This is a genomic window from Alicyclobacillus hesperidum subsp. aegles (assembly GCF_027923525.1).
In the GTDB taxonomy this organism is placed as follows: domain Bacteria; phylum Bacillota; class Bacilli; order Alicyclobacillales; family Alicyclobacillaceae; genus Alicyclobacillus; species Alicyclobacillus aegles.
Genome location: NZ_BSBJ01000049.1, coordinates 230,687 through 288,357, shown reverse-complemented (window position 1 = coordinate 288,357; position 57,671 = coordinate 230,687). Strand labels below are relative to the sequence as shown.

45 protein-coding genes and 2 riboswitches (2 of these 47 running past the window's edge) are annotated in these 57,671 nt (G+C 56.3%); of the genes, 17 read left to right on the top strand and 28 right to left on the bottom strand.

The window, feature by feature from the left end:
* The 3 genes from QMF38_RS11030 to QMF38_RS11020 all read left to right on the top strand — a co-directional run.
* A protein-coding gene (locus QMF38_RS11030; RefSeq protein ID WP_232302191.1) for an ABC transporter ATP-binding protein crosses the window boundary here: on the top strand, positions 1 to 451 show its 3' portion. The gene continues 269 nt to the left of window position 1, outside the view; only the last 451 of its 720 coding nucleotides appear in the window; its start codon lies off the left edge, out of view; its stop codon occupies positions 449 to 451.
* 59 nt (positions 452 to 510) lie between these two features.
* Entirely contained in the window at positions 511 to 1,278 is a 768-nt protein-coding gene (locus QMF38_RS11025) for a hypothetical protein (protein ID WP_006447822.1), read from the top strand.
* A gap of 320 nt (positions 1,279 to 1,598) precedes the next feature.
* The gene (locus tag QMF38_RS11020) at positions 1,599 to 1,928 is read left to right on the top strand and encodes a thioredoxin family protein (protein ID WP_281759462.1); all 330 of its coding nucleotides are present in this window, start codon (positions 1,599 to 1,601) and stop codon (positions 1,926 to 1,928) included.
* Between the two features lie 26 nt (positions 1,929 to 1,954).
* Here QMF38_RS11020 and QMF38_RS11015 read toward each other — a convergent pair whose 3' ends face one another.
* The 6 genes from QMF38_RS11015 to QMF38_RS10990 form a co-directional block, all read right to left on the bottom strand.
* The gene (locus tag QMF38_RS11015; protein ID WP_281759461.1) at positions 1,955 to 3,331 is read right to left on the bottom strand and encodes a sugar phosphate nucleotidyltransferase; all 1,377 of its coding nucleotides are present in this window, start codon (positions 3,329 to 3,331) and stop codon (positions 1,955 to 1,957) included.
* A gap of 132 nt (positions 3,332 to 3,463) precedes the next feature.
* Positions 3,464 to 5,191 carry an MFS transporter gene (locus tag QMF38_RS11010; RefSeq protein WP_281759460.1) on the bottom strand — a complete coding sequence of 576 codons (1,728 nt, stop codon included), beginning with the start codon at positions 5,189 to 5,191 and terminating at the stop codon, positions 3,464 to 3,466.
* Positions 5,192 to 5,209: 18 nt separating this feature from the next.
* Positions 5,210 to 5,656, bottom strand: coding sequence for a MerR family transcriptional regulator (locus QMF38_RS11005; RefSeq protein ID WP_281759459.1), 447 nt, complete (start codon positions 5,654 to 5,656; stop codon positions 5,210 to 5,212).
* A gap of 156 nt (positions 5,657 to 5,812) precedes the next feature.
* On the bottom strand, positions 5,813 to 8,467 hold the full coding sequence (locus tag QMF38_RS11000; protein WP_281759483.1) for a transglycosylase domain-containing protein: 2,655 nt from the start codon (positions 8,465 to 8,467) through the stop codon (positions 5,813 to 5,815).
* A gap of 109 nt (positions 8,468 to 8,576) precedes the next feature.
* Entirely contained in the window at positions 8,577 to 9,785 is a 1,209-nt protein-coding gene (locus QMF38_RS10995; protein WP_237716492.1) for a D-alanyl-D-alanine carboxypeptidase family protein, read from the bottom strand.
* Between the two features lie 33 nt (positions 9,786 to 9,818).
* On the bottom strand, positions 9,819 to 10,292 hold the full coding sequence (locus tag QMF38_RS10990) for a CcdC family protein (RefSeq protein ID WP_390854529.1): 474 nt from the start codon (positions 10,290 to 10,292) through the stop codon (positions 9,819 to 9,821).
* A gap of 269 nt (positions 10,293 to 10,561) precedes the next feature.
* Between QMF38_RS10990 and QMF38_RS10985 the strand changes: the two genes are divergently transcribed.
* Together QMF38_RS10985 and QMF38_RS10980 are read left to right on the top strand one after the other, a co-directional pair.
* Positions 10,562 to 13,711 carry an MMPL family transporter gene (locus QMF38_RS10985; protein ID WP_281759458.1) on the top strand — a complete coding sequence of 1,050 codons (3,150 nt, stop codon included), beginning with the start codon at positions 10,562 to 10,564 and terminating at the stop codon, positions 13,709 to 13,711.
* 267 nt (positions 13,712 to 13,978) lie between these two features.
* On the top strand, positions 13,979 to 14,875 hold the full coding sequence (locus tag QMF38_RS10980; RefSeq protein ID WP_281759457.1) for an SDR family oxidoreductase: 897 nt from the start codon (positions 13,979 to 13,981) through the stop codon (positions 14,873 to 14,875).
* Between the two features lie 31 nt (positions 14,876 to 14,906).
* On the opposite strand, the gene QMF38_RS10975 is transcribed toward QMF38_RS10980, so the two are convergent.
* From QMF38_RS10975 to QMF38_RS10965, 3 genes are read right to left on the bottom strand one after another with little or no spacing between them, the layout of a single operon-like run.
* Complete coding sequence (locus QMF38_RS10975) at positions 14,907 to 17,210, bottom strand: peptidoglycan-binding protein (protein WP_281759456.1); 2,304 nt, start codon at positions 17,208 to 17,210, stop codon at positions 14,907 to 14,909.
* A gap of 25 nt (positions 17,211 to 17,235) precedes the next feature.
* Positions 17,236 to 18,645 (bottom strand): hypothetical protein, encoded by a 1,410-nt coding sequence (locus QMF38_RS10970; RefSeq protein WP_281759455.1) that lies wholly within the window; start codon positions 18,643 to 18,645, stop codon positions 17,236 to 17,238.
* A complete protein-coding gene (locus QMF38_RS10965) occupies positions 18,632 to 20,290 on the bottom strand; it encodes a DUF4855 domain-containing protein (protein ID WP_281759454.1) in 1,659 nt (552 codons plus the stop codon). Before QMF38_RS10965 ends, QMF38_RS10970 begins: the two co-directional genes overlap by 14 nt.
* A gap of 220 nt (positions 20,291 to 20,510) precedes the next feature.
* A riboswitch (cyclic di-GMP riboswitch) is annotated at positions 20,511 to 20,594 on the top strand.
* Between the two features lie 293 nt (positions 20,595 to 20,887).
* On the opposite strand from QMF38_RS10965, the gene QMF38_RS10960 reads away from it, so the two are divergent.
* Entirely contained in the window at positions 20,888 to 21,280 is a 393-nt protein-coding gene (locus tag QMF38_RS10960; RefSeq protein ID WP_281759453.1) for a hypothetical protein, read from the top strand.
* Positions 21,281 to 21,337: 57 nt separating this feature from the next.
* Here QMF38_RS10960 and rpoN read toward each other — a convergent pair whose 3' ends face one another.
* The 3 genes from rpoN to QMF38_RS10945 all read right to left on the bottom strand — a co-directional run bounded on the left by rpoN (position 21,338) and on the right by QMF38_RS10945 (position 25,903).
* A complete protein-coding gene (gene rpoN / locus QMF38_RS10955; RefSeq protein ID WP_281759452.1) occupies positions 21,338 to 22,630 on the bottom strand; it encodes an RNA polymerase factor sigma-54 in 1,293 nt (430 codons plus the stop codon).
* 5 nt (positions 22,631 to 22,635) lie between these two features.
* Positions 22,636 to 24,048, bottom strand: a complete 1,413-nt coding sequence (locus tag QMF38_RS10950) for an amino acid permease (RefSeq protein WP_006445839.1) — start codon at positions 24,046 to 24,048, stop codon at positions 22,636 to 22,638.
* Between the two features lie 277 nt (positions 24,049 to 24,325).
* Positions 24,326 to 25,903 (bottom strand): sigma-54 interaction domain-containing protein, encoded by a 1,578-nt coding sequence (locus QMF38_RS10945; protein ID WP_452038981.1) that lies wholly within the window; start codon positions 25,901 to 25,903, stop codon positions 24,326 to 24,328.
* Between the two features lie 262 nt (positions 25,904 to 26,165).
* On the opposite strand from QMF38_RS10945, the gene pruA reads away from it, so the two are divergent.
* From pruA to rocF, 4 genes are all read left to right on the top strand, one after another.
* Positions 26,166 to 27,716, top strand: coding sequence for an L-glutamate gamma-semialdehyde dehydrogenase (pruA, locus tag QMF38_RS10940; RefSeq protein ID WP_281759450.1), 1,551 nt, complete (start codon positions 26,166 to 26,168; stop codon positions 27,714 to 27,716).
* A 70-nt stretch (positions 27,717 to 27,786) separates the two neighbouring features.
* Positions 27,787 to 28,998, top strand: coding sequence for an ornithine--oxo-acid transaminase (locus QMF38_RS10935; RefSeq protein ID WP_281759449.1), 1,212 nt, complete (start codon positions 27,787 to 27,789; stop codon positions 28,996 to 28,998).
* On the top strand, positions 28,995 to 30,266 hold the full coding sequence (locus QMF38_RS10930) for a Glu/Leu/Phe/Val family dehydrogenase (protein ID WP_281759448.1): 1,272 nt from the start codon (positions 28,995 to 28,997) through the stop codon (positions 30,264 to 30,266). Before QMF38_RS10935 ends, QMF38_RS10930 begins: the two co-directional genes overlap by 4 nt.
* A 55-nt stretch (positions 30,267 to 30,321) precedes the next feature.
* Positions 30,322 to 31,218 carry an arginase gene (gene rocF / locus QMF38_RS10925; RefSeq protein WP_058094298.1) on the top strand — a complete coding sequence of 299 codons (897 nt, stop codon included), beginning with the start codon at positions 30,322 to 30,324 and terminating at the stop codon, positions 31,216 to 31,218.
* Positions 31,219 to 31,276: 58 nt separating this feature from the next.
* Here rocF and QMF38_RS10920 read toward each other — a convergent pair whose 3' ends face one another.
* The 5 genes from QMF38_RS10920 to QMF38_RS10900 are packed head-to-tail and all read right to left on the bottom strand — an operon-like array spanning position 31,277 to position 34,983.
* Complete coding sequence (locus tag QMF38_RS10920) at positions 31,277 to 32,131, bottom strand: mechanosensitive ion channel family protein (protein WP_281759447.1); 855 nt, start codon at positions 32,129 to 32,131, stop codon at positions 31,277 to 31,279.
* 8 nt (positions 32,132 to 32,139) lie between these two features.
* The gene (locus QMF38_RS10915; RefSeq protein ID WP_281759446.1) at positions 32,140 to 32,262 is read right to left on the bottom strand and encodes a hypothetical protein; all 123 of its coding nucleotides are present in this window, start codon (positions 32,260 to 32,262) and stop codon (positions 32,140 to 32,142) included.
* Positions 32,235 to 33,188, bottom strand: coding sequence for an ABC transporter substrate-binding protein (locus QMF38_RS10910; RefSeq protein WP_281759445.1), 954 nt, complete (start codon positions 33,186 to 33,188; stop codon positions 32,235 to 32,237). Before QMF38_RS10910 ends, QMF38_RS10915 begins: the two co-directional genes overlap by 28 nt.
* Positions 33,189 to 33,221: 33 nt before the next feature.
* On the bottom strand, positions 33,222 to 33,854 hold the full coding sequence (locus tag QMF38_RS10905) for an ABC transporter permease (RefSeq protein WP_281759444.1): 633 nt from the start codon (positions 33,852 to 33,854) through the stop codon (positions 33,222 to 33,224).
* The gene (locus QMF38_RS10900; protein WP_281759443.1) at positions 33,832 to 34,983 is read right to left on the bottom strand and encodes a betaine/proline/choline family ABC transporter ATP-binding protein; all 1,152 of its coding nucleotides are present in this window, start codon (positions 34,981 to 34,983) and stop codon (positions 33,832 to 33,834) included. The genes QMF38_RS10905 and QMF38_RS10900 overlap by 23 nt, the downstream gene beginning before the upstream one ends.
* A gap of 94 nt (positions 34,984 to 35,077) precedes the next feature.
* A riboswitch (cyclic di-AMP (ydaO/yuaA leader) is annotated at positions 35,078 to 35,223 on the bottom strand.
* A 203-nt stretch (positions 35,224 to 35,426) separates the two neighbouring features.
* Here QMF38_RS10900 and QMF38_RS10895 point away from each other — a divergent pair.
* A complete protein-coding gene (locus QMF38_RS10895) occupies positions 35,427 to 36,386 on the top strand; it encodes a hypothetical protein (RefSeq protein ID WP_281759442.1) in 960 nt (319 codons plus the stop codon).
* Positions 36,387 to 36,430: 44 nt separating this feature from the next.
* On the opposite strand, the gene QMF38_RS10890 is transcribed toward QMF38_RS10895, so the two are convergent.
* A complete protein-coding gene (locus tag QMF38_RS10890) occupies positions 36,431 to 38,845 on the bottom strand; it encodes a glycoside hydrolase family 95 protein (RefSeq protein ID WP_281759441.1) in 2,415 nt (804 codons plus the stop codon).
* A 6-nt stretch (positions 38,846 to 38,851) separates the two neighbouring features.
* Positions 38,852 to 40,153, bottom strand: a complete 1,302-nt coding sequence (locus QMF38_RS10885; RefSeq protein WP_281759440.1) for a glycosyltransferase family 39 protein — start codon at positions 40,151 to 40,153, stop codon at positions 38,852 to 38,854.
* A gap of 253 nt (positions 40,154 to 40,406) precedes the next feature.
* On the opposite strand from QMF38_RS10885, the gene QMF38_RS10880 reads away from it, so the two are divergent.
* The 4 genes from QMF38_RS10880 (at position 40,407) to QMF38_RS10865 (ending at position 47,164) form a co-directional block, all read left to right on the top strand.
* Complete coding sequence (locus QMF38_RS10880; protein ID WP_281759439.1) at positions 40,407 to 42,470, top strand: helix-turn-helix domain-containing protein; 2,064 nt, start codon at positions 40,407 to 40,409, stop codon at positions 42,468 to 42,470.
* 171 nt (positions 42,471 to 42,641) lie between these two features.
* Positions 42,642 to 43,904, top strand: a complete 1,263-nt coding sequence (locus QMF38_RS10875) for an MFS transporter (protein WP_281759482.1) — start codon at positions 42,642 to 42,644, stop codon at positions 43,902 to 43,904.
* A gap of 21 nt (positions 43,905 to 43,925) precedes the next feature.
* Positions 43,926 to 45,167, top strand: coding sequence for an aminopeptidase (locus QMF38_RS10870; RefSeq protein ID WP_281759481.1), 1,242 nt, complete (start codon positions 43,926 to 43,928; stop codon positions 45,165 to 45,167).
* Positions 45,168 to 45,742: 575 nt separating this feature from the next.
* On the top strand, positions 45,743 to 47,164 hold the full coding sequence (locus tag QMF38_RS10865; RefSeq protein ID WP_281759438.1) for an FAD-binding oxidoreductase: 1,422 nt from the start codon (positions 45,743 to 45,745) through the stop codon (positions 47,162 to 47,164).
* Positions 47,165 to 47,303: 139 nt separating this feature from the next.
* On the opposite strand, the gene QMF38_RS10860 is transcribed toward QMF38_RS10865, so the two are convergent.
* Entirely contained in the window at positions 47,304 to 50,459 is a 3,156-nt protein-coding gene (locus QMF38_RS10860) for an efflux RND transporter permease subunit (RefSeq protein ID WP_281759437.1), read from the bottom strand.
* Positions 50,460 to 50,713: 254 nt separating this feature from the next.
* Here QMF38_RS10860 and QMF38_RS10855 point away from each other — a divergent pair, with 254 nt between their 5' ends.
* Positions 50,714 to 51,502, top strand: a complete 789-nt coding sequence (locus QMF38_RS10855) for a prepilin peptidase (protein WP_281759436.1) — start codon at positions 50,714 to 50,716, stop codon at positions 51,500 to 51,502.
* Positions 51,503 to 51,554: 52 nt separating this feature from the next.
* Entirely contained in the window at positions 51,555 to 52,595 is a 1,041-nt protein-coding gene (locus tag QMF38_RS10850; protein ID WP_281759435.1) for a type IV pilus twitching motility protein PilT, read from the top strand.
* Here the strand turns inward: QMF38_RS10850 and gspM are convergent.
* The 8 genes from gspM to QMF38_RS10810 form a co-directional block, all read right to left on the bottom strand.
* A complete protein-coding gene (gspM, locus tag QMF38_RS10845; RefSeq protein WP_281759434.1) occupies positions 52,577 to 53,263 on the bottom strand; it encodes a type II secretion system protein GspM in 687 nt (228 codons plus the stop codon). The genes QMF38_RS10850 and gspM overlap by 19 nt on opposite strands.
* On the bottom strand, positions 53,260 to 53,847 hold the full coding sequence (locus tag QMF38_RS10840) for a PilN domain-containing protein (RefSeq protein ID WP_281759433.1): 588 nt from the start codon (positions 53,845 to 53,847) through the stop codon (positions 53,260 to 53,262). Before QMF38_RS10840 ends, gspM begins: the two co-directional genes overlap by 4 nt.
* A 3-nt stretch (positions 53,848 to 53,850) precedes the next feature.
* Positions 53,851 to 54,831, bottom strand: a complete 981-nt coding sequence (pilM, locus tag QMF38_RS10835) for a type IV pilus biogenesis protein PilM (RefSeq protein WP_058094313.1) — start codon at positions 54,829 to 54,831, stop codon at positions 53,851 to 53,853.
* A gap of 13 nt (positions 54,832 to 54,844) precedes the next feature.
* Entirely contained in the window at positions 54,845 to 55,345 is a 501-nt protein-coding gene (locus tag QMF38_RS10830) for a hypothetical protein (RefSeq protein ID WP_157057191.1), read from the bottom strand.
* 18 nt (positions 55,346 to 55,363) lie between these two features.
* Complete coding sequence (locus QMF38_RS10825; RefSeq protein ID WP_058094315.1) at positions 55,364 to 56,119, bottom strand: prepilin-type N-terminal cleavage/methylation domain-containing protein; 756 nt, start codon at positions 56,117 to 56,119, stop codon at positions 55,364 to 55,366.
* Between the two features lie 14 nt (positions 56,120 to 56,133).
* Positions 56,134 to 56,700 (bottom strand): type IV pilus modification PilV family protein, encoded by a 567-nt coding sequence (locus QMF38_RS10820; protein WP_281759432.1) that lies wholly within the window; start codon positions 56,698 to 56,700, stop codon positions 56,134 to 56,136.
* A gap of 14 nt (positions 56,701 to 56,714) precedes the next feature.
* Positions 56,715 to 57,257: a type IV pilin protein gene (locus QMF38_RS10815; RefSeq protein ID WP_281759431.1), complete on the bottom strand. Its 543-nt coding sequence runs from the start codon at positions 57,255 to 57,257 to the stop codon at positions 56,715 to 56,717.
* Positions 57,258 to 57,407: 150 nt separating this feature from the next.
* A protein-coding gene (locus QMF38_RS10810; protein WP_281759480.1) for a type II secretion system F family protein crosses the window boundary here: on the bottom strand, positions 57,408 to 57,671 show its final stretch. 966 nt of this gene lie beyond the right edge of the window; only the last 264 of its 1,230 coding nucleotides appear in the window; its start codon lies beyond the right edge, outside the window; the stop codon is at positions 57,408 to 57,410.

Genomic DNA, 57,671 nt, shown 5'->3' with positions numbered 1-57,671 from the left:
CGCTCGCTGGTACGGCGGAGATACGGTTCGCGATGCATTTCGCTATGCTGAGCGGCTGCTACCGGGTTTTTCCCGGGACGTCGCACGCGATCTCGCTGATATCATGGAAATTCCTCTGGATATGAAGGTCGCTGGTATGTCGCGCGGGCAAGAGGCGCGCCTCATGATCATGGTCTGCGTTGCCCGCGATGTACCACTCATCATTCTCGACGAGCCATTTTCCGGCATTGACCTGCTGTCGCGCGAGCGGATTATCGATTGTCTGATTCATCACATGAGCCGGCGCGAGGTGACCATGCTCGTCAGTACACACGAGTTGCATGAGGCTGAACCGTTGTTTGATCACGCCGTGTTTTTAAATCGAGGTGAACTGCTTCTAAGTGGCGATGCGGACGAGTTGCGGGCGCAGCACGGGTCGCTGGAGAGGATGTTGCGCTCTTTGTACACGTAACGCCCTTCGTTTGCCGTTACACAATCACTACGATTGCGCATTTCATAGGGGGAATTGCGTTGTCATCCGGAACAGGTTTTGCTTTACTTGTCGCTCGCGACATGCGCCGCTTTACCAACGCTGGCAAACCAGGCCGTCGGTGGCGAATGGGATACGGAGTTGCGGGCCTTTTGGCATTGATAGTTCTGGCAACCTACGAGAGTACACAACACACCATTACATTATCCACTATCGGCCCCGTATGGGCCATCTCGTATTACATTCCGGTCATTTCGTTTGGCTTTGCCATGTCACTTGTGCTGAACGAGTGGCGTCAAAACACGGTCGGTTGGTGGCTGACCTTGCCACTTCCCAGAATCCAACTAACCCTGGCCAAATGCTTGGCTGCAGTCGGGAAGGCCGCCCGTGTCAGTTTGTGGACGTTTATAGCAGTTACCATTCTCGGTTTTTATACCAGTTTCCTAAGCACACACAGTCTCGATTGGGCGAGTGCACTTTCATTTCTGGTAGCCGGCTTCAGATGGACCCTGTTTCTACTTTGTCTCTGTCCACTCACATCGTCATTGGGGATCATGTTCGGCACCATCCGGCAATCCCGCTGGCGCCCCGCGTTGCCCGTCGTCTGGATAGCCTGGGTGATGGGTTGGGTGGTTTGGAGCAGCCATCACCCACATTGGCATATGGGGAGGCTCATCGGCCTTAGGCATGGCTCCATGACGGCCGAGGAGATGGTACATCTGGTTATCGACTTGGTTGCGAGTTGGATTCTGGCCGCCTTGCTCACCTGGATTGCCGCTTATCTTTTGGAGCGTCAAACGGACCTTTGATATCTACGACAAAGCCGCCCCGTGGCCGAGGCGGCTTCGACTTGCCCCTTTCCGGACTTCGCTTTATTGAACTGACTCAGACGACAGGTGTTGTCGTGCAGGTCGTCGTATATGCAGGGACAAGCAAGAAGAACAGGACGAAGATGATCAGAAACACCACTGCCCAACGCGTGTACCCACCAAATACGCCGTACATATGTGCTCCCTCCTGAAACTTGTTTGTGCACTGCGGCACACTGCCATACAATGCTGAAAGGAGGCATCATCGTGCGGGCAAATGTCTAGATGGACAGCCGTCAGCCGCTGGAGGAGGATCCACCGTGTTCACACAACTCATCTCTCTCGATGACACACAGTTGTCTAAGCTTCCGCCACAGAGTCTCGTGTTTCTACACACCCCTCTGTGCGGCACCTGCAAAGTCGCGCGGCGCATGCTTGAAGTGGTCGCCGCCCTGCAAAGCGACATCCCCATCTTTGAAGTCGACGCCAACTTCGTCCCCGAAACGCTACAAGCCTGGCAGATCGCAAGCGTTCCCTCCCTTGTCTATTTGAGCCAAGGAAAAGTGGCGAGCGTCCAATACGCGTTCTCCGGCGTCGCCGAATTAGCAGAGCGGATTGCGCACTTTCTCGGCAGCGATACACGCCCCTAGGCCGATGCCATGGCCTCCCCGACGGCTTACGACAGCGGAATCCCCGGCATGGCTGCCACCATCTCGTGCCAAGTCAGGTACTTGCGTTCGATGTCCTCTTCCACCAATTGACTCCCTCGTTGCACCTCGATGAACTGCATGCCCGAACGCGTCCGGATCGCGTGCCACGTGCCCTGATCGACGCGAACGACATCCCCCGCGCGAACCCGGTGCCAGCGCCCATCGAGAATGACCTCGCCTTCGCCTTGAATCACGGTCCAAATCTCTTCGCGCCAGGCGTGGCGGTGATAACTCAGGTTGCGCCCCGGGTGAAGATCGATACACTTGGTCAGGACTTCCGTATGGTCAGCCAGCTTTTGATAGTCGATCACGCGGTAAGTCCCCCACAACCGTTCCTCAAACATCGGCCGATTCTGAATCGGCCCCACCACCTCTTTAAGCGACGCGGACAACTGCTTGTCCGCCGCGAGTATCCCGTCGGGTGTCGCGACGACCATCATGTCGCGCAAACCGAGCGCGACCACCGGAATGCCGAGTTCATTGACCACGTGCGTTCCTTCGCATTGGGATAAAATAGCCTGACCGACACCCTCACTTTCCATTTGTTCTGACAGCGATGACCACGTGCCGAGATCGGACCACATACCGCGGTACGGATGGACGACAATCGACTGCAACTGCTCGACAACTTCGTAATCGAAACTGCGTTTCGGAAAGGCATGAAAGTCCTCGCAGGCATGCTCATAGGTGGTGGGCAGGCCACGCGCTTTTAGCAGTGCAAGCAGCGTTTGCGGCAAGAAGCAGAAAACGCCACAGTTCCAAAGGGCACCCTCCTGAATCAATCGCTGCGCAGCCTCAAGCGCCGGTTTTTCGACGAAGCGGCGCACCTGCAAGAGACCATCAGCACTCGCTGCCAAAGGCACAATATAGCCAAACTTGCTCGTGGGCTCCGTGGGCTCTACGCCCATCAAAGCCATGTCTGCACCGCTGTCCTTGAGTATCGTGCCAAGGCGCTGAATCTCCTGAAAGTAGTGGTCATCGACGAAGTGATCAACCGGGCATACGGCGACCGGCTCGTCCGGTGCCATACCGCAACGGTCGACAAGGTAGAGGATGGACAGCGAGATCGCCGCAAACGTATCTCTGCGCTCCGGCTCCTCGATCACGCCAATTTCCCCAATTTGCGCGTGAATGATCTCCGTCTGCGCTTTTGACGCGCATACATACACCTGATTGGGAGCGAGTCCACAGTCGCCAATCTGTCGCCAAACTCGCTGCAACATCGACTCGAAATCAGCTCCAGTTGGCGACGGTAAAACGCGCAGAAATTGCTTTGAGCGGACGTCATTGGACATCGGCCACAACCGCTTACCTGACCCTCCGCTCAACATCACCAGTCTCATCGTCAACACTCCCACCGAAGTCTGAACGCACATCGCCCGGCCGCGAGATACTCGCACAGCCGGGCGCTGTCCACAAAGTTCCCATGATGACTATAAAAGACATCGATTTGTACGTCCATCCCCTTGCCAGGTTTACTTGGCCATGTTGGTCTGTCCAGACGGCGGCGTCTCGAGATGAACAACGTGCTTGCCGCGCGCCGCTGATGCGATGGCACCAATCACCATGAGAGCTGCCGAAATGTAAAACGCCATGGCCAACCCGGTGTGAAACGGATCGGAAATCAGACTCGGAAAGAACTGTTTGCCGGTGAGCAAGACGGCTTGGCTGTGCGGCAGCGCGTGCAAGATGTTTAGGCCGGAAGGACCAAGCAAGGTCTGCAGCGGATTATAGCCGAGCAACGCGGCAAACAAGGACGATGTCGGCGGCAAACTGGCAACCGCATCGGCTGCGTGCATCGGCACGTCATGCGCCGAGAGGCCTGAGGCGAGCGCCGATGGCAACTGCGAAGACAAGCCTGCAATGACAATGGAGAAAAAGATGCCCATGCTCATCATCTGCCCGGCGTTCATAAAGGTGGATCGCATACCCGACGCCGCACCGCGATAACGAGCTGGGACGGAACTCATGATGGCCGCGCTATTGGGCGACGAAAACAAGCCCATGCCGACGCCGACAATGAAAATGTATGTCCAGAATAGCCAATGGTTGAAGTTGACGGGTAAGGTAGCCAGCAAAACGAAGCCAATCGCGCTGACGATAAGTCCACCCGTCGCAAAAGCCTTGGCGCCAAATCGATCGGAAAGATAGCCGCTGATGGGTCCGGCTGCAAGAAAGCCGACGATTTGCGGCAGTGTGTAGAGGCCTGCGATAAGCGGTGTATTCTCGTACGATACGCCATGCAACGGCAGAAAGATGCCCTGAAGCCAAATGATGAGCATAAAGCTGAGCCCACCGCGCGCCAAAGCTCCCGCAAACAGCGCGATATTGCCAAATGTAAATGCCCGGATGCGGAACAGACCGAGGTGAAACAACGGTTGTTTGACGCGTTGCTCGACGACAGCAAAGACAATCAGCATGGCGAGACCGACGGCCAAGCAGGCAAGGACAAAAGGCGAGCGCCAGCCCATCGCATGACCACCGTAGGGCATGATGCCGTATGTGAGCCCAAGCATGATGCCAAGGACGCCAAGCGCAAGGGTTAAGTTCCCTGTCACGTCCAAATGTTCACCCCGTTGTGGCGCGGTGACTTCACGCAACGCGACATAAGCCCAGATGGTTCCTGCGATACCGATGGGGACGTTGACCAGAAACACGTATCGCCAGTTACCTGTCGACGCCAAAAATCCACCGACGACCAGCCCTACGACACTGCCGGCCACCGATGCAATCTGGTTGAGTCCAAGTGCCAGGCCCCGCTGATTGGCTGGAAACGCATCCGTCAAAATCGCGGCGCTGTTCGAGAACAAAAACGCCCCGCCAATACCTTGAATGACGCGGAATATAATCAGCTCGATCTCCCCGGCCATGCCCTTACTCCACGTGAGAGCACAGAGTATGGAGCCGATGGTGAAAACCAAGAACCCCAGGTTATACAACCGAACGCGGCCAAACATATCCGACAATCGGCCAAACGTCACGAGGAGCACCGTGGTCGCAACATTAAACCCAAGCAATACCCACAAGAGCAGCCCCGTTTGCCCACCTTGCAGTGGATTGACCGAAAGGCCGGAGAAGATGACCGGCAAGGCGATGATTAAAATCGTCCCGTTAATCGAAGCCATCAGCACGCCCAGCGTCGTATTCGAAAGCGCAATCCACTTGTACACATCGCGCGATCGCGCTGCATCTACTTGTTGCAATGTAACATTCCTCCCACATCATTCACCCTCGTCGACCTCTTTGCGATGTTTCGCGAGTTTCTCTTCAATCCTTGCCAAACGTTCACGGTAGCGCTGCCGCATGGCCTCGAGCCGCTCAACCTTTTCGTCGATATGGGCAACGACAGTCTCTAAAAGTTGAATTGAATGTTCCAAGATATCCATGCGGACTTCCGGCTCCACACCAGCCTCCAGTTGTGCACGATAGCCTTGAAGCACATCCTCGACGTCCATCACCTCGCGGATTTCTTGCAAGGTGTAGCCCAACACGTCGCGCAAGCGCAGGATTTGTTCCAACCGAGCAATGGTCGCCTCGTCATACATGCGATGGCCCCCTGGCGTGCGCTGCACAGGCGGAATGAGCCCCACTTCCTCGTAGTAGTGCAGCGTTCGAGTCGTGATGCCCAGCCTCCCGGCAACCGCCTCCACCGACCACGCCTTACCCATTGCCATCCCCCTTTCCGAACACGCATTCACCCGATCCATGCTATACCTGTGAAAACCAAACGTCAACGTAAGGGTTTGTTTTAGCGAAAACAAAAGGCGGGAGCCTATGCCCCGCCTTCGTTATCGTGATCGATCTATTCGCGCGATCGCGCTGGATTACGTGCCATTTCCACTGCCAGCTTCGTTTGCCTGTGTGGCCCCGTTTGTCAAGCTCACATGATTCGTCTGTACGGTACCGTTACTCGTATTCGACGCGTAACCTGCTCCACCAACGACGTTACTCCCCAATGCACCACCAACGCCTTTGCCATGGCCTGGTCCCCCGTTCAGGTGCCCGGGTGGTGTTGGCGGGGCAGCCGGTGTGGGCGCCGAAGTGTTGGCCGTGTTATTGGCACCTGGGCCGACCCCACCGCCGCCGGTCGTGTTGGTTCCGTTGTTCGGTGCAACCGAGTTGCCTGTCGTGTTGTTTACCGTTCCGTTTCCCGTCACTAGACCCGTCGTATTGCCGGGGCCTACGCCATTGGTCTGATTCCCCGGTCCTGCCGACTGGCCCGCGCCTGTCGAAACGGCGACAGACACCGGTTGCCCGATATCCTGCCCGGACTGCTCGCTCGTCGCTTGCACCGTGTAAACGTACGACTCACCGGGTTGCACGGAACTGTCTGTCAGACTCGTGGACGTCGTCTGGCCAACCGGAACCGTCTCGTCGGAGCCACTCGTCGACACGCGCGTGACGACATATGTCACGGGTGACGAAAAGCTGCCGGACCAACTGAGCGAAACCGTATTGTTCGCAGCGTTATACGTCGCGTGCAGACCTGAGATGCTGTTCGTCGGCGTCGAGCTCTTTGTCGGTGTCGTCGAACCGACGTAATTCACGCCCTCTGCCGTACCCGTGATGTACGGATAAGGCCCTTCCGGGAACTGCTGTGCCTGTTCGTTCTGCAGGGCAAGCGCAATGATGTCGTGGAAGATCTGAGCCGCATTGGCCGAAGGATCAACTGGTGACATCGTCATGTGGTACTCGTCGTTGGACTCGTCGTAACCAATGTGGATACTGCCAACCAATGTGGGCGTATATCCATCAAACCAACCGTCGCGAACCCAGTTTGGATGGGATCCGACGAGCCCGCTGTCATACTGCACCGTTCCCGTCTTACCGGCCACGCCCCAGCCTGGAAGTTTGGCCGACTGACCCGTGCCAAAATCGACGACATCCTGCATCAGACGCGTCATGTCCGCCGCCGTTTGGGCGCTCATCACCTGGTTTTGCTGCGGCCCTTCGTGATAGATGATGCCTCCCTGCGCGTTGACAATCCGGTTGATCAGATATGGCTTTGAATGAATGCCGTTGTTATCGAACGCAGTATACGCGCCAGCCATCTCCATCGGTGTGACACCGTTCATAAGACCGCCAATCGCAATGCCAAGATGCTCATAATCCTTGCTCGTCAGCGGTATGCCATCCGCCTTTGCCATGTTTGCACCGGTGCTGATGCCAATCTGCTGCAAAAGCCAGACCGATGCGACGTTTTGCGACCATTCGAGGCCATATTGCAACGTCACTCGCGTCGGCCCGCCGACCTCCCAGTTTTGTGGCTCATAGCCATCGCCAAAATCCTGCGGTTGGTTATCCAAAATCGATGTGTACGTCCAGTTCCCCGTCTGCAATGCCGGGGCATAATCCATAATCGGCTTGATGGACGAACCGGGTGAACTCGCCTGGTAGACCCGATCCAACCCAAGCGGCACATACCCTTGTTTGCGCGATCCGGCAGCACCCAAAATGCCGCCCGTCTTTGGATCGACAAACACAGCCGCACCTTCGACGACGGTTCCTGTCGTCGCCCCGGGGAAGTCTGAATCGTACTTGCCACTCCAGAATACTTCGTTAATCGCGTTTTGTACGGCCGGATCGATCGTCGTGTAAATCTTGAGCCCGCCCTGCATCACTTCGCTAGGAGGGATGCCATGGCGATTAAGATAGTCCAACAAGAAATTGGTCAGGAGTGGATCGCTACTCCAGCCATCGCCTGGAAACGAGTGAAACGATACGCCGAGCGGTTGCTTGGCTGCTGCCTGCGCCTGCGCCTCTGAGATGTAGCCGTAATGAACCATGTTCTGCAACACCTGGTTGCGCCGATCGAGAGCAGCCTTCGGATGTTGCAGCGGATCGTAGGCGCTTGGAGCCTGTGGCAAACCGGCGAGCAGGGCCGCGTCTGCCAACGTCAGCTTGTTAGGCTCCTTTTTTAAATCGATGCCAAAGTAGCGTAAAGCCGCTTGTTCAATGCCGACAGTACTTTCGCCCAGCGGAATGCGATTCAAGTACATCGCCAGGATTTCCTGCTTCGTGAAGTTGCGCTCGATTTGCAAACCGAGCGCAATCTGCTTAAACTTGCGCGAAAACGTCTTTTGATCGGTCAAGTACGTGATTTTCGCCAACTGCTCGGGAATCGTACTGGCCCCTTGTGCCAAACTTCCCGACGAGAGATCGACGAACAACGACCGAAAGATGGAGCGAATGTCAATCCCGGAGTTCGTCCAAAACGTGTGGTCTTCCGTGGCGACAATCGCATCCTGCATATCTTTCGGTATCTGGTTGTACGTCAAATCCGTGTTGGGCGAACCAAGCGACATCAAGCGGCTACCATCCTCCGCATAAACAATGGAAGGCTGGTGCACTTCCTCGAGAACGCTTGGCTGAAACGGCGTCATCCGCACCGCCAAATAGAAACCAGCGCCTAGCAACACGATAATGAGGATGACAGACGCTGTGACAATCGAGATCCATCGACGGACCAACGACGACACCTCCAATGGTTCTGTGTCCAATCTGCGTCCCGACAGCTCTCAATCTGTATGCCAAAAGATATCGTTTCTTGCCTATTCCCGAACGTGGGAGCCCGACGAGCGCCCTCGCTTATAGCCTCTTGAGTCGCCAGGTCAGCTTGGGTTTGGCAATCGCCGCACTCGTTCGGACAGGGACGCTGAGCTGTTGGCTGCCGACCGTGACATTCAACGTGCCAACCACCGCATTCGCGGGAATGGCATCAGACAATGTGCGGCTCTTAAACGACTGCGAGATAGGCATACCGCCGAAGCCAATGGCTTGCACGGATTGCCCGGCCGTCAGGGAGGCCGGCTGTGTCCAGGCCGCATTCAGCGTACCTACCTGCGCACCAGCTTGCAAGAGGTTCACGGGTCGCAACGCCTTCTGCGCATCTTGCGCAATCCGCACGCTCGCCGACAGAGCCTCCTCTAGCTCCTGCGCCCCTTTTTGGCCTAATACGGCGCCGACAATTAAGACGTTCTGTCCCGCCACCGTTTTCTGTGCGGCAAAGACGAAGCAACCGCCCGCCTCAAGGGTACTACCTGTTTTTCCGCCAATGATGGTGCCATGACCCACCTGCGAATCGACGTTGTAAACGAGTCCAGCAACCGGCAACACCGCCTGCGGTTCACCGACAATTTGCCGGAAAACTGGGTTTTCCATCGCTTTCGCAAATAGCTTCATCTGATCCACGGCATCGCTTTGGCTCGCCGGCGAATAGCCGGTCGGATCCGCGTAGTGAGTATTTTTCATGCCCATCTTTGCGGCCGTCTCGTTCATCTCTTTGACGAACGCCGCCTGTGAACCGTCACACCATTTGGCAAGCAAGGAACCGACGTTGTTACCCGACGGCAACAAAAGCCCTTCCAGCGCCTGATACTCGGTCAACTGCTCACCAGCAGCCACCTTCACCACGGATTCGCCCAAGGCTTTATCCTGCACATATGTCTTGACATCGGCTGGCGTCACCGTGATGGACGGGCCCTGTTGGCCGAGTTGAAGAGGGTGCTTCTGCAAGACAAGGTAAGCCGTCATCACCTTGGTCACGCTGGCGATGGGTACAGATGCCTGCACACCGGAACTGCCAAAGCTGCCAACGCCAACCGCTTCGAGAGCAGCTTGTCCCTGCGTCGGCCACTGAATCTTTGGCGCTGGTCCTGCGACCTTGGCCGGCAGCGCAGCGAGCACGTTGGCCGCAGGCTTTGGCACTGGACGCACCAGTTGCACGACAGGGATGGCAATGATGATTAGGACGATCACGACGGTTATCACAATTCCGCGGATACTACGCACAAACATCCTCCTAATACGAAATACGCGATATCACTCGCTTCACGACATGGCGTGCTCAACCTGTTGGTTCACCAACCGACGATAGCGCACATACATGGCAATCCGCCATGGCACAAGCATGCCAAAAGCTAAGCAGAAAAACAGCGAGCCTGTCTGATACACGTCCACATAGTTCTCGACAAGGCTGTGGAGCGCGATGCGTACCACCAAAAGCCCCAACAAAATATAGATAAACGCGCGCGATCGCTTCAGATATATGCCGTCCTCTCCGACATAAAAGTGCGACGTCGCAATCAGCGGATAGCTGAACAAGCAACCGGCACACATGGCGGCTAAAGCATAGAGAACGGGTTCGCGCGTGAATGGAAACACGTACATCAAAAACCCTGTGCTCATCGCCACTGGTGGAATGAGAATTTTGCGTGCGTTGGTGGGACGTTTCCCGGCACGTAGCCGTACGAAAATCACCGTCACTGCAAAAACCACCGCAACAGCAGTCCCAATGAGCGTCATAGCCTGGTTGTGATTCACACTCTCCCCCTCGCCTTCTTGGAATCGCTGCAAGCTCGTTGCAGCAAATCAGAATAGAAACTACGAGAGAGTATACCATCAATTTCTCAACACGTTCTTGAACGCTGTTCTACAAAACTGCGACAAATGCTTGGCAATTCGAAGGACTGAAGTCGTCGCTTACCAACTGGGACACAGTTTGCAAAGTTTATTTTGCTTGCTAAACTACATGGCAGAGTTCCAAAAATTCACGCCGACTAACGGAGGTCGACATGGTGTCTCAACGGTATGCACGTCTACTCCTGCGCTACCGCTACCTCGTAATCGCCATCTGGATGGCGATTGTTGCCGCAGCTCACGTCTTGCTGCCGCAACTGAACAGCGTCGTTGCGCACCGCAACACGGAATTCCTGCCGAACTCGACGAGCGCCGTCGTGGCCATCTACAACCCCAAAGGTCTAACTGACCAAGACAAGTCGTGGTTTGCGCACGAATTGCAGCAAATCGCCAAACAAAAGACAGAGTACGGCGTCAAGTCGGTCTCCGGGGCATACAACGCGAGCGCCTCCGTCCAAAAGCAATACTTTAGTGGCGACGGCACGGTCGAGATCGCGAGCATTGGCTTCCCCGGTACGGACGTCGCCAAGTCGACCAACGCCGCGCTTGCTCACGTCAAACAGGCGTTTTCCCGAAAGCCTGCCGACGCAAGGATCTTGTTTACCGGCGATACCCCTATTGAAAATGACAATATCAACATTTCCATGAACGGGGCGTCAAAAACCGCAGGCGTGACTGTCGCACTTGTGCTCATCATTCTTCTTGTGGTCTTCCGATCCGTCGTCGCCCCCTTCTTAACCCTGCTTTCCATCGGCCTTTCCTATCTTTTGACGACCAACGTCGTCGCGGCATTGGCCAACGTCGGCCTGCCAGTGTCGACTTTTACAGACACGTTCCTCATTGCCATCATCTTTGGCGCCGGTACAGATTACAGCATCATCGTCATGAACCGCTTCCGCGAGGAAGCGAGCCGTGGCCTTGCCCCTGTCGATGCTCTGGCGGCTGCCATGAAGGGCATCGGCAAAACGGTCGTGTTCAGCGCGCTGACCGTCTTTATGTCGTTTGCCACACTCTACTTCGCCCGTTTCGGCCTGTTCAAATCTGGCGTCGGCGTCGCCGTCGGGATCGCCATCACGCTCGCCGCATGCCTGACCTTCCTGCCGGCACTGATGCTGTGCCTGGGGAGATTTGTGTTCTGGCCGCGCAAATCGATCACGGCAGCCAGCCACAAGCCGTCACGTATTTGGAGCGCAACGGGCGGCCTGTCACTCCGTCACCCGTGGTGGACGCTTGCCGCTGTGGCTGTCGTCTTGGCGCCTATAGCAATGACGTTTACGGACCAAAGAACGTTCGATCCAACCTCGGACATTCCGAACGCTCCATCGGTCGTTGGCTTCCAAATTGTGTCCAAGGCGTTTGGTGCAGGTAAAGTCCTGCCGATGGACATCGTCGTGCACACGCCAGATAACCTGCGCTCCCCACAAGGCCTTGCGACCATCGAAAACATTTCGTCTTCCGTCGCCAAGCTGCCATTTGTTGCGGAAGTCGACAGCGCCACACGGCCAGTCGGCAAGGTGATCTCGCAATTTCAACTGGCACAACAGAACCAACTTGCGGCGAATGGCCTCAATCAGGTTCAGGCGGGGTTGCATCACATCGCGTCCAGCGTTGGTAGCCAAAGCGCGAATCAAGCGGCGGGCGCGGCGACCAAGTTGGCCAGCGGCGCAGGAGCGCTCGCAACTGGTGAGAATCAGTTGCACAGTGGGTTACAACAAGCTGTGACGGCAAGCAATCAATTAGCCGAAGGAGCACAACGCTTGGCAAACGGCGCAGGATCACTCGCAACAGGTAGCAAGGCATTGGATAAAGCGGCGGCGCAACTTGCAACTGGCGGTCAACAGGTTGCCAGCGGGATCGCCCAAAGCGCAAGCGCGGCGAAACAACTGGCGAGCGGCAACGCAAAGTTGCAGCAAGGCCTCAGCCAACAAGCACAGGTGTCAAGCGAATTGGCAAACGCCCTCGCCAATTGGGCAAAAGCACATCCTGGTGATGCCGCGGATCCTTCATGGCAGCAAATTGAGCAGCTTGCAGAGGCCACGGCTGCGGGGAGCAAGGCCGCGAGCGCGGCTTCGACCAAGCTTGCCGGAGGATCAAGCCAGCTTGCCACAGGTCTAGCCAAGTTGTCGGAAGGTGCTGGCAGTGTGGAAAAGGGTCTGCAATCTATTGCTGCAGGCGGCCACCGCTTGGCCGATGCAAGCGACCTTGTGACCAAAGGTTCGGGACAGTTGGCAAGCGGAACGGCTGGCCTTAAGACGGGTCTGGAGAAGCTCAGTGGCGCAAGCGTTCAGTTGCATAGCGGCTTGTCGCAGTGGGCTGCCGGGGCACAACAATTTGCAGCAGGCATGCAAGGCGCAGGACAAGGCGAAAATCAGTTGCACAATGCTCTGGTCAAGTTGGCAAACGGAGTGGGTACCGTCAAAAACGCCTTGCACCAAACGAACCATGCCACACAGACGGGCAATCCAGGCTTTTATGTACCTGCGTCTGCACTGCGGTCAAGCGCGGGTTTGCAGCAATCCATGAACAACTACATCTCGCCAAACGGTCACACGGCAGACATTCGCGTGACCCTGAAAACAGATCCATATTCGATGACTGCGATCCAGCAGATGCCACGGCTTGAGGCGCAGGCACAGGCGGCATTTACGGCGAGCCCGATTCACACAGGGGAACTCGGCTATACCGGCACAACGCCGACGCAAGCGGCGCTCAACCAGTTATCCGGTAGCGACTTCACGCGCATGATGGGGATGATTCTCGCGGCCATCTTCATCCTTCTTGTGCTCATGCTACGGTCGCTTCTGGCACCGTTGTACGTGATCATTTCGCTGACAGGAACGTATTACGTGACGATGGCCATCTTGCAATACGTGGCCATTCACATCATGGGCAAATCCGGAATCAGTTGGACCGTCCCCTTCTTTGCATTGTTGCTACTCATTGCGCTGGGCGTCGATTACTCCATCTTCCTCATGTCGCGGTTTGATGAGGAAATGCACAACCATCCAGAGCTCAACGTCCGTAGCGCGATGTGGCACGCCATGCGGCAGATGGGCAATGTCGTCTTTTCAGCAGCCGCCATCATGGCAGGCACGTTCGGATCAATGTCGGTATCGGGCGTGACGACACTCGTTGAAATTGGTTTGTCGGTCATCATTGGACTCGCGATGTACGCGCTGATTGTTTTGGCCTTCTTCGTCCCGGCAGCAACGGCGATTGTAGGCAGAGCTCATTTTTGGCCATTCATGCGAACGAGTCGCGAAGAACGCACACTCCATGGACAACCGGAGCCGATTGTCGATTAAACGCATAGGGGGCGGGGTTGCCACCTCGCCCTTTATGCATTTTCCTATTTCATTTCGCTTTCATATAACAAGCTCCCCCCTGGGCTCTTACGTGCCTTCCCTCACACCAAAGCCCCATGACCGAGAAACCAACTCCCGATTGTACCGCAATCCTGTCACGTCTTTACACAGGCAAGTCACGAGCCACACCGTCGCATACTTTTTTCCTCCCACACCCACTCTAGGTGGTGGATAAAAACGTTCTCTCGAACTCAAGGAGGCCATCCCATGCCCACGAACACAACAACTGTCCAACCCGGTCACACCCCGACGTTCCCAACATCGTTTCCACCTCAACATCAAAATCAGCAACCCGGGCTCGAGTCGGAGATGAACCCACGTCCATTTTTCGACGATGCGAATTACCGAGGCAGCCAAAAGCTACAGGACAAAGTCGCCATCATCACCGGCGGTGACAGCGGTATCGGCCGAGCGATCGCGATCGCGTTTGCCAAGGAGGGCGCCGACATCGCAATCGTGTACTACAACGAACACGAAGATGCCGAGGAGACATCCACCTGCATCGGTCAATATGGCCGCAAAGCCATCACTTTGCCGATCGACGTCGCGAACGCAGATTTGTGTAAACAGGCCGTCGCTCAGGTCATCCAGAAGTTTGGAAAAATCGACATTTTGATCAACAATGCAGCCGAGCAACACCCGCAAAACAGCATCCTCGACATTACGCCAGACCAACTGCAACGGACATTCTCCACAAATGTCTTTGGGTATTTCTACATGATCCAAGCGGCACTTCCACATCTGCAACAAGGTTCGTGCATCATTAACACGACTTCAATCACGGCCTATGCAGGAAACGAGACGTTAATTGACTATTCTGCAACAAAAGGGGCCATTGTTAGCTTGACGAGGTCTTTAGCGAAGTCTCTTGCCAAGCAGGGGATACGCGTCAATGCGGTAGCTCCCGGCCCGATTTGGACGCCCTTGATTCCGTCGACTTTCGAGGCCAATCAGGTGGCGCAATTCGGGAGTGATACACCGTTAGGCCGCGCCGGGCAGCCTGCGGAACTGGCGCCGGCGTACGTATATTTGGCGAGCAGTGATTCCTCGTATATGAGCGGTCAGGTACTGCATATAAACGGCGGCCAGATCGTCAACGGTTGAATTCCGGACGCCAGCCGCCGTCAGATGTGCGTTACGATTGTGGTACGAGCGTCACCGTGCCGTTGGCTGGGATGACGCCGGTCAGGAGCGTGTCAGGCGCCAAGCCGTTGCTGACGGCTGGCGTCTGCGCGGCAATTTGAATGGTATAAACACCGCCTGACGGTTGTGCCGACGATGCCACAACAAAGTCACCACTGTGCAGGGTGACGAGTACTTTGCTCAAATTCCCCACCTGATAGACGGGAATAGAAGTGGCCGTACCCGCCGGGTTCGTCACCTCGACGCGATATACATTCGTAAATTTCACATACTGCGAATCGACCCACCCATAATTCACGATATGGTACCATGGCATCACATACGGACCCGCCATACCTTGTTCAATCTGATCAATCTGCACCTGGGTACCGGACGGAATCAAATTGGCGTTGGATTGATTGGGCTGGATGTATGTGGTCCACATCGCATAACTCCAGATGCCATCGGGATTCGTCATATGCATAACCTGCGACTCAAACTTCTTGACCGCCGCCTCGGTAAGCGGGCCATATTGACCGTCGATCTGCAACCCCGCTCCAATCGTCTGATTCAAGTACTTTTGCACCTCTGCAACAGGCTGACCTGCGCTGCCGTTTTGCAACGGTCCAAAGAATTGTTGATTCATGCCGGCAGCCATGGAAGGGAAGTACGGCACCCCACCGTTCTGGTAATAACTATCCGACTGAATGACGCCTGTGGCTCCATTCATGTAAAAGACGGGTTCCGTACTACTCTTCGGGGTCGGCGCCACATTCTGTGGCGAGTATTGTTTATACGCGCTCACACTCGAACCGACCGAACTTGCAAATTGCGTCATCAGGCTACCAATGCCCGCAGCCCATTGCTTGTCCGTCGCGTAGTTGACATTCATCCCTGTCAACGTCGGTGAGACGTACTCGCTGCCCCCGGGGTTGAGATAGTTATTGCGGACCTCCCACGCTTCAAAGCGGATTGCGTAATCGTCACTCGGGAACATACCCGCGTCATTACCGGGATTTGAATCGTACGCGCCGTATCCGAACAGATTATTCTTTGCCAGTGCAATTTGACTTTGTCCCCAGTAACTCTCGAGAATGGCGTGAGAAACGAGATAGTTGGCGTCTACGCCATACGTGTTTTGGGCGTCCATAAATGAAGCACCCAAACCATTGAGTGGTGAATCGTTCGCAAGTAAGTATGAATTGATACTTGATGTATTGATGTTGGCGGGCGCCGGAAAGCGAAGGTCCACATTGGTAAACGACAGATTGGCACCCGTCGAGCCGCTCGTGCCGCTTCCACTCGAATTACCCGTGCTGTTGCTTGTCGTGTTCCCGGTACTGTTACCCGTCATATTCCCGGTACTGTTACCTGTCGTGTTCCCCGTGCTGTTACCCGTCATATTCCCCGTGGTGTTACCTGTCGTATTCCCCGTGCTGTTGCCTGTCATATTCCCGGTACTGTTGCCCACAGGATCGGACGTCGTCACAACAACCGGAGCCGGCTTCATCGTCCACTGTGTCCCCTGCCAGGTCGATCCGACGCCAGCGCGCTTCAAAGCATTCATGACATACCAGATGGGCATGAACGTCGTCATTTTCCCGGAGGCCGGATCTGGATAGACGATGGCAATCACATTCGCCACGACGGTACCATTGATGGCAATCGCGGTGCTTCCTTTACCATACTTAATGTTTGAGTAATCGACATTTGCTGCACTCGTCGATGGAGGGGTGATGTTCCAAACGCCATTTGCCCACACGTTGGCGTAGCCAGCCTGCTTCAGAGCCTGCATCACATACCAAATGGGCATGTAGGTCGTGCCGTCATATGTAAATCCAATCGGTGAAGAAACGGTGCTGCCATTAAAAACAATGCGTTTGGCCTGCACATTGTTCACAACATGGCTGCTTGCTGAAGCGACAACCGATGATACCTCATAAGCCGCGACAGCTTTCGCTAGCGCTCCCCATGTGAGCGGTCCTACAATGCCGTCAACCTGTAACTGGTTTGCCTGCTGAAAAGCCTTGACCTGCGCTTCGGTGGTCGCGTCAAACGTCCCCGTTGCTTGCCCGACCGTAAAGCCAAGAGCGTTGAGATCATTCTGAAGGACGGCAACGGATGGGCCTTGTGTCCCATATTGGAGCATCGGATAGGATTCCCAGGATGATCCAAGGCCGAACGTCCCGCTTGAACTGGTGCTTGGCGTATTCAGTGCAGCACTGCTTGTGGCGGTCTGCGCCCACGCGGTGGGCGACTGGGACAGCGCAACCCAGGCAGGTAGCGCGAGCACCGCGAGTAGGCGACTAGATTTCACAGCGACATCCTCCTTTTGGATTTCATCATGAAGTGGTGGTTGAGTTGATGTTCATCCGCTGTACCAGCAGACCCTGCGCACCGGCGGACAACTGCAGTTCACCGAGCACAACGGTTCCGGAAAATTGCGGCAGCATTTGATTCCATGTGATGGTCAGCCCTGACGATGGAATCTGTACCAAAAGCGTGTGGCCCTTAGCCCACTGGACATCGCGCGTGTCAAGCGCAAACGCATTTGTCCACTTACTCTGCCCGGAAATCTCATAGGTGACATTGCCAAATGTGGTGATGTAACAAAATCCTGTACCCGTCGGCGGGTTTGGTACCACCAACACGTATTGATGGCCCTGCTTGACGACGCGCAGGGAGTCAAAGAATTGATAGGTTTGCCCCACGGCACTTTGCACGGATGCATTCGACGGAAAAAAGGGCTGCCCATTGCGACTGTCGCCCGCGAATGATGCGGTAGCCTCGTCTGCGATGGGATAACAAATCTGCCAACTGCTCTTGCCCGTTTCGACAAAACCCTTGAGGTTATTGTGGACATTCGACACCACTGTCGCCAATTCCTGCGGCGTAAGGAAATCTGTCGATTTCCAGGCGCTTGGGACCAACCCCACAGCCGATGCCCACGCCGCCGGCGAGCCCCCTGGCTGATAAGCCGCGTCGCTCGAGCTTATGCCGTACGCGTTCCAAAGGACTTGATCTGCCATCGCCACGGTAAGCGGTGCAAAGACACCTGCCTGGTTCGACGAGATCGGCTGGTAAATTCCCTTCTCGATGCTGGCATGGACATAACCCCAAGCCGGTGAGTTCGTGGACAAATCGGCATACGGACTGGTACCCGACGTGTCCGGAGCGACGCCAAACGCTTGGTCCACCGCAACAAGCAGATTCCATATGCCAATTTGATCTGCGGCTAAGGGAGTCGGCAGTGCACTCGTATCCAGTGACAACGTCGTACCGTCCCACGTCGCTACAATGCCTAAGCGAGCCATCAATTGCTCGATATTTGCCATCGGTAAGAACATAGTCGATTTACCGGATGCCGGATCCGTCGCCGCAATCCCCTGTAAACGCTGAACGACTGTTCCGTTAACGGCTATCGCGGCGTTACCTGCACTCTCGGTATCCGGACTTGTGTCGACCGGAACCGAGCTTGGCACGGTCACATTCCAAACGCCTTGCTTCCATGTGTTTGCAAATCCCAACTGTTGCAACACGTTCATCACATACCAAAGCGGCATGTAGACAACGCCATTTTGAGAAAACGTATAAGGCTTTATCGGTGTTGGCTCCCCATTTAACACGATGGCCCGTTGTTCCATCACCGGGGTTGGGCGTACAACCGACGCGTGTGTCACTGGCGCGGCGACGCTCACCGCGCACACCGCAAACGCCGCGGCTTTTAAGATCCACGCCTTACGATCCGCCATGAATACCCACCCCCGCAATGAAACTTGCCGTCGTGTCATACGCAATGCGCTCACGGCCATGCGACCGCTCGGACGTCAACAGCAGCTTCGAGCCATCGTAGTACGCGTGCGACGCCTGATTCGTGCCATAGCCATCCGCGCTCAACTGAGCAAGCGAGCTGTCGTACACGGCCTGATGAGCCGCATCGATCCCTGTCAACTCCACCTCTACGCCAAGTCCGAGCTCTGAGGCAGTCTCGGTCGCGTTTGTCATGCGCGCGAGATCTGCCTGCTGGCCTTGCTCGACATAATTCGGTTGAATCCAAGCCGCCGTAAAGCCAAGTGACTGCCAATGCCATATGCCGCCAGCGCCATAGTATGGAATCCAGAACAAGGGAAGCGCATATGCCTTGGCTAAAGACGACGCATATTGGATATACCGCGCTTCCCCAGGCATGGTTTGGCGGTACTGTTCCTCATTCCAATAGAGTCCAACCAGTTTCAGGTTTTTGAAGTCCGCCTTCTTCCAATCGGTTAATAATCGATTGACATACCATGTCTCCGCTGCTTCGCGGCTTTGTAATCCGTTCGGATCGCCAGACGTACCGCCAAATTGCACATCCTGCCCACCGATGTCTCCGAAATCGATATTTCCGTATGCGAAATACGGCAGCGATAGGACGACTTTTTCTTGATATCCCGGGCGATGCAACGCCTGGTTGACGATGCCAACAGCTTCGTTCAAAGCACTTAATTGCTTGCCAGTTGCAAACAGATCCTGAAGGTAGTTGGACAAGCCTTGCTCTGTATCCTTGACCGATCCGTACGGAAGAAACAGCATGGTGTCAAACAGCGGCTTGGTCATCTGCCCACTCTCTGTGACATACGCAAGCATGGGTTCGAAATCTTGAACGGACCACGTGCCTTGACTGCCGTTTGCCCCTGTTTGCACGAGCAACATGTTGCGAATCCCCGCGGCATTGGAGGCCGAGGGCAGCAGTGGGCCGAGTGGTTTCCCGGATGTGGACGTTACTTTCGCCAACGTACTGGCGGCAAGCCCGCGCGCTGTCGTCGATCCTTGCACGTCAAAGCCATTGACAAACACCCATACGTCGACCGGAATAATCAGCCGGACGGCCGAAGCCTCAATTCCGGCCGCACTCGACCACGCGAACGTCTGGGTCATCACATTTTGGTCACTTTGCGGCACCGCAGAAGGACGCTGCCCTGCCGTGTACCACTGGCCGTTTTGCTCGAATTGAAACGCGACATAACTGGGGAAGTAGACACCGAGCGAGAAGTTTTGTAGAGCCTGAATTTGAATAGACTGCACGTCGACAGGAGATTTAAACGTCAGCGTGATGGTTCGACTCCCCTGGTGACTGAACCCACGCCACGCCGCCGTTTGGGTCACATCGCCCTGGTACGGCTTTTCCTCCTGAGCGAAAGTGGAATCCGGTACACCACTTACTGCAATGGATAGAGCGCCCTGCGACGTCAAATCCGTCATGTTGGTGCTGGCATTTGCGCTACCGAATCCCGCCGCCCCTGTCGCATTGCCTGTCCCGGCGGCTGCCAAGGCGATGTCCGGCGGATCGAGCGAGACGGCAGCTAGCGCACAGAGAGCCACGCCCGCCGCCGCCCACATCTTGCGGTTACTGAACAACCAATACACCTTCCTCATCACGGCAAAGTTGCCAATATCGCTTCGACGGCGAACGACAATTTAGACAACGATACTTTTCGAAAGTCAAGAGTGATTTCTAAGGGCATGCCGCTAAATTTCCACCACACCAGCATTGGATTTCCAATCCATCAAAAAATCCTTGACAACATGAACATCTCGTCCATATAATGTGAATAAGTCATCTGCAATCATCATATACTGTGAGCGTGGACACGAAGATCCTAAGTCGGTAAAGTGGGCACATAGACTTAGGGGAGTGAGTTGTGCAACCGGCCACCCGATATCTCATCTGGGTGGTTTTTCTGTTGTCCGCGTTACTCGTTGCACGCCTTGGTATCCGACATCGATGTTTTCTAGAGCAACGGGTGGCCAAACTGGGGTCAAAGGGTTAGACAGAAAGCAGGAGACAAGATAGTCTCCGGAACAAACAGTACACAAAACCAACCGATTCAGGGATGGATACTCGCAGAGAGATCCATCCCTGATGTCGTTTATACCCCAATTGACTTCATGTATGCATTTGTATACAATGAGTCTGCAAGTCGAATACGTTTGTATACAAAGGAGTGTGTTGGTATGCGACACATTGACAGGGATGCACACGGCCATCACGGTTCACATGGCAGGCACCACAAACATGGCAAAGGCCCACACAGCCACGCTGGGCACGGCAGCGGCCCGCAAACGTTTCGCCGCGGGCGAGCACTGGCCTTCTTGGAAACGCTCAATGTGCGGCGCTCGACGCTGATGCAGCAGTTGGAACAACCAGAGCTAACATCGATTCATCCCGTGATCGCAGGCGAACTCAAGGCGATTGAAATGATGCGCGACGAGTTTATAGCTATGTTTGACCTCCACGACACACGCGAAGACACCGACAGCTACGAAGCGCCACAAACCAGGCATACCCCTCCGACCCAGACACCGGAACCTGTCGAGCAAGACGACCACACTGAACCAGATGCATGAAGCAACGTAAGCGGGAGTACGGCTCCACACGCTGCACGTCAACATGGTTGCTCCCGCCTATCGTCGCCGCTTTTGCGAACTCGGGATCCCCATCTGCTCGCGATATTTTGCAACCGTGCGGCGCGACAGGACAATGCCCTGTTGCGCCATGCACTTTGCGATCTCGGCATCCGACAGCGGCTTTCGGGTATCTTCCCTAGCTACCAGCGAACGGAGCACATGCTGTACCGCTTCTGCAGAAAGGCCGGATGTGGCCAATTGGGCCGGGAAAAATGCGTCCATCGCCCACACCCCGTACGGCGTCTTCATGCTCTTGTTGCGAAGCGCGCGGCTCACGGTGGACTCGTGGATATCCAACTCTTGCGCCACCTCGCGCAGCGTGAGTGGACGCATATGTCCCGGGCCGCATTGGAAAAACGGCTGTTGCCGCGCAACAATGACTTCCGCCACCCGTAACATCGTCATGCGCCGCGTTTCGATAGCTTTGGCCATCCGCTCGATGGCTCGCAGACGTGCGCCCAGGAAAGCGCGCACCTCCGCGCCACCGGATGCAAAGAGTGATCGGTAAGATGGCGAGACCCAGAGGCGGGGCTCGGCACTTTCCTGCACGCGAACGACAAACGTTTCGCCAGCGCGTTCGACGATGACATCTGGCGGCGCCAAGGCGAACGGCTCCCTGTCCCAAGCCGCACCCGGGCGCGGCGTTAGCCGCCGAAACTGCGCTAACACTTCATAGATGTCATCCAATGACGCATTACAGTTCCGTGCAACGACGCGCAATTTCCCCTGCGCAAGTTCGGTCAGATGCGGAAGGAGCTTGCGAGCCAAGGCGCGATACGGCGGATCGATGCGTTCCAGTTGCAAGAGCAGGCACTCCTCGACATTGCGCGCCCCCACCCCCAAAGGCTCACAACTCTGTAGCGCAACTAAGGCCCTCTCGACTTCCTCCGTAGAAACGTCGAGGCGAACGGCCGTTACGTCCAGTGGATCGGTGAAATATCCGCGCTCATCCAGGCTGTGCGCAAGTTGCTCGGCAACGCGCAGCGTGCTTGGCGCGAGTGACAGCGTGCGCAACTGCCGACAAATCTCGTCTGCAAGCGAGGGACGTTCCGCTATTTGCTGGATCAGATCAGCACGCCCTGGCGTCGCGGCGCCTAATCCGACAAACCCGCTTGCAGTCATGGCCCACGGCCACTCCCATTCCAAGCAGGGATTGTCTTGCGCCATCTCTTCCAGCATGTCAACAAGTTCAGTGGACGAAGCCTGTAAGACAGCCAGTGCCTGACGCATATCGGCGGTCATGACAAGCCTCTGACTCTGCTCCATGTCACCGCGAAACGCCATATTCATGCCTATCACTCCGTCATCGTTTGCTGATTCACCGAAACCTGGCTGCGCCGGCGATAGAAAAGATAATAACTGAGTAGAACGATGACAATGATGGGAACACCAGCGTAAATGGCCATACGCTGCCCTGGAATGAAGAGAAGGCTAACTGCAATGGCCAAATTTAACACGACACCAGCGATCGGCAGGATGGGAAAGAGTGGCGTGCGATACGCCAAGGCGCGGACATCGCCTCCCTCGCGTACATACTTGCGCCGGAAGCCAATTTGCGAAGCGCAAATAATCGCCCAAGACAAGACAGCAATCAAACCGATGCCAGAGACAATCCACAAATACAGCGTATTCGGAGAAACCTGGTAAATCCACAAAGATAATGTACCAATGACAAGGGTGGCAAGCACTGACCAGACGGGAACCTGTGCTTTGCTTAAGCGCGTTAAAAAGCGTGGAGCCATCCCGTCGAGCGCCATCGACCAAAGAAGGCGCGACGAAGCATAAGTCCAGGACGATCCGGCGGAAAGCGCCGAAGTAATGACAATCATGTCCATAATCAGGCGCGCATACGGGATGCCTGCAACCTGAAAGATGGTCGCGAATGGGCTGTCATTTAAACCCGCTTTTTGCCAAGGAATGATACCAACTAAGACAATCATGGCGATGACATAGAACAACAAGGTGCGAACGCTCGTACTGCGTACCGCGCGCGGCACAGAGCGAGCCGGATCTTTGCTTTCTCCCGCGGCAATGCCGATTAACTCCGTGCCACTGTAGGCGAAGCTAACCGGTACAAGAGCCATGAACACCGCGCCGATGCCGTGTGGGAATAAGCCACCCTGTCCCGTGTAGTTGTGCAGGCCGATGGCGCGGTGACCGGTGAGCCCAAAAATTGCTAGAATGCCCGCAATACAAGCAGCGACAATACCAAACACCTTAATGCTGGCGAACCAAAACTCCGACTCGCCGTATACGCCGACCCGGGTGACATTGAGCGCCAAATATATCACCGCAAACAAGGCATACCAGACCCATAAGGGAACGCCAGGCAGGTATTGGTGAATGATGATGGTCGCTGCTATCCACTCGCCGCCAATGGTGAACGCACCGTTAAGCCAATATAACCAGGCACTCAGATAACCAATGGCAGGACTGATAAATTCCTGCGCGTACGTCTTGAACGATCCGGCCACCGGCATGGCAGTCGCCAATTCGCCCAAACACATCATGACAATCGAAACAATGATGCCCCCAATCACGTACGCGAGCACGGCGCCACCTGGACCTGCTTGATTGACGGTGTAGCCCGAGCTCAAGAACAGGCCCGTGCCAATCACTCCGCCAATCGAGATCATAAACATGTGTCGTGCGTGCATGCCTCGCCGCAAATGCGACTCCTTTTCCATAATCTGATCAAGTTGCTGCATCGCTCCACTCTCCCTCGCCAAGACAATGATAACGCTTACAACCATACGTGAGAAACAGCTTTGTGATCATAAATCACAGCAAGAATCGTGCCAAGTACCGTTGCAGGATCCCTCTCACCACATGCAAAGCTGGATCAGCCGTCTGAAGGCGCAGCAAAGCTATCCCGCCGTGGAAAAACACGCCGCTGCAACAAAGAAAAAGGTGCAAACGCGCTTTTCATCTGCAAGCAGGCTTTGCATCGTCGTGGGTGGCCCTAAGTGTGCATAAGCATGCACACTACTTGCGGTACACGGCCGGATCGACAGCTAATTCACGAAGCCAATACTGCAAGTTCTGGCGACTGAGCCCCAGTTCTCGTGCAGTGGCAGAAACATTCCCACCGTGACGCGCGAGCACCTCCATCAAGATCTGGCGCTCCGCCTGTTGGACTCGTTCCCGCCATGTCCCGACGCGCGCCGCTACTCGCTCGTCCTGTGTACGAGACGCAAAGTCCATCCCCCGTGTGCCTTCATCCGCCGCATCTCCCTCCGCACCAGAGGTTTCATCCCGCGTGGCGAACGTATCCTGTTTGCGATCCGCCCCCACCCCCGCCTTCGCTTCTCGCGGTGCGTTTTCTTGCAGAGCGCGTTCCAATTTGCGGCGTAGATGAAGTGGCACATGAGACAGGCAGAGTTCACGTTCATCCTGTAGTAAATTCATCGCACCTTCGACGGTATGTTCCAACTCGCGTACATTGCCTGGCCAATCGTATGCCAGAAACGCCTGTCGCAACGTCGGATGCATCCGTTCCACCGCCAAGCCAAAGCGACGATTCAGTTTTTCAATAAACACCTCGACCAGTTGCGCAATGTCTTCTTTACGCTCGCGCAGCGGCGGGATCAACAGCGCAACGACGCTCAGTCGATAGTATAAATCCTCCCGCAGGCGTCCTGCCGCGATGGCCTGTAGCGGATCCTCATTGATGGTCGCGAGAATGCGAACATCGATATGCCGGTCCTTTAATTCGCCCACTCGGCGCACCGCCCGTTCCTGCAGGACGCGCAGCAGTTTGGCCTGCAGTGGCGGACTCAACGAGTTTAGCTCGTCGAGAAGAAGCGTTCCGCCATCCGCCTGTTCGAGCAACCCAGGTCGGTCCACCGCCCCCGTGAACGCGCCGCGCGCCGTGCCAAAAAGCAGCCCTTCCATGAGCGAATCCGGGATCGCAGCACAATTTTGCGAAACAAAAGGCCCTTGGCTTCGGCCGCTCGCCGCGTGTACACTCTGCGCAAACAGCTCCTTTCCGGTCCCCGTTTCGCCAATGATGAGGACGGACGAATCCGTGCGTGCCGCCCGCATCGCCTGCTCCACCACTTCCCGGAGCACTGGACTACTACCGACGATTGAAGCGAATGTGTAGCGAACGCCCGACTGGCCGAGAAGCTGATTTTGCAGCCGTTCGACCGGCGTCACATCGCGAGCAATCTCAACAGCGCCAAAAACGCCTCCGTCGGCAATGATTGGATACGTCCGGTTCACCGTCGTGATAGCTTTACCACTTTGATTAAAATACGTTTGTTTCACATTTTCGCGAGCCAGGCGCAAGCGCACGGCCTGCAGCAATGTACTGCCTGCGGCATCCGGAAATGTGAACACGTCTTCGATCCGCTTGCCGATCACGTCCTCCGGCCGCATGCCTTCTATATCAGCCATTTTCCGGTTGTAATAAACAGTCATACCATTGGCATCAATGATGTGAACACCTTCGTCCAGTCCCTTAAGAAGTCCCTCAAGCAGTCGCAAGCGAACAGCGTCTTCCACGTCACGTTCCCCTATCCAGCAAATTGATTGCGAACTCGGCAATTGCGAACTCGACATCCCTACACCCGCCTTCGCGTGCAGCAAAGTCGACGCCGAAAGCCGTGTATCAATATACAGCGCAGTTATCCATTCATACGAAAGTTGTGTGAAACTGCCCTGCAAGTACAGTTTGCACGCCCGGTACAGACTCTGCAACCGACTTCCGTTCTGCGTGCCAAATGGATCAACTCGCGCTCACGTTGGCACGATTCTTGCTTCCAATATGGAGTGAGCAAGCGTTTCGCACAACTGCTTTCTTCTCTATCAAGGAGGATCTGGCATGATACCATACCGTCCCGAACCTTTAACGGACTTCTCTGCACCACATCACCAGGAGGCGTTTGCAGCTGCGCTCGCGCGTGTGCAAGAGCAGGTCGGCCAAACGTATCCACTCATTATTGGCGGACAGACTGTCGATACCGGTCGCTACCTCGAGTCGTACAATCCGTCCGCAAAAACCGAATTGGTCGGACGTGTCGCGAAAGCTGGAAAGGCAGAGATTGAACGGGCCCTTCGTTGCGCACAAGAGGCTTTTGCAATCTGGTCCGAGGTGCCAGTCGTGGAACGGGCTTCGCTTCTGTTTAAGACGGCGGCCATTCTGCGCCGACGCAAGCACGAATTCTCGGCTTGGATGCTGCTCGAAGCTGGCAAGAGCCACGCGGAAGCCGATGCAGATACGGCAGAAGCCATCGATTTTCTCGAGTACTATGGCCGCCAAATGCTCGCGTTGGCGCAGCGTGCCGATGCCCTTTTGACGCCGTTTGCTGGAGAAGACAATCATATGGAATACATCCCACTTGGCGTCGGCGCCATCATTCCGCCGTGGAACTTTCCCTTGGCCATTGTCACAGGAATGACCGTCTCGGCCGTCGTCGCCGGCAACACCGTGCTGCTTAAACCCGCAAGCCAAACGCCGGTCATCGCGTACAAGATGGTGGAGGCTTTGCTGGAGGCCGGTATGCCAGCCGGCGTCGTCAACTTCGTCCCTGGCGATCCGGAGGAAATTGGCGACCTGCTGGTCGAGCACGCAGACATTCGCTTCATTTCGTTCACCGGATCGAAAGATGTCGGCTTGCGCATGAATGAGCTTGCGGCAAAGCGCATCCCGGGTCAGCGCTGGATCAAGCGGTTTGTCGCAGAAATGGGTGGCAAAGACGCCATCGTGGTCGATGCAGGGTATGATATCGACCTGGCTGCGCGCACCATTGTTCAATCCGCATTCGGCTTTTCCGGCCAGAAGTGTTCGGCGTGCTCGCGCGTCATCGCACATGCTTCGCTGTACGATCCGCTCGTCGAACGGGTCGCCGCATTGACGCGCGAACTCAAGGTGGGCGACGTGCGCGAGATGGCGCATTTCACCGGCCCGGTCATCGACCAGAAGGCATTCGCGAAGGTGACGAGTTATATCGAGATCGGCAAGCAAGAAGGGCGGCTGGTGGCTGGCGGCGGCGCATCTGCAGACGCGGGCTACTTTATTGAACCGACCGTTTTCGCGGATGTTGCACCCTCTTCGCGCCTGATGCAAGAGGAGATTTTCGGGCCGGTTGTCGCCTTCACCAAATCGATGAGCTTTGAAGAGGCCATTGCGATTGCCAACCAAACGGAATTCGGGCTGACAGGATCCGTCCTGACCCATGACCGTTCGCACATTGCCTATGCACGGCGCAAATTCCACGTGGGCAACCTATACTTTAACCGCAAGTGCACGGGCGCCATCGTGGGCGTCCATCCGTTTGGTGGCTTTAACATGTCGGGCACCGACTCCAAAGCGGGTGGCCCGGACTACTTGCTGTTGTTCACACAACCGAAGGCCAGCTCCGAATTATTGTAGTAAGGCGTTTGCCAAAACGGGGGCCTTACCCCCCGGGCCGCAGATTCAGATGAGAGAGGATGAGCATCCCATGACGGATCAGGCACAGACCTCCAAAGCACTGCGTTTGGAGCAAACATATGGAGCGAAAAACTACAACCCACTGCCAGTTGTACTGGTCAAAGGCGAAGGTGTCTGGGTTTGGGATGAAGACGGCAACCGTTACCTGGACATGTTGAGCGCGTATTCGGCGCTCAATCAAGGCCATCGCCACCCGAAAATCATCGCCGCCCTCAAAGATCAGGCGGATCAAATCACACTGACCTCGCGCGCGTTTTACAACGACAAACTTGGGCGCATGTATGAACGATTGGCCAAACTCACCGGCAAGCCGATGATTTTGCCAATGAATACAGGCGCAGAAGCGGTTGAAACGGCCATTAAGGCGGCGCGCCGCTGGGCGTATGACGTGAAACACGTGCCTGCGGATCAGGCTGAAATCATCGTCTGCGAAGGGAACTTTCATGGACGCACGACAACCATCATCTCGTTCTCGTCGGACGCCGAGTACCAACGCGGCTTTGGCCCACTGACGCCTGGCTTCCGCATCGTCCCCTACGGCGACATCGCGGCGTTGCGCGCGGCCATCACGCCAAACACCGCGGCCTTTTTGGTGGAGCCGATTCAAGGGGAAGCTGGCATTGTGTTGCCGCCGGATGGGTATCTGCGCGCGGCGCATGAACTGTGTAAGCAGAACAACGTCCTCTTTGTCGCCGATGAAATTCAGACAGGTCTGGGACGCACCGGGAAAATGTTCGCTTGTGAATGGGAACAAGTGGTTCCTGATGTGTACATCATTGGCAAAGCCCTCGGCGGCGGCGTGTTCCCCGTGTCGGCTGTCGCAGCGGACGAAGAAGTCCTTGGGGTCTTTGAGCCGGGATCGCACGGTTCGACGTTCGGCGGCAATCCTCTTGGCGCCGCGGTTGCCGTGGCCGCACTTGACGTGTTGGAAGACGAGGATCTCGTCGAGCGCTCGCGCACGCTCGGAGCGGCGTTTCTTTCCCGCCTTCGCAATGTGCACAGCCCGGTGGTGAAAGAGGTGCGTGGCCGCGGTCTGTTCGTCGGGGTCGAGCTCACCACCAAAGCTCGCCCCTATTGCGAACGCTTGAAACAAGAAGGATTGCTCTGCAAAGAGACGCACGATACAACCATCCGCTTGGCCCCGCCCCTCGTCATCCGCGAGGAAGAACTGGACTGGGCACTTGCACGAATTGAACGCGTACTCACCGAGGTGACACCATGATTGCCGACTCTTTAATCCATGATGCGAATCAAGAGATGGATGTCCTGCGCTCGGCACAGACCGTGATCCGCGCAGCCCTCGAACAACTCGGCTACGGGCCGCAGTACTATGAACTGCTTAAAGAACCGCTACGCATGCTCACCGTGCGCTTTCCCGTCCGCATGGACGATGGCAGTGTGCAGATCTTTACGGGTTACCGCGCCCAGCACTCGGACGCGGTTGGCCCGACCAAAGGCGGCGTTCGCTTTCACCCTGATGTCAATGAGTCGGAAGTCAAGGCACTCTCGCTTTGGATGACCATCAAGTGCGGCATCAACGGCTTGCCTTATGGCGGTGGCAAAGGCGGTGTCGTCTGCGATCCGCGCCAGATGTCGTTCGCCGAGCTCGAGCGCGTCAGCCGCGGATACGTTCGGGCCATTAGCCAAATTGTCGGTCCGACAAAAGATATCCCTGCGCCTGACGTGTTCACCAATTCGCAGATCATGGCGTGGATGATGGACGAATACAGCCACCTGCGCGAATTCGATTCACCCGGCTTTATCACCGGCAAGCCGCGGGTGCTCGGCGGATCGGAAGGAAGGGAGACGGCGACGGCGCGAGGCGTGCTCATCTGCATCGAGGAGGCGGCAAGACGGCGCGCGATGCAACTGCAAGGAACCCGCGTGATCATCCAAGGCTTCGGCAACGCCGGCAGCTATCTGGCACAGTTTTTGCACGAGCAGGGCGCCCGCGTGGTTGGGATCAGCGACGCATACGGCGCACTGTACGACGAACGAGGTTTGCCAATTCCTGATCTGCTCGAACAACGCGACTCGTTTGGCACCGTGACGACGCGCTTTCAAAATACCATCAGCAATCAAGAATTGCTTGAGAAGCCGTGTGACATCTTGGTGCCCGCCGCGATCGAAAACCAGATCACGGCAGATAACGCGGATCGCATTCAGGCAGCCATCGTTGTGGAAGCGGCGAATGGGCCGACGACCCTGGAAGCGACACGCATCCTGAGCGATCGCGGTATTTTGCTGGTGCCAGACGTACTTGCCAACTCCGGCGGCGTGACGGTATCGTACTTCGAATGGGTTCAGAATAACCAGGGGTATTACTGGACGCGCGAAGAAGTGGAACAGCGTTTGGCACAAGCCATGCGCCAGTCGTTTGAAAAGGTCTACGCCACGTCGGTGCGCCATCAGGTGGATATGCGCCTGGCTGCGTACATGACAGGCATTGAACGTACGGCACAAGCTACACAGCTGCGCGGCTGGCTCTAAGCCCAGCCGCCTGGCGAGTGGCTCACCCATTTTGTAAGGAAAGCAGGGAACGGACATGAAGGAGATTCACATTATCGGCGTACCGTCCGACTACGGCCAAAACCGCCGCGGCGTCGACATGGGGCCAAGCGCCATCCGCTATGCCGGCCTCAAGGAGAAACTTGAGCGTCTCGGCTACCGTGTCCGCGATCTTGGCGATGTCATGGTGCCAACCCCGGAAACGCGGCACATTGAGCATCAAAAGCTGAAATATCTCAAAGAGGTCGTCTCGGTCTGCGAGGCCTTGGCTGAGCGGGTGCGCGATGCCGTCGGAAACGGATACACCCCTGTCATTCTTGGGGGCGATCACAGCATTGCCATGGGCAGCCTGGCTGGCATGGCCGCTGCCAAGAAGCAATTCGGCGTGATCTGGTTTGACGCGCATGGCGACATGAACACAGACGAAACCACGCCTTCCGGGAACATCCACGGCATGCCGCTAGCAGCAAGCATCGGCATCGGGCACGAGGCGCTCACGGGCCTATTCGGCATTCGCCCAAAGGTGCAGCCGGAGAATGTCGTCCTGGTCGGGGTTCGCTCCATCGATCCGCCCGAAGCCGAACTGATTCGTCAATCAGGCGTGCACGTATTCACCATGGCCGACATCGATCGGATGGGCATGGACGCCGTCATGCGCAAAGCGATTGAGCTTGCGGCAACGGGGACGGACGGCATCCATCTCAGCCTGGACCTGGACGGCCTGGATCCCATGTTCGCCCCGGGCGTCGGGACACCGGTCAATGGTGGCGTGACCTATCGCGAAGGACACCTTGCCATGGAACTTTTGTCCGAGTCCGGTACGCTTTTGTCTGTCGACGTCGTCGAAGTTAACCCCATTCTCGACCACCGCAATCAAACGGGACGCATGGCCGTCGAACTCGTGGAATCTTTGTTCGGAAAACGGGTGTTGTAAGCGCAATCCCGTAAGGCCCTTGCGAGGGGACGCCGCCGCAGGCGGTCCCCTCAGCCCGTCAAGCCTGCACGGGCTTGTGCCCGCCTTGCATATAGACGACCTTTTGTGCCGGCAAGTCGATTCCATGTTCCGCAAAGGCCCGATGGATCCATTGATTCGCCAAACGCATCACGCTCCACTGCGTGTACGGCTCACACTCGGCCGTCGCGCGGATCGTGTAATTGGAGTCGTTGAGCGCATTCATGCCAAGGACATCGATACTTCCCACGATATTGCTTTGCGTTTTCCGGAGTTGTTCCATGACATCGCGCACGATGGAGATGGCCAGATCTGCATCCGCGTTGTATCCCACATTCACATCGATCACGGCAATGGAATTCTCCTTGGAACAGTTCACAACCTGCGTGATTTGCCCATTGGGTATCACCACCACCTCGCCTGTCCATATTTTGAGCACCGTGATGCGCAAACCGATGGATTTGACCTGGCCGGTCAGCCCATTAATCGTCACATAGTCACCGACGCCATACTGATCCTCAAACAAGATGAAGAGCCCGTTAAAAAAGTCCTTCAGCAAGCTTTGCGCGCCAAAGGCAATAGCAATGCCAGCAACGCCCGCTCCGGCGAGAAGCGCCTCAATGTGCACGCCCACAATGGGAAGGATGGTGAGCAATAGGATAAAGTACACCGAGTAGCGAACGATGTTGGTAAAAAGCGAATTCAACGTATGTTGCCGACGCTCGTCCAACTTATTTCGCGAATAAATGATTTTGCGCAAAACCTTACAAGATACGTGGATGAAAACTTTTGCCCCAATCAGCAGGGCAACAATCCGCAAAGCATCCCAGGATATGTGTTCTGCACCCATGACATGTGTCGCCACAAAATGTTGAACTGTTTTCCACATCTGCATATAAGCTGTCACCCCGCAAGAGCATCGTTGTGCAAATAGCCACCAGAGTGCACGAAGAAGCCCGCGCGCAGGCGGGCTTCGTTTACATTCGTGACGATGAACTTTAAATCAGGCCTTTCGCGGTGAGCCATTCTTTCGCCACCTCAGATGGCGACTTTTTGTCGACATCCACTTCGGCGTTGAGCTGCTGCATCTGGCTGTCGTCTAGCGTCCCTGCCAGTTTGTTCAAGATGCCTCGCAGTTCGGGATGCGCCTTTAGCGTACTGTCTCGAACGATAGGGACCGCGTAATAAGGCGGGAAAAAGTGCCGATTGTCTTGTAACACTGTCAGATGATACTCAGGGATTTCCGGATCCGTCGAATAGCCATCGACGACATCCACCTTTTTGTCGATCAGGGCTTCGTATTTCAGCCCAACCTCCATGGTCTTCACCGATTTAAAGTGAGCGTCATACACCTTTTCCAATCCAGGCAAGCCGTCGGCGCGGCTGACGAAGTTCTGCTCCGAACCGAGCGTCAGCGACGGGGACTTGGCCGCAAGTTGGGAGAGCGTTGAAATGCCGAGGCGTTTCGCTTCGCTTGCGCGCATCACCATCGCATAGGTGTCGTTAAATCCAATCGGTTTTAACCAGGTGATATGATACTTCTGCTCAAACTGCTGCTTCACTTCGTCATAAGCCTTGTTTGGATCCTGGGTTACTTTGTCGTGCAGGATGTTGACCAGACCTGTTCCTGTGTATTCGACATACGCATCGACATCGCCATTTTTCATTGCGTTCCACAGCACATTCGTATCCAAGTTGTCTTTCATGACCACGTGCAGTTTCGGATCGTCGTGTTGGATCAACAACTTCAAGACATTCGCCATAATGAGCTGTTCCGTAAAGTTTTTGCCGCCGATGACAATCGTGTTGCTGTTACTGGCCCCGCCCGTTCCACAACCTGTAACGGCTGCGATCAGCGCCAACGAAATGGCGGAATAACTGGCGGTTCGCAGCTGGCGACGCCCTGAGAAAAACCCAAGTAGCGACCTTCCGTAACGCCCAAATCTACGCAAACCACTACCTCCCTAGCAGATAAACCCGTCTCTTCATCTCAGCCCTCTTGGCGTCATTCGCCGATCAATCCAGTGCAACAGTTGATCGAACACGATGGCAAGCAACGCTGCCGGAATCGCCCCAACCAGAATCAATGGCGGATCGATCATGTTGACGCCCCGCATGATTAAATCGCCGAGGCCGCCAGCGCCGATAAACGTCGCCAACGTCGCCACGCCAATCGTCAACACCGTGGCGGTGCGCAGCCCCGCCATCATGACGTTGCGCGCAAGCGGCAACTGAACGCGAAAGAGCGTTTGCCACTTCGTCATGCCCATGCCTCTTGCCGCCTCTATCAGACTCTGATCCACTTCCATGATCCCTGTGTACGTGTTTCGAACAATCGGCAGCAGAGCATAAAGTACGAGCGCGATCACGGCCGGCACCGTACCAATGCCGAACAACGGCACCATAAAGCCGAGCAACGCAAGGCTCGGAATCGTTTGAATGATGGACACCACCGTGAGCGCCACATTCGCCAAGCGGGGATGCCCCGTGATGTAGACGCCAAGCGGAATGGCAATGGCAGAAGCAATGAGAATGGAAAGGACGCTTAAGTAAATATGCTGGCCAAGCGCCGTCCCCAAGGCTCCCCAATTGCTGTTAAACGCTTGCCAAAGCGGCATCCTCATGCACCTCCCCGCCGGTCGGTGTCATCAGCTTCAGCACGCTACCACGAGTTACGGCGCCCAATAACCGCTCCTCGCCGTCGACCACCGGCAAAAATCCGTGACCGTCCGCCTGCAACAGCGCAATCACGTGTGCGACGTCCGTCCCCGGCTGAATGACAGGCACGCTGGCGTCCATCACCGTCGCCGCCGTCGCGCCTTCGTCGGCAAACGAGCCAAGCACGCGCATCGCATCGACGACCCCAAGATAACGGCCGCTGCGATCCGTCACAATCAACCCGTTCACTCTTCTGGTCCGCATCAACTGAATGCACTCGGCAATGCCCCGATGCGGGCGAACTGTGACAGCCTGCACGATGGCATCTTCGATTGTCGCCCGCGTCGCCGCCTGGGCAAACCGCTTTTCGCCGACAAATTGCCGGACGAAATCGTTCTTGGGGTGCCGCAAAATCTGTTCCGGTACATCTTGTTGAATGATCTTCCCGTGCTGCATAAGAACGATTTGGTCCGCAATCTTCAACGCTTCATCCATGTCGTGTGTGACGAAGACAATCGTCTTTTGAAGCTCTGCCTGCAGCTTTGCGATCTCGTCTTGTAATTGTTCGCGACTGATGGGATCTAACGCACTGAACGGCTCATCCATCAAAATGATCTCTGGGTCGGCCGCAAGCGCCCGTGCTACGCCAACGCGCTGCTGCTGGCCGCCGCTTAGTTCCTTCGGATAGCGCGAGGCAAACACTGCCGGATCCATCCCCATTAAATCCAACAGCTCATACGCCCGCTTTACGCACACATCCTTACGCTGTCCCTTCATGCGAGGCACCAAGCTGATGTTTTCTTCAATGGTCAGGTGCGGAAAAAGCCCAATCTGTTGAATGACGTAGCCAATTTCGCGCCGCAATTCCACGGGATCTATGCGCGAGATATCGACGCCATGGACAGAAACAGTCCCACTCGTGGGCTCAATCAAACGATTGATCATCTTTAAAGTGGTTGTTTTCCCACACCCGGACGGTCCAATCAACGTCACCAAGTTGCCTTTTTCGATGGACAGGTTCAGATCGTGAACGATACTTTTTCCACTAAAATCTTTGCAAACGGAAATAAATTCGATGGCCTTTGTCATATCCGCTCCTTCCCCAAAGCTGTCGAACAATCAGGCAGGAGATCTTCGTCACACGAGTGCTGAAATTAAGAAAGATGATTGATGCGGAAGATCCAAACACACACTTATTCGCCTACGAGGTTAGCTGACGGATTCGGCACCCTCGGCGCCTATGCAAACGAATTGGGCGTTCGCCTGCAATTCACCCCAATAATTGGTTCCCCCGTTCCTGCCAGCGGCAGGATTCGGCCCTTGATGTCATTTGGTTGGAGAAAGTGTGTATGGAGAGTAGTGTACCACAACGTGAATGAGTTGCAAGTACCGGTAGGCCACACCCAACAACGGGAAACCCAAACAGGAAATCCAGCAAACCATGTCGAATCTGACATAGGTCACGCTGATGGGACCTCTACTTGACATCTGCATCCGGCAGCCCAGGCTGCCCTATCCGAGGAGGATTTTCTATGCCACAACATCGCAAGGTCGCGATTGCCGCCTTCGCCGTTTTGGGCAGCGCCCTGGTATTGACAGGATGCGGTGGCCAAACGGCCACCAGCCCTGCGAATACGGCCACGCCGTCACCCTCGGCAAGTGGGGCAAACAATACGGCCGGAACGGAGAACAACACGAGCTCTAACCAATCCAACACAACAACCAACGGGACATCCAACAGCGGCAGCCAGAGTCCTGCCAACAACTCGTCGTCTGGCGGCAGCAACAACGACTCGTCCAACGGGACGGGCACCGTGAAAGTTTCCGGCAATTTCCCGTCCATCGTCACACAGGCGATGACCTCGCTTGGAACAAATGGATTCCCAGGCGCGGATGCGCCGACGTTCGTGCCTCAACCGACGTCGGGAGGCAATCCCTCGTACGACGCCCATGAGACGGTACCGACGACAAACGGCCCGCAATTTTTGGCCGGGTACCATGTGAGCTTCACAGCGGGCGGGCAAACCTATGCGTCTTACGAGATCGACCATTTTGCAAATACGCAGACGGCAATCCAGAACGTCAATACGTTCGCAAGCGCGCTTAAAGGCGGCAAGCCCGCGTCTGGCGGCAGTGGCATCGTTCTGCCGAACAACCAGTCGGCTGCGCTCTCATCAAGCGGTGGATCGACCGTCATTCACTGGACAAACGGCAGCTGGACGTGCCAGGTCGTCAACGAAAACACGTCGGTACCGCCGACGCCGATTGCGGACAAACTGGTCACACAGCTGGCCGCGTCGAGTCTGCCAAAGCCCGACGGAACGGGTCGAGTCATCGTCGATAACGCCAATCCTTCGGGAACGGACTTGACCGTCACGCTGGTCTGGAGTGCCAATGGCAACGTTTATCAGGTGCAGACAACCAGCTCTGCCTCGTCACCCATTACATCGGCCTTGCAAATGGCATCGTCCCTGCAGCCATATCCAGGCTGAGGCAGGTCTTGCGGCAGGAGCGACGTGCGACCCAGCTCCTGCCGTCAGCTTTCGGATTTGCGCCGAATGTGGTAGCGCATCCCCGCCGTCACGGCAAAAGCAAGGGTTCCGTCGACTCTGTCCACGGCAACTTCTCCATCCCCGTCCGTGGTCACTACAGCGTCATCTGCATCGGTAAGTCGCACGACGCAGCGTGCCAATCTCTCCGCGTCCAGTGCCACCGTGTGCCACCGACCACCTTCCCATGCAATGTCGATTGTATATCCGCCCCGGCAACGCAATCCGCGCACGCGCCCGCGCGGCCACGCATCCGGAAGCGCCGGCAGCACGTGTATCTCGCCTCGGTGCGATTGCACCAACATTTCCGCAATCCCTGCGATCACGCCAAAATTCCCGTCAATCTGAAAAGGTGGGTGCGCATCAAACAAATTGCGGTACACCCCGCCGCCCTCGCCATACGCGGTATCCTCGACCAACGTCAGCATCTTGCCAAGAAAGCGCCATGCCGCATTGCCCTCTCCCAAGCGTGCAAACAGACAGACTTTCCAGGCAAGGCTCCAGCCTGTGCCACCCTCACCGCGATCGATCAGCGATTTGCGCGCAGCGGCACGTAACTCCGCGCAATCGGGCCATGTCAACTGATATCCCGGATAGAGTGCATATAGATGCGATAGATGGCGGTGCTGAGGTTCTCCGTCCTGCCAGTCTTCCATCCACTCCTGCAGTCTGCCGTCGCGTCCGATGCGAAGGGGCCGTAATCGCTCCTGCCATGCGGCCCACTCAGCGCAGAGCTCGGCATCGACGCCAAGCGTCGACGCAGCCGCGATGCAGTGGGAAAACAGTTCCCGCATAAGCATCACGTCCATGGTCGAACTGGCGGAAACGGCGCCTTTCTGCCCATCTTGTGTGACAAAATGGTGTTCCGGTGACGTCGACGGAATGGCGAGGCCTCTGCCCGACGGATCGGATGCCAACCAATCAACGCAAAATAAAGCGGCGTCGCGCATTAACGGATAGGCGACGTCTCGTAAGAACGCGTGATCGCGCGAGAATAAATAGTGCTCCCAAAGATGTGCACACAGCCAAGGCCCGGCCATCGGCCACATCGACCAGGCCGGATCTCCCCGCCCGTCTCCCCCGGCGGCATGCGCCATCCGCCAAATGTCCGTGTTATGATGTGCCACCCAACCGCGGCACCCATATCGTTTCGCCACTTCACGGCCTGTCTGCGCCAATTCGCCAATCATGCGCAACAGTGGCTCATGGCATTCACCGACATTGCACACCTCGACAGGCCAGTAGTTCATCTCGGCATTGATGTTTAACGTGAGGTTGCTGCTCCACGGCGGGCGCGTCGCATCGTTCCAAATCCCCTGTAGATTCGCCGGCTGTGTGCCCGGCCGCGATGAGGCGATGAGCAAATAGCGCCCATAATGAAACAACAGTTCGACGAGCCTCTTGTCATGGACCCCATAGCGCGCAATCAGTTGGTCAGTAGGCAAATCGCGATAGCCTTCGTGCTCGTCAGGCAGTGGATCAGCCAAGACAAATTCGACGCGATCAAACAGCCTTTGGTGATCCGCCACGTGTCGAGACTTAAGCTCCGCAAATGGCGTCGTCCGCAAATCCGCAAGCCGCCGGCCGATGTTAGCGCTCACATCCAGTGCCTGATCCGGCCATTGTGCAAAGCCGCGAAAGTTGGTCCCTGCCCCAAGCAGCAAGGTCACTCGCGTCGCACCTTCGATCCGCAGCCCATTCCCGCACCAAGCGACCGTCCCGTCACATGCAGCGACAGTAATCCGCGCCGCAAACCGCATCGGTCGCGGATCATCAGGTGCGGCGTACTGAATAGGATGGTCATCGACTTCGTAGCTGGGCGTGACATGTATGGGCGCCTGGCCGGTGAGCGCGAGATCGCCCGCCATTTCCGCGATGGCATGGCGCAACTTGCTGCCCATGGAAAGCGTGAATGCCAGAGGCAATGGTCCATCCGCAGTCAAGTGAATGACCATCGCCCCATCTGGATGCGAGACAAACATCTCTCGCGTAAACTGCGTTCTGCCAATCCGATAGGAAACCGTCGCCACGGCGGTGCGCAAATCGAGGCTACGCCGGTAATCGTGCGTAAGATCTCCGTGCTCAAACACCAATTCCAGCCAGCCAAGAGGCAAATACGATTCGCTATACGGGCCGGACAGTCCCCTACTCGCCTCGTGGGCCTCTTGATAGCGGCCTGCCAAGACGAGCTCTCGCACCTGACGCAAGGTCTCCTCAGCCTTTCGCGGCACCGCTACTGCGCGGGGGTAGCCGGACCACAACGTGTCCTCGTTGAGATGAATCCGCTCGTGTTCAATGCCGCCAAACACCATTGCGCCCAAGCGGCCATTGCCGATAGGCAAGGCATCCGTCCATGCCACAGCTGGCTTGTCATACCACAGCGCGACAGATCTGTCGCCCATGGTTCATCACGCCCTTCCTGCCGCGGGCCGGCGCCGCCGTTTATGCTTTGCCATTGGCCGCAACAGCCAACGCACAAACGCCCACAGCCCGGCCGGTGCACCCATCAACATCAACCATTCAATCGGCACATTATAACGTTCAAATGCGAAGAAGACACAGAACAAGAGGGTGAAGTAAAGCAGGCTTACCCAGACGAGCAACAGTTGCAAACGCCGGCCTTTTGCAAACACCATGGCGACAACATGCCCAATGATGGACACATAGACCAGCCACCGCTGAAGACTGAACAACTGCACACCTTTCATACCAAAAATCGGAATTGGAAGATACGCGCGGAGCCATAAAATCTGCGGCTTCACCCATAGATACGTATGCCAAAACGACTGCGGATTCGTCTTTAACCATTCGCGGATGCGCTGTATTGCGACCTGCTTTTCTAAGGCAAACCACGGCAACTCATGCAATCGCTGCGGTCGAAGATTCGGGTGCTCGCGCAACAACTGATGCTCCACCGCACCTTCATTGGCCGGCGGCGGATAGCCCTGTCCCTGAAATGTGCCAAGTAGCAGCGGATTCCAACTGTCGTCCGTGAGCAAGACAAACTTGTGAAAGACCACCTCGTTGCGCACCCACCACGGCAACATGAAGGCAATGCCAATGGCTGCGGCAATACCGGCGTGGCGAACGAGCAAACGCCTTGGATAGCGCTTGGCGGCAAGGTACAGGATGCCGATGACAGCCCACAGCGCGACGTTTGGTCGCACATACATCGCCAGCATAAAGAAGATGGAAAGCCAAACGAGATCGCGCAGAGCTTTCGTCTCCTCCAACTTGAGCAAGTAATAGAAAGCCCAGGCGAACGTGGCCGTAAACAGTGGCTCTGTGAGAAACAAAGTATCGATTTCGACGCTCGGCGGATACAGGGCAATCGCAAGCGCAACGATGGCCGCAAAGGCCGGGCTCGTGATCTTGCCGACCGTTTTATAAATGCCGACGACGCCGGCGGCGCCAATGAGGGCAAACACGATTTTCCCTACATACAAGCCGAACGCCCCTTGGCCAAAAAGGGCGATGATGGCCGCGAGCAAAAACGTAATGCCAGGCATCATGTGCAAAGTGGGCTTCTCGGGCGTGTAATACGATAGCGTGCCTGACTGCAAAAACCATACGGCACTTCGATAATAGCCTGCATCGTCGCTGTGCAACGACATGTGTGGCCCGTATGTAAAAATGACAAGCAGCCGCGGCACAAGGGCGACGGCTGCAATCCACATCCAAGCGCGCGAATGCGCCTTTGCTTTCCGCATGTATCAGGTCTCCTAATGGCGTGATCGATTGCGGCTGAGCCTGTCCAACACCAGTGTACACGAATCGACAAAAAGTGCACATGGGCGATGCACTTTAGGATAGCCGATTGGGATGTCTCGCGCATATAAACGATGATAGGTTGCCGTGGTTGGGATGCTTCACTTCGTGATGCAGGACTACCGTGGCTGCTCGTCGTAAATCTACGAACAGGTATCGGAGCGTATGGTACAACAAGGAGGTCCACTTGGGTCCATGAACACGTTCGACATCGACGCGTCGAGGCTCCGCAATCCGTTGCTGATCACGCGTGAGGAAGAATTGCATCCCTTTATCGACTGGTTGTCCGAGGCGCGCCCCGGGACGGCCATCTGGTCGGTACAAGGCATTGGCGGCATTGGTAAAACGACATTTCTCGGGCAGATACGCGCCTGTGCTCGGCAATATGGAGCTGATACAGTTTACGTAGACGGAGCCACCGGTTTTACTAACGCTTCCGACCTACTTTTTTATATCCAAACGCAGCTACAGTTTTCCGACGCTTTATCCATGACCCCTTTGGACCAATTGCTTGACCAGTGGCACGAACGGGCGCAGTTCAAAAAAACCGTCATTCTGTTCGATCACTTTGAGGAAATGTCGTTTCTCGACTCCTTTTTGCGAAGAGAATTCGCGCCTCAAGTGCCGCTGGTGAATATATTGCTCGTGTTCGCCTCGCGCCAAGGTTTATCCATTGGCTGGCGCACGGATCCAAACTGCGTTATGCGCCTGAGGAGCCTGGTTTTACATCCCTTCACGTGGGAACAATCGATGCAATACACCTCTGAATTCGGCATTCGCGACTTGCAGGTACAACAAAAAATCAGCCGCGCCACGGCCGGCTATCCGCTCGCGCTCGCCTTTGCGGTGCAAGCGACTGAACAACAGGACGAGGCGAGATTCGGCGGCGACTTGGAAGCCGTTCTTGAATTGTCGTTTCGCATGTTTAGCGAAGTGGCTCCACATCTGAGCCCACTCGTGGAAGGACTAGCGTTTTTGCGCAGTGCCACACAGGAAATGCTCGTCGAATTGCTGCAGGTCGACATTCCTCGTGACCACTTTCGCGATCTCAGCCGCCTTTCCTTTGTCCGGACGACGGAAATGGGACTCGTCATGCACGACGTTGCCCGAACGTTTCTTCTCAACGATCTCAAGCTGCGCAATCCGCAGCAATTTGATAACCTCTTTCTCCAGGCTGTCATGGTCCTCGAAAAGGCCATTCAGCGCTACCCAAAGAGATTGACCTATCAAGTCTGTCATAACATGGCTACCCTGTGTACCTTCCGCCCATCTGCGCTCGTGTTTCCGCATCCATCCATGCAGATGATCCTTTCTGCGCGCGCCCTGCCACAATGCGAATTTCTTCTGGAAAGCGATGTTGCGCTATTGCACGACATGCTGAACCAAGGAATGGCGTCCGGCCTATTCCTCGAAGATGAGATGGATCAGCATCAACTTCTTCATTTATTGGTACATCTATCTCCAGAAGGCTTTCGTATCGTGCGCAATAGCCATGGCCATCCCTTGGCATTTGCCGCATTCGTGCCACTTTGCGGCGAGTGTCTAGCGCAGTTGCCCCCGCACATTGTCGACATCGTACGGCGCGGTCTGGGTGTGGACTTCGGACAATACGAGTTGGCACACGCGGCAGAAACCGATACCGTGCTCAACCTTATGAGCTGTGTGGCAAACGAGACGGCAGAATACACGTTTTTTGACCTCTTGCTGGCGCTCAAAGTAAGCGGCTGGGCCGAGTTGTCTCAAGGGCGCCGATGCCTGCTCTTTGGATCGCGACCAGAAGTCACCGCATTTTACACACAGCTTCGCTATAACCCACTTGGCGCCAGCGATTCCGCAGCGTACGCGGGGAGCGCCATGTTTGCACTCGACTTTCGGCAAAAATCGATGGGACGCTGGCTGGCATCCATGCTGCTAAATACCGAAATGAAAGAGGCCGACTCTACGAGCACACCCACCATGGACAATCTGCGCGAGGCATTAAAAGCCTTGCGCAGGCCCAAGCACATGGAACATAGCGATCTCGCCAAGGCTTTAGGCATGTCGTCAGATGCGCTCATGACGTCGCTATCCGAATTGCTCTTGGATAAACGGCCCACCCCGCCGCTTACCGCAGAACTGCAGCGCGTTCTGGCTCTCACCTACTTGGGTCAACGGCAAGGTGTCTTTGCGATTGCGCGAGACATGAACATCAGCCGTTCCACGTATTACCGCTATTTAGAGCAGGCTCACGCGGCACTTTTGCAAGTGCTTACAAAGTGAACCAAGCGTTGCAGGCTTTGCGCGAGGGCAAGTTTGGTATGCACGAGGTGGAATGCTTCCCTGGAACAGTTGAGACATTCGGGACGAAATCTGGGATCTCTTTAATCAGCGCCGATCGTACGCTTTATCCCGAAACCCTGAATGAACTGGATGGAGGGATTTGGATTGGCAGTGGAAAGCGCGCTGACCCCAGAACAGAGGCCTCATGTCCTCAACGTAAGCCTCGTCATTTTGTTGGGAGCCTCCTTTTTGGGCTCCCTAACCACGTATATGTCGCAGCCCTTTTTTGTTCTGTACTATCACCATGCCTTGGCGTTGTCGATGGCAAAAGCGGGTCTGCTTGTCGGGCTGACTCCCCTGTCGGCGGCGTTGTTCGGCGTGATCGGCGGATATGTATCCGATCGCATTGGCATTCGCAAAGGCTATGTGCTGGCGCTTGCCGTTACCTGTGTCTGCTTTATTGGCCTTGCGAACCTGCGGCTGTACGTGCTGTTGCTGATCGTGTCCATTGTCATGGGCCTTGCCAATGCCACCATGCGCAGTGGCGTACAGGCTCTCATCAATACCAGCGTGCCAAAGTCTGAGGCTGGGCGCTACCAAACGTATCTCTACTGGCTGAACAATCTTGGCATCGTCATTGGGCCGAGCATCGCCACGCTGCTGCTTGGCGCCGGTAAGAAACCAACTGTCTTTGATATCGCCGCTGGCATTCTTTTGTTGCTCGCCATCGTGATTTGGGGCTTCGTAAGAGATGCCATCGAGCCCGCCAAGCAAACCCCGCCGGCATCGGAGGAACCCGCAAGCAAGTCCAGTTCCAAACGCCCCACGTTTCTGGATGTGATGAGCTATTTGGGCGCGGACCGGGCGCTTTTGTGGACGTTTATCGCACTGCTTTGTTTTATCGTGGTGGAATCGCAATTGACCTCGACGCTGGGTCTGTACTTGACTGCAAAATTCCACCATGGAACGCAGTATTACGGTTTGCTAAACACAGAGATTGCTCTTATTGTGCTGCTGTGTACCCCCCTTGTTCAGCGCATCACGAAAAAGCTGACCATCCCCAAGGTCCTGCCTGTCGGCCTTGTCATCCTCGGCCTTGGCCTTGCGCTTTCCGGCTTTTCCCGACAGCCGATTGGCTGGTTCATCGGCATCTTTTTCTACGGCCTGGGTGAGGTTGTGGCCATCACCAAAGTCAACGAGATCATGGCGAGCGTCGCAGGGCGCGACAACCCAGCCACGCGCTTTGCCACCCTGAATTCCGCCATGTTTCTCGGCATGTTTATTGGTTACACCCTCAGCACGCCGCTTGTCTCCGTCCTGCCATCCGAGGTCTTCTATCTGGTGACCTTCGTCGTCGTGCTTGGTTCCATGTCAGCGTTTTTACGGGCCTATCGTCTGCTTCAGAGTGCGTCCACGTCGGATACCGAAAAATAAAATTGAGGAGCCAAACGAGTGATGAAAGATTTCGCAGCATGTCTCGAAGACTACGCCATGCTGGGCATTCGCCTAGGCGTCAACCTCCAGCCGGGTCAACCCCTCGTCATCGACGCGCCCATCTTTGCCGCTGAATTTGCGCACCTGCTTGCCGAACAAGGGTATCGATCCGGTGCCAAAGCCGTTCATATTCTATGGTCGGATCCCGAACTGGAAAGGCTTCAACTTCTGAACGGATCGCCCCAAGCGTTGCATTCCTATCAGGCGTGGAGACAGCAAATCTATGGCGAAATGATGGCTGCCAAAGCTGCGTTCTTCACCGTTTTGGCACCGCGGCCTGGGCTGTTTGACGATGTGCCGGCAGAGAGAACCCATGCGCTACAAACCGCGTCCCTATCCGCTTTGGGCTTTCTACGCGAGGCCAAAATGAGGGGCCAAGTCAGTTGGTCTGGGCTGGCCATCCCAACGACCGAGTGGGCCAATCAAGTCTTCTCGGCCGAAGAGCCAGCCAAGCGGATCGCCGGGCTTTGGGAAGCTCTGTTTCGCGTGACGAGAGTCTATGAGGCCGATCCGCTACGCGCCTGGCAAGGCCATCTTCGCGATTTACACCACCGATGTGCCGTCATGAACACAGCTCAATACCGCGCGCTGCGCTACGATGCACCTGGGACAAACCTCATCGTGCAGTTGCCCCATCGTCACATCTGGAGCGGCGGTGGCAGATTCACGGAGGATGGCGTATTCATCGTGCCCAATCTCCCCACTGAAGAGGTCTTCACTGCACCACTGCGCACTGGGGTCAACGGCACGGTCAAAGGCACGCGACCTTTCATCTACGCAGAACAGGTCATCGACGAGTTTACGTTGACTTTTAAAGAGGGCCGCGTGATCGAGTGTCGTGCGGAGCGTGGACTCGAGGCACTCAAGGCGCTGTTGGCAAGCGATGAAGGTGCCGCATTTCTGGGCGAGATCGCCCTCGTGCCCAATCGTTCCCCCGTTTCCCAGGAAGGCTTGATATTTTACCATCCACTATTTGACGAAAATGCATCGTGTCACCTTGCGCTCGGCTCCGCGTACCCAACTTCCGTTGAAGAAGGACCAAGCCTCACCAAAGAGCAGTTGGTCAAGCGAGGCATCAATTCGAGCATGATTCATGTCGACTTCATGATGGGATCCGAAGAGTTGAGTGTTCACGCATTAACCGAAGCTGGCGATTGGATTCCGTTGTTGGAGCATGGCGAGTGGGTCGCTGCCACGCCGTAGCTTCAAGGCCACTGACACTCCGCTTGCGATCACGACGGCTTCAAGGCACCTGTTCACCCACCTGTACCGTTTTTTAATTCCTTGCGCATCCATACGCAAGTCTACGAGAGCACAGCTCGTGAGCGCGATTCACTCAAAAGGGCCATCGCATGTGCAATGCACGCGATGGCCCTCTTTCCGTTCACTTACACCCCATGATCTCTCACATTAGAACAGGTGATCGAACAGATGGTTGAACAGATGGTCAAACAGATGATTCATATTTTTCATAATTGTATTTCACCTCTCTCTCAACGCCAGCATAGCGGTAGGCACGCACAAAGCGCAATGGTTTGGCAGAAATCTGGGATTTTTGAGACAAAAGAGACATTGTGAAGATCCAATAAGACGATGATTACGGAAATCTCCGGGGCAAGACATCGGCGCTTTCCCACCTGTACCTGTTGGGGATACGACAAAAAAGGTGTAAATGGAATGAGACATTTGAAACATACCTCGGGACGCTTGATACGGCGTCCCGCTCTATCATGTGAAATCGGAACTGATTTCACTGAAGAAGGGACTGTGCATCGAGCTTGAACGACCGTTCGTTGCTTTTGGAAGAAGAGAATCGCTTTGCTCTGGAACAAGCTGTTGTAGGTGACGTCGTATTTCCCGAGCACCCTGAGTACGAGGCTCGCCGCAAGGTCTGGAACGGCTTGTTTGATCCGAAACCAGCTGTTATCGTCGTCTGCCAGAACGCAGATGATGTCTCTGCAGCCGTACAATATGCAAACCGCCAAGGACTCCCCGTCGCGGTGCGTGGCAGGGGTCACCATATCGCTGGCTATGGTTCCTGTGACGGAGGTGTACTCGTTGATACTTCCGCCATGCGGGATGTGCTCGTCGATGCAACAACCCAAACGGTCAAGGTAGCCTGTGGGGTATCGGCAGGGGAAGTCATCCGTGCCACACAGACACACGGTCTAGCCGTGCCAACCGGCGATGTGTCGAAAGTTGGGATAGCAGGATTGACACTCGGCGGCGGGATGGGTTACCTGCGCCGAAAGTACGGTCTTACCTGTGATCATCTGATCGAAGCCGAGATGGTACTTGCTAATGGGCAACAGGTACGCGTAAGCGCGACGGAAAACGCAGAGTTGTTCTGGGCCATCCGTGGAGGCGGCGGCAACTTTGGCATCGTCACATCGTTCACGTTCCAAGCACGCCGCATTGGCCCTACCGTCTACGGTATCCGTTTGATGTACAGTGCCGCCGATGTCGAAACCGTCCTGCAGGGCTGTCGCGAATACCTGCGCACGGATCGCGCAGACGTCAGCTTCAACATCGCAATTCACACCATCCCACCCCTTCCGCATCTGCCACAACACTTGATTGGTCAAAAAGTGGTCAGCATCAATGGCATGCACGCCGGTGAAGATATGGAACTTGCCGCCCTCGATAGCGAACCGTTGCGCAAACTGGCGACGCCCCTCTTGGATCTGTGCGGCCCCATCGACTACACAGATCTGCACACACATCTGGATGAGCAGGTGCCTGAAGGCATGCCGGCGTACGGCAGATCGATTTATCTAAGCACGTTGGATGACCCATCCATTGCGACCATTGCACAGGCCGTTGACACGGCTCCGCCGACGGCGATGGCGATGGTATGGCTGCTCGGTGGTCGCATGGCGGAGGTACCTGCAAGCGAAACCGCGTTCGGCGCGCGCGACGCAGAGGCTTTGTTCATCATGGAGGAACTGGTCATTCCGGAACCTTCTGACGCCGTGCAAAAGGCCAGAGTGAGCAGTGCGTGGGTGGACCATGTTCATCGTTCCCTTGCTGAGGAACAACTTTCTGTAGCCACCTATCTGAACATGGCAGGCCTCGAGGAACAACCCGAAATTGTCGTACGCGCCACGTACGGAGCCAATTACGCACGTCTTTCCGCGATCAAGCGCGAATTCGATCCCGACAACGTCTTTCGATTGAATCCCAACATTCTTCCGGAATGATGATACGCCCACCAACCTGCAGGTCCTAAGAATCGAGCGCAAGTTGCAAAGAGGCTGTCGGAGAACTTCTTCTCCGGCAGCCTGCCTCTGTAAACACCCGTTGTAAATACCCAACGCCCGTCCTTGCTCGCTGAGGTTATCAAAGCCCCAGCGGTTGTTCCCCCATTGTGCCCGGATCTGCTCCGCGCTCCTTCGCGCGGCGGCGCTCGTCGCGCTTGCCGGCAAACGACAGGTAGACGGCAGGAACAAGTAGCAGCGTGACCAGCGTCGAGAAGGTGAGCCCAAAAGCAATGACCGTCGCCATCGAGGCCAATGTCGCGGCACCCTTGCCATAACCAATCACGAGCGGCAGCATCGCGAGCACCGTCGTCAACGTCGACATGAGAATGGGGCGCAGGCGGACTGGTCCCGCCTGCATCAGCGCATCGTAAAGCGAGTACCCCGCTCGGCGCAAGCGGTTGGCGTAATCGACGAGCACGATGGCGTTATTCGCGATTAACCCCATCACCATAATCACGCCAATGGCCGAGTCGATGTTCAGGGATCGGTGCGTCAAAAATAGTCCCAGCGCCGCCCCGATAAACGTCGGCGGCAAACAGAACATGATGACAAACGGCGTCAGCAAAGCTTCAAACAGACTCGCCATCAGCATGTACAAAAGCAGGATGGAAAAGCCGAAGGCGGCCGCGAGATCGATCATCGTCGAATGCAGGAACTGCCCGTTTTGGCCAAAGCCCACGCTGTAGCCACTTGGCACGTGGAGGGTCTTTAGCTTTTTCGCGAGTGCGGCCTGCGCGCGCCCTGAGGTCACGCCATACGGCGTCGCGGTGACCGTGACGGTGCGCTCGCCGTTGACGTGATCGATCTGCGGCGGTTCGGATGAATCGCTGACGGAACCGAGCTTGGTGACCGGCACCTGTTGGCCGCGCTGATTCTCAACCGTCAAGTCAGAGAGATGGTTCAGGTTCTGCGCGTAAGACGCTGGCAACTGGACGACGATGTCATAGGCATTGCCGCCCTGGTCAAACGTGGAGGCCACACTGCCGTTGACATCCGTTCGCAACACCGACTCCACTTCCTGCTCCGTCAGTCCATACGCGGCAAGCGCTGATTGGCTCAGCGTCAACTGCACGTCCGGCACGCCGCTCGTCGCACCATTCTGAATGTCCTCAAGCCCCTTCGTCTGCTGCATCAAATGCACGACCTGGTTGCTCAGCCGCACCAGTTCCGCCATGTTTGGCCCTTGAATCTGCACGGAAATCTGATTGGAAGCCGGCCCGCTCGATCCGTTTGCAGAACCGGCAGCCACTTGAATCTGCGCGCCTTTCACCTTCTGCACGGCGATGCCAAACTGGTGGCTCATCGCGTCCACATCCTTAGAGGCGACGCTCGCCGCAAACGAAACGGTGATGGTGGCCTGGTTGGTGGCCCCGAGATCGCTATACGAGTTGCCGCCAATTTGCGCGTCTATCTGCTCGATACCGCTCAACGTATGGCGCGCCATCGCCTCCACCTGTTGCGCGATCGCGTTGGTCCTTGTGAGCGAGGTCCCTGGCGGCGCTGTAATGGAGACGGTCATCTGGTTATCTCCGACATTTGGCACCAACTCAAAGCCGATTTTGGGCACCATGGCGACGCTTGCCACAAACATCAGCGTCGTCGCCGCAAACACCGTCTTGCGATGCCCAAGCGCCCAGCGCAGCGCGACCCGATAGGCCGAAGTCAGGCCGTGCATCGTGCGCGCCGACCAGTCAAATGGAGCGTAGAAGCGAAACGGCGCATCGATGCCGGGCACGGTCTCCGGCTGCTCAAAGCGGGGGCCGCGCAAAAGGCGCGATGCGAGCATCGGCGTAAACGTCAGTGCGACAAACAGGGCCGCGACGTGGGAAAACGACACCGTAAGCGATAAGGGCTTAAAGAATTGCCCGGCTAGACCCGGCACAAAGATGGATGGCGCAAACACACAGATCTGCGCGCAGGCCGCGACGACCACCGCCATCCCGACTTCCTCGGTGCCATGCCTCGCGGCTTCGAGGGCCGACAGGCCCCGCTTGCGGGCGCGGAAGATAGACTCCAGCACGACAATCGAGAAGTCGACGAGTGATCCCAGGCCAACGGCGAGCGAGCCCAAGGTGATGGAGTTGATGGACAAGCCGGCGGCGGCCATCAAGGCGAACGTCGACAGAGTGGCGATGGGAATGGCGACAGCGACGACGGCGGTCGTGCGGATGCTGCGCAGGATCAGCAACATGACGATCACGCCAAAGATAAAGCCCAACACCGTATGGTTGACAACGGTATCGATAGTGTCGCGGATTGGCTGTGCACTGTCGCTTAAAATTTGCACATGCACGCCGGCTGGCAGTTGTGACGCCACGCTCGAGACCTCTTGGCGCACGGCATTCGACACCTGCACGATGTTCGCATCGCTCGCCTGCGAAACAGCAAGTGTCACGGCCGGTTTGCCGTTGACCGTGGAGATGAGCGTCACCGTCTTATCCCCGTCGTTCACCGTAGCGATGTCCTTGAGCGGAATGTTGCCGCCAAGGGGCAAGGCGATAGGGACATTGTCCAAAGCGGCCGGACTCGCAAACTGCCCATCGATGTGCAAAGGGATCAGCAAGTTGCCCTTTTGCACCTGTCCTGCATCAGCCGACATGTTATCGGAAGCAATCGCCTGAACCACTTGCTCGATGCTCAGGTGGTATTTGGCGAGCTTGTCCGGATCGACATTGACCGTGATCTGGCGCGTCAAGTTGCCTGCGGTCTGCACGCCGGCGACGCCGTTCAAGCGCTCAATGGCTGGTTCGACGATGTTCGTTGCCGCATCGCTGACGACTTGCTGCGAGACGTGACCGCTGCCGTATACGGACACTTTCATAATGGGTAGGCTGCTTGGGTCAAATTGTTCGACCGCTGGCGCGCTCGCATCGGACGGCAGCCCTGGCTGCACGCGCGCGATGAGGCTGCGCATCTGATTGAGCTCCTCATCGATATTGGTGCCATAGTTGAACTCGACAATGACCAGCGAACTGCCCTGTGTCGATGTCGATTCGATGAGCTGTACGCCCGAGAGGCCTTCCAGCGTTTGCTCAATTGGGTGTGATACCTGCTGCTCAACCTCCTCGGGCGAGGCGCCTGTCCACGAGGTCGCCACGGCTGCAATCGGCAGGTTCAGCTTGGGGTAAAGCTCTTCAGGCAAGTGAAACACAGAAAAAACGCCGACTAATACGACGGCCACCATCAACATCGTGATTGTGACCGGGCGGCGAATAGAAAAGTTGGCGATCCGCACAGAATCGGCTCCTTTGTGTCGTGTGATGGGAAGGGCGAAGGGCACACCATCACCCTGCTGACCTTTATCCTCGCTTGGGAGCATTACTTTTGCAAGTAAACTTTTTATGAAATTGTAGTGAATCAACCTGAAATGTGCCATTTGTCGACATAGACAGCAGGATTTCGACGCCGCCAGGGCGTAGATGTGAGGCATAGGTTGGCGGATGAACAACGCGAAAGCCGCTTTGCAAAGTGGTTTTTACCCAAGGAGAGATGGCTATTTCTGTGCAATATCCTGCGGTGACCTGGCTCGTTGCCGCGCTTTTGTTTGCCTACGGGCTGGTTTTCGGCTCATTCGCAAACGTCGTCGCGTACCGCGTGCCGCGCCACGAATCGGTTGTGCGTCCGAGATCGCACTGCGTGCATTGCCAGCACACGTTGTCCTGGTGGGAGTTGCTGCCCGTCCTCTCGTGGCTCGTGTTGCGCGGCCGCTGTCGAAAGTGCAGGATGCCCATTGCCGTGCGTTACCCGCTGCTCGAACTGCTGACTGGTGTCCTTTTTGCAAGCGCCTGGTGGCAGGGGCATACCATCGCGCAAGTGGTCGTCTGGGCGCTCTTCTGGCTGTACATCATGATGGCTGTCGGGACGGACCTGACGGCGATGATCGTCCCGAATGTGTTGTCACTGCCGGCTGCCGTCGTCTTTCTTTGCGCCTCCGGCTTGACGCACATCCAGCCATGGCCAAATGCCGCCATTGGCCTGGTTGTCGGCTTTGCGATGGTATTTCTCGTGCATCTGCTTTCCGGTGGCCGCATGGGGCTTGGCGACGCCAAGCTGTATTTGGCGGTCGGCGCGATGCTCGGCCCGTGGCTGAGCTTACTCTCATTCGTTCTCGCTTGCATCTTTGGCAGCCTCATCGGCTTCGGCCTGCGTCTGAATGGACGGCTAAAGGTCGGACAGTTTGTGCCATTTGTGCCGTTCATCGCGCTTGGCGTGATGACCGCCGTCTGGTATGGACAAGCACTTCTGCATCTCTACATGCGGCTCGTCGGGTTGGCTTAAGCGCCGACCCCCGCAAGGCCACGACCACGTTCTGAACACAGGGGGAAGTTCCATGAACATCGATACATTTCTCGTGCAAGCCAAAGAAAAAAACGCCTCAGACGTGCATCTGTCGGTCAACGCTCCCGTGATGTATCGGATAAACGGCGAGTTGGAGCCAGCAGGGGAGCCGCTTTCGCCGGACGATCTCGATGCCATGGCGAGATCGATGATGAATGCGGAGCAATGGGGGCGGTTTTTAGAGCGCGGCGAGATCGACTTCTCATACAGCATCCGCGGCGTCTCGCGCTACCGCGTGAACGCCTACCGGCAGCGCGGTTGCATCAGCGTGGCGGCCCGGCTCATCCCGGCGCGCATTCCCACGCTCGACGAACTCGGCCTGCCGAAGGTGTTTCGCACCTTTATGGAAAAGCCACACGGCCTCGTCCTGGTCACCGGGCCAACCGGCAGCGGCAAGTCCACTTCGCTTGCCGCGCTGCTCGACGCCATCAACCAAACACAGCGCCGCCACATCATTACGCTCGAAGATCCCATCGAGTATTTGCACACACATAAAATGTCCATTGTCGATCAGCGCGAGATTGGCCTCGATACGCTTGGCTTCGCGCCTGCCCTGCGCGCCGCGCTGCGCCAGGACCCGGACATCCTGCTCGTCGGCGAAATGCGGGATCTCGAGACCATCAGCACGGCCATCACCGCATCGGAAACGGGCCACCTCGTGTTTGCCACACTGCACACAAGTGACGCGGTGCAAACCGTCGAGCGCATCATCGACGTCTTCCCGGCTGAACAGCAGGGACAAATACGCCTGCAAATCGCCTCCGTGCTGCAGGGCGTCATCTCGCAGCGCCTGCACCGCTCCGCAGATGGAACCTATCGCGTCGCCTCGTTTGAAGTGCTCGTCAATACGCCAGCAGTGGCAAACCTCATCCGCACGGGCAAGACGCACCAGATTCCATCGCTGATGCAAACCGGCAAGCAGTTTGGCATGCAGACGATGGAGATGAGCATGCAAGAGCTCGTCCAGCAAGGCAAAATCGCAGCAAGCGTGCTTAAGCAGTGGACGTCGTCGACTCAATTGGCCGGCTGGTAATACGCGGCGATTTGCAAATTCGCCGTCGCTGTCGCTCCATCAAGCCCTTTAAGGTCAGCGACATACACGTCAAGTAACCGCTGACTATGGTAGAGATCGGCCAACAGGGCCTCGATGTCCTTGGCCGATCCGCTGACCACAACCGCGTAATCAAGACTGGGGATGCCTGCGCTGCCGACCTCAAGCGGCTCATCGCCATTTGTGCCGGTGTCGCCGAGTTGGCCTGCTAACGCCTGCAACGCCGCTTGCGCCTGCGCGCTGTTGGCCAAGGCGCTTTGCTCCGCCGCAGCCGCCGCTGTGGAGTTGCCGCCGTCTGATGTCGTTGCGCCACCCGCGCCTGCGCTATCCATCCGCGCCACGCTCAGCAAAGTGACGTTGTTTGCATTGGCATCCGCCGCCAACAGCTGTAGGAAGCTTGGCTCATTTTCCCCCACAGGCAGAGCCGTATGGATGTCGATGGTCGCGCCGCCCTTCGTGCCGTTCGCCTTCGTAGCGGGATGCTCTGAGAGCGAGTTCATCGTGGCGACGAGCGATTGTCGCTGCGTCTGCAACGCACTCAACCGATTCAGCATCGGCGCCAAGCCGTACACATAGACGAGCGCCACGGCGGCCAACACGCCAGCGCCGTAAAGCAACGCACGTTCGCGCCTCGAAAGCTGTCGCTTCACTGTGCCGTCCCTCCCGTCGCCATCGCCAACGTCACGGTATACGCGTACAGATAATGATTCGATCCGCCACCGACAAACACGGCTTGCGGCGTTTGCCCCGGCAGTTGGCTTGGCTCTTTGGCAACCTGGAACGCCACCGATGCAGCAAAAGGATCCTGCTGCAGGTTCTGCTCAAAAGCTGCCACCTCGGCGACACTCGCACTGCGCCCGCGAATCTCCATCGCGGAACCAGCCAACTTGATCTCGTCGACCGTCATGTCGGCCACCAAGGCTGCGTCGATTTCCTGCAAAACGGTTGCCCAGTCGACCCGCGCGGCCGCCGCCTGGGCAAGTTCACTCTGTAACGCCGAAGACCCTCCGCCATGTGTGGGCGCGCTACCACGCTCGGCCGTCTGCACCTGGCCGTTTAGGGTGGCGACCTGTGTGGCCACCTGGGCAACCTGTTCATGTAAAACGACCAACAAGGCCGCGCAGGCCGCGGCGGCCAGCGTCACCACGCCAAACACAAGCAGGCGCCCGCGCCCTCCGGCCGCTAACCGATTGCCGTGTGATTTTTGCGGTCGTGGCAGTAAGTTGATATCCAAGTCTCACACCTCGCGAAGCGCCAGGCCGATTGCAGCCGCATAGTCGTGAAGGAATGGGTCGTCTGGGCGGATCGTCACTTTGCGCGTAAACGAAACGTGGCTACGGATGAGCGACGACAAAGACATAATCTCGCACGGGATGCCCAGTTGCCCCTCGAGGGCCGACCACTCACTTGTGGCACCCTCTGGTACGGCAATCAACAGCTGGGCGAACTCGACACCCCTCTGATTGAGCGTGTAGCGAAAGAAGTTCATCGTCCGCTCGACCTCGACGCCGATTTGGTTGAGATTATCGAACATGCCCGCGGATACGTCGGCAGCCGGCACTGGCAGCGGGAACTGGCGCGTCAAATAAAGCAGCCCTTGATGGAAGACATGCATATCTGCAACATCGCCGTCGACTTCCATGAAGAGAAACGTCTGTGGCAAGCCGCCATGAAATCTGCGCAATAGGCGATACACGGCCAGCGGATGGATGTCGACGGAAACGGGACGAACACCGCTATGGCGAAGGGATTCCACAAGCGGCGCGACCAACTGTTTGTCCGCCGCGACCAGGATGAGACTCGTCTCCGCATCCGCCCCGGCCTCACCTGCCGCCTCTTCCCGTGGGCAACGCACAAAATCAAACGTAACCTCGTCGAAGGGCAGGTGGATATTGTGTTGCAACTGGAATTCGATCACGCTTCGCAATTCCTCATCGGAGAAGTCCGGCAATCCCAACTGGCGGATGACCGTCCAGCGGTTCGGAACCGCGACGTGCAACTGCCGCTTCTTGCGCCCGCTTGGTGGGAACACGCGTTGCCAAACGCCTTGCCACGCCGCGAGATCAAGGTCGGAGGCAGTGCTGCCAGGTTCACCATCGAGTTCATAGGTCTCAAGACGGCGCAAACGAGGCCCCTTCGCCCACTCCAATTCCGCAACGCGAACGCTCGTGTCACTCACTTCGACGCCAATCGACACGCTTTTGCCACGCAAAGCCACCAACATCACCCACCTACACCGCACGCACGGAAGAATATGTATAAAACAAAGAGCTTGGCCCTTTCTGCGATTGCTGTTGCAACTGAATATCCAGGATCAATGAGGAACCGCTCAGCGTCGACCGCACCATCTCATGCAGCACGCCTTGTCCATCCAAGTAAGACCCCAAATAGACGGAAGGGTATCCTTGTACCTTAAGGGCGCCGATCACGCCTGTCTGCACCGCGAGATTCGCCGCAGCCGGAGAAATGAACTTTTGTGGTTGCAATATGTTTTGAATGATAGATTCCATTTGATTGAAGCTGGATTCCACTTGATTGTCCGCTTGATATTGCGCGGCAACCTCGCTGACCATCGTGCGTCCCCCTGTATGCAAGGCATAATCCGTCCACGCGATGGCGCCAGACACCACGGTGGCCAAAAGCACGACCAAGACGACGGACCAAACCAACGTAAATCCTGACTCTGCGGAAATCGACACGGATTGCCTCGCCCGTATTTCATTTCGCCACACGCGCTTCACGCTCCTCCATCAGCGGACATCCGCATCGTGGTAGCCACTCGCCAGATCATAGGTCAGCGTTTGCCCTGTGCTGCTTTGATACGGCGCTGACAATCGCATGATGAAACTGTTGACAAAAGTACCGGACGAGATGGTGGACGGATGCAAAAACCCAAGAATATAGTTCGTCCAGGAAAAGTCGGTGCCACTTCCCTGCGGGTAGAGGACCGGGAACATCCATTCGATGTCCACTCCACTTGCGAGCGGCGTCCCATTGACCGCAGGCGGTGTTTGGTTCTGCGCTTGAGCATTGTTCGCGTTTACGCTGTACACGTCCCATGAGGAGGCGGATCGTTGGATAAACTCGAATACCTTGAAACAAGTTGCCCCGACAATGGCCGCTTGTGCAGTTTGTCCTCCGGAGACCGTGGGAACCACGGTCGTCGTGTTGTACATCCAGGGCCTATCCGCATCGACAGCCGCGGTCGTCGGATAGCCTCCCCGGTAAAGCCAAAGGACGACGACCGCTGAGGAGGAAGCTGGATTGCCGCTAAACTGCATCTGCACGAAATCAGAACTGCGCAACATGCGATTCAGCGCGTGATTGACCGTGAGGACCTTTTCTTGTGCGGCGTTGAAGCTGGTCAGTCGCTGCGCCCGCACTGCAAGCATCCACACGAGGTTGACGAGAATTCCCGCCACCATCGCCGCGATGGCGATAGACGCCAGCAGCTCGATCAAGGTGAGCCCTGCCTCACCGCTTCTTTTATGCGTTTGCATCGTCATCACCGCACATCTCCTCACGACGAAGGTAGTACGGGTGCAGTTACGGTGGCGGTGAGCCCCTGCGGCGTCTGCACTTGCACCTTGTAGTCCACGCTTGCAGCATTATTCGTGGCGCTCGAAGAGATAGTACACCGAAAGCCGTTGTACAGCGGATAGGTCCAAGAGAACGTGATCCCAGGCGGCGGTACAATGAGGACGATGGACGACTGCGACTCGTTGCCAAGTGCATCACCCGGAACTTCGATGACCCAGCCAATGATGTTTTGCGGCCTGTCCTTGATTTCCTCGGCGATTGTTGTGGCCAGTCCCAAAGCCTGATCATACTGCGCCATTTTGAGCGATCCCGCCTGCGCACCGCCAATGGCAAGCAGTGCTGCAGTCCCAGCAAGCGCGATAATCGCGACCGATGCCATGACCTCAATCAGGGTCAGGCCCGCTTGCCCATCGCGACGCCCTGCTCGCCGCAACCATACGCCGCGGATGCCATGCACGCCCATCACCCCCCAGGGACTTCGCTCAATCGTCGTCTTACCCCGAATATAGAGAAAGCCCCCTTGCGGGAGCTTTGCCCTAGTCGACATGTCAAACGTCCAAATTACTGAATGGTGACGTAGTAGGTCCCAGTTGTTCCATTGGTGCTGTTGGGGTATGTGAAGGTGACATACGGTACGGTACTATTTGCCGGTGGTTGGGCGTTCACGATGGCAAAACTTCCTTTTTGCGACTGAGGAGCAGGCAGAGAGTTGATATAACCGCCGCCCGTTGAGTTATTCAGTCCATTTGTCAGCAAATCGGAAACAAAGCTGGATCCATTGGCCGCGGAATTGGCCGGCGCCAAGGTCGCACCACCTGGCGAACTCGTCAAATTGCCTGTCGAGTTAATCGCCAACGCCCCGCCATTTGCCGAGTTGGACTGATAATCAAACTCTGCCCGCTGCAAAGCGTCGGCAATCATTTGTTCGTTCGCTTTATCCGTTGCCACGCGCGCCTTATTGATCTGACCCATGACGACAGGTACGCCCACGGCCGCCAGAATGGCCAGAATGACGACGACGGCAAGTAGCTCAATCAACGTGACGCCTTGCTGTTCTTTTAGTTTTTTCAATAGGTTTTGTAGCTTGTCCTTTAATGCTTGCATGAACACTCTCCCTTTCACACCCTCGTTGGACGCGCTGTTTCCTCTATATCCAAGCAAATCCTGAACGTCCGTGTCTCTATTATAAATTGCAAAGAAAAGAATTGTACACTATGTTCGTATGCGTTTCTCCACCGAATTCAGCTCAGGGTGTCACATGCCCGTCGCACTGCTCATGCCTTGATATAGCGAGAACATTGGCAACAGCGCCGCCAGGACGATGATGCCAACAACCCCAGCCAACAAAGCGGTTAAAAGCGGCTCCATGAGCTGTTTCAACCTGTCCACAAACATCGCAAGTTCCGATTCGTAAAAGTCTGCGACCTTCCCGAGCATCTCGTCGAGCTGCCCCGTTGTCTCGCCAACCCGCACCATCTGCACCATCATCGGAGAAAACGCCCCCGTTTCACGAAGCGC

Bases quoted from the DNA above. Each gene is read 5' to 3' on its own strand.
- QMF38_RS10950 (WP_006445839.1), bottom strand. From the start codon at position 24,048: ATGCAGCAACTTGATCAGATTATGGAAAAGGAGTCGCATTTGCGGCGA.
- QMF38_RS10900 (WP_281759443.1), bottom strand. From the start codon at position 34,983: ATGACAAAGGCCATCGAATTTATTTCCGTTTGCAAAGATTTTAGTGGA.
- QMF38_RS10855 (WP_281759436.1), top strand. From the start codon at position 50,714: ATGGCTATTTCTGTGCAATATCCTGCGGTGACCTGGCTCGTTGCCGCG.
- QMF38_RS10825 (WP_058094315.1), bottom strand. From the start codon at position 56,119: ATGACGATGCAAACGCATAAAAGAAGCGGTGAGGCAGGGCTCACCTTG.
- QMF38_RS10985 (WP_281759458.1), top strand. From the start codon at position 10,562: ATGGTGTCTCAACGGTATGCACGTCTACTCCTGCGCTACCGCTACCTC.
- QMF38_RS10930 (WP_281759448.1), top strand. From the start codon at position 28,995: ATGATTGCCGACTCTTTAATCCATGATGCGAATCAAGAGATGGATGTC.
- QMF38_RS10990 (WP_390854529.1), bottom strand. From the start codon at position 10,292: ATGACGCTCATTGGGACTGCTGTTGCGGTGGTTTTTGCAGTGACGGTG.
- QMF38_RS10980 (WP_281759457.1), top strand. From the start codon at position 13,979: ATGCCCACGAACACAACAACTGTCCAACCCGGTCACACCCCGACGTTC.
- rocF (WP_058094298.1), top strand. From the start codon at position 30,322: ATGAAGGAGATTCACATTATCGGCGTACCGTCCGACTACGGCCAAAAC.
- QMF38_RS10850 (WP_281759435.1), top strand. From the start codon at position 51,555: ATGAACATCGATACATTTCTCGTGCAAGCCAAAGAAAAAAACGCCTCA.
- QMF38_RS10915 (WP_281759446.1), bottom strand. From the start codon at position 32,262: ATGGCTCACCGCGAAAGGCCTGATTTAAAGTTCATCGTCACGAATGTA.
- QMF38_RS10995 (WP_237716492.1), bottom strand. From the start codon at position 9,785: ATGTTTGTGCGTAGTATCCGCGGAATTGTGATAACCGTCGTGATCGTC.
- QMF38_RS11015 (WP_281759461.1), bottom strand. From the start codon at position 3,331: ATGAGACTGGTGATGTTGAGCGGAGGGTCAGGTAAGCGGTTGTGGCCG.
- QMF38_RS11005 (WP_281759459.1), bottom strand. From the start codon at position 5,656: ATGGGTAAGGCGTGGTCGGTGGAGGCGGTTGCCGGGAGGCTGGGCATC.
- QMF38_RS10885 (WP_281759440.1), bottom strand. From the start codon at position 40,153: ATGCGGAAAGCAAAGGCGCATTCGCGCGCTTGGATGTGGATTGCAGCC.
- QMF38_RS10960 (WP_281759453.1), top strand. From the start codon at position 20,888: ATGCGACACATTGACAGGGATGCACACGGCCATCACGGTTCACATGGC.
- QMF38_RS10870 (WP_281759481.1), top strand. From the start codon at position 43,926: ATGAAAGATTTCGCAGCATGTCTCGAAGACTACGCCATGCTGGGCATT.
- QMF38_RS10820 (WP_281759432.1), bottom strand. From the start codon at position 56,700: ATGTCGACTAGGGCAAAGCTCCCGCAAGGGGGCTTTCTCTATATTCGG.
- QMF38_RS10970 (WP_281759455.1), bottom strand. From the start codon at position 18,645: ATGGCGGATCGTAAGGCGTGGATCTTAAAAGCCGCGGCGTTTGCGGTG.
- QMF38_RS10905 (WP_281759444.1), bottom strand. From the start codon at position 33,854: ATGCCGCTTTGGCAAGCGTTTAACAGCAATTGGGGAGCCTTGGGGACG.
- QMF38_RS10880 (WP_281759439.1), top strand. From the start codon at position 40,407: ATGAACACGTTCGACATCGACGCGTCGAGGCTCCGCAATCCGTTGCTG.
- QMF38_RS10890 (WP_281759441.1), bottom strand. From the start codon at position 38,845: ATGGGCGACAGATCTGTCGCGCTGTGGTATGACAAGCCAGCTGTGGCA.
- QMF38_RS10935 (WP_281759449.1), top strand. From the start codon at position 27,787: ATGACGGATCAGGCACAGACCTCCAAAGCACTGCGTTTGGAGCAAACA.
- QMF38_RS10945 (WP_452038981.1), bottom strand. From the start codon at position 25,903: ATGTCGAGTTCGCAATTGCCGAGTTCGCAATCAATTTGCTGGATAGGG.
- pruA (WP_281759450.1), top strand. From the start codon at position 26,166: ATGATACCATACCGTCCCGAACCTTTAACGGACTTCTCTGCACCACAT.
- QMF38_RS10895 (WP_281759442.1), top strand. From the start codon at position 35,427: ATGCCACAACATCGCAAGGTCGCGATTGCCGCCTTCGCCGTTTTGGGC.
- QMF38_RS10920 (WP_281759447.1), bottom strand. From the start codon at position 32,131: ATGCAGATGTGGAAAACAGTTCAACATTTTGTGGCGACACATGTCATG.
- rpoN (WP_281759452.1), bottom strand. From the start codon at position 22,630: ATGAATATGGCGTTTCGCGGTGACATGGAGCAGAGTCAGAGGCTTGTC.
- QMF38_RS10815 (WP_281759431.1), bottom strand. From the start codon at position 57,257: ATGCAAGCATTAAAGGACAAGCTACAAAACCTATTGAAAAAACTAAAA.